We start from the raw sequence: 57671 nt of genomic DNA on the forward strand, positions 1-57671 counted from the left end.
CCTTTGATCTGGGAAGATGTGGGATCCAGCGCGATTCTGATGCCTTCATGCATCAAAGAAAGCTGATTTGCAGATTGAATATCGAAACCATCTGTATTCATAGGTGCATAGATTTCCATGACTAAATTATATCAAGGCATTCGTAAACGTTTACATATAATTTTGGCAGCTGCTGGCAGCCCTATGAAAGCATCATCGGGCGGGGAATCTTTGAAGAAGTCACGGAGGAACAGGAGAAGCTGCAGGGTCTGGATTTTCTGATCCGCCATGCCCATCCTGAAGGATGGGAATACCAGCAGCCTGTGGTGAAAGTCACCAGAGTATTCTGCCTGCGGGTCACAGACTTCACTGCCAAACGGCGGGAACCAAAACCCTGATTGCAGAAGCAGGAAGACGAAAAAACAGGAGATGACCGGCGGGTACTGCATCACAGCGCCTTTCTGTCTCTCCTGTTCTGTGCTGACCGGTGCGGTCAGTCTTTTTTTGCGATGGGGAAGAAAATCTCTGTTTCCCACTCGGCCGGGGGGATTCGGTCATACCCGGTGCGGGTATAGATCTCGAAGGGAGCACCGGCGGCTTCATAGCCGTTTTCCTCGATCCACTTCACCAGAGCGGCATAGCCCTCATTCAGTGAAGAGTAGCCGCCTTTGTGAAGGGTTTTTGCCACCAGGCACCCGCCTATAAAGCCGTTGCCGCAGCCGGCGGCAACCGGTACAAACACTTCGATGTCGCTTCGGTCGTGATCGAACTCGGCATCATAATATCTGGCTCCGTTGCATCCGGCAGGGCGGATGTTCTTTCTGCTCATTTCCTCGAACAGATGCCCGAAAGCCTCTCCAAAATCTCCCACACCCATCATGGTGCGGCATCCGAAAATCTCCTGTTTTGCAAGATTGACAGCTGTTACGGTATAGTCCTGCATAAATGCGTTTTCCTCCTTGTGAATCAGCCGTTCCTGCACTGTTTCCATATCCCGCAATGCGGTTTCCATCTCGATGATTCTCTCCTCCAGAATCTGATGCTGCCTGGCAAGCAGTTCATTTCTTTGCTGGCTGTCTGCCTGCAGATACTTGGCAGTTTCCTGCAGGGAGAACCCGAACCGCTTGCAGCGGTTGATGAGATTCATCGTCCCGATCTGGTCGGCAGTGTAGTAGCGGTACTTGCTGTCCCGGTCAACGGCTGCCGGTTTCAGCAGCCCGATCCGGTCATAATAACGAAGCGTCTTCACGCTGGTCTGTGCAGCCACAGACATTTTTCCAATGGATATCATGATGTCCTCTTCTGCTTAAGCAATTTCAGGATACAGTCTCCACCAGCGGGAGAGTCAATGGGGATTCCCGCTTTTTCTGCCTGTTTCGCAGTGGCAGGGGCCGCAGCCACCCGGACAGCTGCTGCCCTGTCCCAGGCCGCAGGCCGCATCGGCAGAGCATCAGCAGCGAAGGAAAAGCAGAAAAGCAGCCGGCGGCAGGTCTTCGGGGACTGCGGCTGGCTGCGGGCTGCGTTCGCGGTGAAAACAGCGGCTTGCGTGCTGCTTCAGGAACGGGCTTTTCCTGCGGGGGATACCTTTCGGGTTCTGAGAGCGGGTCTGGCCAGGATCCGGTTCTGATCGATCCGGAAGATGCTCTGCAGGAAGGAAACGGTATCCGTTACGGTTTCCTGCATGGGCCGTGGATGAAAATCCAGGTCCCGGACGGCTTTTGAATTGTCAAAACCCGAGTTGGATTCAATGGTCTCCAGGGCGAATTTCGTGTACAGCGGTTCTTTGTCCACCAGCCGGTAGTACAAAGCGGTGAAAGGTGTGGCGGCGCTGGCCAGCCACAGGGGGACTGTGAGTCTGGTGGACCGGGAATGATTGGCTGCGGCGATCATGAGACCGAGCTGTTTCATGGTCCAGGTGCGGTTGGAGAGAATGTAGCTCTGGCCGCAGCGGCCCTGTGTGCAGGCGCGGATGGTGGCCGCGGCCACATCCCGCACGTCCACGAAATCGTAGCCGGCGTTCACGGTAGCCGGCAGTTTTTCATTGGCGACTTCCATAAAGAAAAGAACTGAATCAGATTCTCCCGGCCGTAGCACCAGGGGCCGATGAGTCCCGAGGGCTGTATGATGACAGCGTCCAGGCCTTCGTTCCGGACTTTGCCCATGACCAGTTCGCTGGCAGCGGCTTTGGTTTTCGCATAGAGACCCCGGACCAGATTCGGGTCATAGTGACTGACGGGGGAGATGACCTCGCCGGCTGGCAGAGGGGGAATGGCGTGGACGCTGGAGATATACACCAGGCGGCCGCTGGCGGCTCTGGTCAGATCGGCGATGTTTCTGGTTCCCACCACATTGACGTAGTAGACATTGGGATCATAGGCGGATTTGATGTCCACGATTCCCGCGCAGTGAATGACAGAAACCTGGCTGTCCTCCAGTCCGGAGAACAGGGATTTCATGGAGTCTTTGTCGCAGACATTGCCGTAATACAGACTGCACTTCAGGCCGTCCAGGGATTCCAGACTGGTCCCGGGAAGCAGCAGTGCCCGGATTTCTGCCTGGCCATCTTCCTGGAGCTGACGCACGATGTTGCTGCCGAGGAACCCATCCGCGCCGGTGATGATATATACTTTTTTACATATGCTGACCGTCCTTTCAGCTGCGGCGGCCTCAGGCTGACCGGCCGCTTTCAAGGGCATCATCCGTGTCCGGAAACGGCAGTTCCAGCGGGATGATGCGGCGGGCAGAGTTATGCAACACAAGGAATACAGACTGATGCAGAAAGCGGGGGACGGGTATGGACAGGCGGACTGCCAGGACCAAAGAAAGCATTCAGCGGGCGTATCTCGGGCTGCTGGATGAATGCGACACGGGGGAGATCAAGATCGCGGCCCTGTGCCGGGAAGCCAAGATCAACCGGTCGATGTTTTACCGGTACTATCCGGACTGTTACAGCGTGCTGGAGGAGATCGAGGAAAGACTGATGACGGAAGTGGAGGCGCTGGCGCTGGGCTGGGTGAAGGAGCAGGGAATGAGCCTGCTGTCCCGTGTTCTGCATCCTGCCTTGATCCGGCTGTATCCCGACCTGGATGAAACCCGTCGCAAGTGGCGGCTGTCCTATATCCTGAGCGGGTGCATGGGACTGATTTCCCGGTGGATCCGGGAGGGGATGCAGGAATCGCCGGAGGAAGTGGCCAGGGAGCTGACAGCTCTGACGGAGCAGAATGCCGGGCTGGGTCAGCGGGGAGTCTGCTGTCGGGGACAGGTTCCGGGCAGCCGCAAATGACCGGCGGGAAGAAGAGGACAAAAAGCGGTGTCTGCCTGCAAAGGGACACCGCTTTTCAGGAAACTGTCAGTGTGGTCACTCCACGCTGGACTGTGTGAACCAGGCATACAGATCCGGACGCACAGGATGTTCCAGTTCGTAGCCGATCTTCACAGCCCGTGTTCTGCCATCCGGCAGCAGCGTGGGCATAAACTGACCATCGGGTTTCATCAGCCCGAGGCAGATGAATTCCTTCGTGCTGTCGTTTGTGTTTTTGCGGACAAAGAGCGGAATCTGCAGACCGGTTTCCCCGGCTTTCTGCAGGGTACGGATGTCGTTGCTCTGCAGCGTCCGGCGGCTTTTTGACAGGGCGATGAGAGTCTGCGGGGAGGTGAAATGGTCTTCGTACTGAATGGTGTCGGCGATGTCCGGCGCTTTTTCGTAGTTGATGTAGACCGGAAACTGATGGGTGGTGCGCTCATGGCAGTATCCGCCGACGTTCTGTGCCACAGGACAGGCAGGAAAGCTCATGGCCCGGAAAGATTCAGCATAGGTGTAGGGCTGATACCGGATCAGCCAGCCATCCCGGGGCAGAGCGCGGTAGCGGCTGTCCCAGCGGTTCAGGGCGAAAGCCGTCAGTTCCCGGATCTCCTGCACGAAGGCGGGGTTCTCCAGCGCGCGGATCCAGGCCGGTGTGCGTGTCAGGTCCTCCGGCAGCAGCATGGGTTCCGGGGCGTCAGCGGTGTCTGTGCTGTCAGCCGGTTCAGTATTGACCGGATGAGCCGCTATCAGAAAGCAGGCAGCTGGCCAGGACTTGCTGCCGCTTCCTGCCAGCCATTCCCTGCAGAACTGTTTCTTCAGACAGATCCAGTCCTGTTCTGAAAGCCGGATGTTCCTGTCCTTCAGAGATTTCCGGAAGACCTCCTGCCAGTTGTCATGCAGCAGAGCCTGGAGCAGAAGCGGCTCCAGCGGGCGTTTCACCCCGGCCCACTGCTGGCTGATAAAACGCAGAAATTCCAGCTGTTCCGGCGTATAAACCGGGAGTTTGTCCCGCATCACGGGTTCCAGAATTTTCTGCAGGAAATCCGGATAGCTGGGATAGGCGCTGTTGGAGAAAATCAGCAGCGGATCCATGGCCTGCGCCGGATCATAGTCTGTCAGGGCCGGAATGCGCCCCAGCCGGTCCCGGAGCTGCTGAAATCCATCTTTCAGGGCTTTGGAGGAATTCATCCGGGCCTGGTCAATGGAGGCGAATATCCGTCTTCGGGCCACTTCATCAAAGTGCACAGTGCTGACACCGGGCAGTGTGCGGCTGCCTTCGGTCACGAACCGGCGCAGGGCATCCTTGCTGCCGCCGGTACTGCCCGAAAGGGCAGCGGGGATCAGATAGTTGTTTTTGTAAAGTCCGATGAAGTCCAGAACCACCACGAACTCTTTGCCCGCCGACTTGCGCAGACCGCGCCCCAGCTGCTGTGTGAAGACGATGGCCGACTGGGTGGGGCGCAGGAGCAGCACCTGATTGACCTCCGGAATGTCCACCCCTTCGTTGAAGATATCCACGGTGATCAGATAATCCAGGGCATCCGGTCCCTGGGGCCCGGTCAGGCGGCGGATGGCGTCTTCTCTGTCTTCCTGACTATCTGCACCGGACAAAGCCAGCGTCCGCAGTCCCCGGGCATTGAGTTTCTGCGAAAGCTCTGCTGCTTCCCGGATCCCGGAGACAAACATCAGCCCCATGACGCGACTGCCGGACCAGCCGTAATACGCCGCTTCTTCTGCAATATGCCGGACCCGCTCATCGCTGGTCAGGGCAGAGAAAGCCTGCGGATCCTCCAGGGTTTCATCGCTGATCTCCAGACCGCTCAGGGCAAAATAATGAAATGGGCAGAGCAGGTCTTCCTCCAGTGCCTGCTGCAGGCTGATCTGTGCTGCAACGTTGTGGTCGAAGAGGTCAAAGATGCTCTGACCGTCGGTTCTGGCCGGCGTGGTAGACATGCCCAGCCAGAACTGCGGGCGGAAATGATCGAAAATCCGCAGATAGGACCCGGCAGCAGCCCGGTGCACTTCATCGATGATGATCCAGTCAAAGGCCCCGGGATCCAGTCTGTGCAGCGTATCCACCCGGGACAGCGTCTGCACCGTGGAAAAGAGATAGTCTGCCTCCAGTTCTTTCCGTCCGCCGCCAAGCATTCCGAAAGTCCGCCGGTTTCCGATGACTGTCCGGAAAGAAGCCAGGGCTTTGCGGGCAATCTGTTCCCGGTGGACCAGAAAGAGAATGCGCCGGGGCATGAACTGTCTCACGGCAAAAGCCGCGGCATAGGTTTTGCCGGTGCCGGTGGCAGAAATCAGCAGCGCCCGCTGCTGTCCGGCTTCCATCAGACTGGTCAGACTCCGGACGAACCGGCTTTGCATGGCATTGGGCTTCAGCTGGTACTGCGCCGGAGAGAAAGACTTCTGAAGCAGGGCGGTTTCCTGCTGCTTCCGGGCCAGTTCATGGCTGATGATGTAGTCCTGGCGGACTGCGGACCAGGGCAGGGAATCCACCGAGTCATACAGCTTCCGAAACTGTTCCAGGACCTGCAGGACATACTGCCCCTGGTGCATCCCGGTCAGACGGGTGTTCCATTCCCGGTTTGCCAGCAGGGCGGAAGCCGTCAGGTTGGAAGACCCGGTGATCAGCCGGACCTGATCTTGCCGGAAAAACAGATATCCCTTGGTGTGAAATCCCTGTGCGGGCGTGCTCATGTACATCCGCACCTCGATGTTGTCAAAGGAGTCCAGAAAGTCCAGCGCCGCCGGTTCGGAGAATGCCAGATAATCCGTGGTGAGAATGCGGCCCGGGATTCCCTTTTCCTGCAGCGTGCGCAGAATGGGCTTCAGGGCCTCCAGACCGCCGATGGTGATGAAAGCCGTGCTGAAGCAGAAGGCATCGCAGCGGGCCAGTTCCTGTTCCAGGGCACAGAATACCTTTTCCCCGGTTTCGCAGTCGTTGTACAGCAGTTCGGGAATGCAGTCTTTGTCTGCAGGATGGGCGGCATTGACCAGACCGGCTTTTGCGGCGTTCATGATGCGGGTTTCAAGTTCTGTGTTCATGCCACCAGGATAGCAGCGGCAAGGCGGAAGATCAAAGGGAGCCGGAGAGCGCCGGTCCGGAGACGGCAGCAAAAAGGACCTGTTTCCAGGTCCTGCCATCAGATTCAGCTTCCCAGCCATTTCCAGAACTTGCCAAGGATCCCATAGGTCAGCGTGGCAAATACAGCGCCGGCGGTGTCGATGAGAACATCCTTCTTCGACATGACCCGCCCGGCCACATCCCCCTGATGGAGCTCATCCAGACAGGCAAGTCCGCCGCAGGCGCCCACCACCAGGATGGCTTTGAGCCACCAGGGAACCTTCAGGATGGTCAGGATCAGGTAGATCAGGGTGGCCATCAGAAAGTATTCCGAGAAATGCGCCAGCTTCCGGATGTTCTGGTTCCAGTCGCTGCCCCAGGGAGAATGGCGTTCCACAAAGCCTTTGACTTTTTCCGCCAGCTCGCGGCCTTTCGGGGAGGTCTCAATGTGTTCCTGGACATTGTCCCGGATCCATTCCGTGAGCTGTCCGCTGCGCTCTCCCGAAGCTTCTCCTGTTTCAGCGGAAAATGTGAAAATGGCCAGACCTGCGCCCAGTGCCATGATGCATACGGCTCCGGCCAGGAGCAGCCGGATGATCCATTTCAGAATTTTCATGACTTTATTTTAGCGCGTTTCCATTTTCCTGCACGGTAGACCTTCGAAAAGTCCCGGTTTTCCCGCCGGCAGCGGGCTTTGGCACATTCATACACGTCCATGGCTGCCACGCAGTCCGCCAGAGCCCGGTGCGTGCCCCGGCGGGCACCGATGAAGGCTGTCATGGCAGCCAGGGAGTGGCTTTTCTGCTCAGGCCACATGCCCCGGGCCAGTGCCAGCACATCCTGCCAGGCAGGGTGCATCCCTTTCAGAAACGCCAGATCAAACCCGGCGTTGTACGCCAGGACCGGCAGATTCTCCATGAACTGCGCCGCCCAGAACAGCACCTGTTCTGCGGGTTCGGCATCCGCTGTCATATCAGGGGTGATGCCGGTCAGATCCGTGATGAACGGCGGAATGGGGCCTTCCGGTTTTACGAGAGCCTGGAATGTGGCTACGGCTTTGCGGTCAATCACCTTGATCATGCCGATTTCCAGAATCTGTGACTCATCCGGCTTCAGTCCTGTGGTCTCCAGATCCAGCATGATGTAGGAATCCAGAGGGGTGAACTGCTCTTTTCCTGTTCCCATGGCTTCATGGTACCTGAAGTGCCGGCAGAATCGGAAAAATCCGGTGATTTTCCGCAGAATCATGGGATGAAAACCGGCAGGCATGGTCTGAAAGCGTTTACTTTATGGGAAATGACAATTATAATGAAAGACAGTTTTGAGAAAGGAAGGATGTTTTTATGACAACCAGCATTTCCATGGAGGTCATACTCTGCATTGTCATTGCCATTGCGGCGCTGGCCCTGCTGTATGCCTTCAATCTGTACCAGGCTGTCCGCCGGGAGAATGCCGGAACCAAGCGCATGCGGGCGCTGAGTTCCTACATTCACGAAGGCGCCATGGCATTTCTGACCCGAGAATACCGGGTGGTGCTCATTTTTGGCCTGATCGTCATCATGCTTCTGGCAGGCCTTGGCTTCATTCCCAGCCTGCGGGGCATTGACGGTGTCGGACTCAACGGCGCGATCTGCTTCCTGTTCGGCACGCTCTTTTCCGGTCTCGCCGGTTTTGTGGGCATGCAGGCAGCTACGAATGCCAATGCGAAAGTGGCACAGGCAGCCAGAGAAGGCGGCATGCCCAGTGCCCTGCATGTGGCGTTCAACGGCGGATCCGTTCTGGGCATCTCCGTCGTGGGCTTTGGTCTGCTGGGACTGGCCAGTCTGTTTCTGATCTTCACCTTCGTGCTGGGGGACCCCAGACAGGCGGTTCCGGTTGTTGCCGGCTACTCCCTTGGCTGCTCCTTCATTGCGCTGTTTGCCCGTGTGGGCGGCGGCATCTACACCAAAGCCGCGGATGTGGGCGCCGATCTGGTGGGCAAGGTGGAAGCCGGAATCCCGGAAGATGACCCCCGCAACCCGGCCGTCATTGCGGACAACGTGGGCGACAACGTGGGCGACATCGCGGGCATGGGCAGTGACCTCTGCGAATCCTATGTCGGTGCCATCGTGTCCTCCATATCCCTGGGTCTGACCGTGACGATGTCCGGTGTGGACTACTCCATTCAGGCAGCTGTCTTCCCCTTTGCGGTAGCCGGCGTGGGCATCATCGCCGCGATCCTGGCACAGCTCTTTGTCCGGATGAAGCGCTGGGAAAAGCCCCAGAAGGCACTGAATATCGCCACCTATGTGGCCACGGGCATCGTGGTGGTCAGCGGTTTCGTGCTCTCCACGCTGTTCTTCGGCGACTTCAAGCCCTTCCTTTGCATCACAACGGGTCTGATTGTCGGCATCCTGCTGGGTCAGATCGCGGAATACTACACCTCCGACAGCTATCCGAAGGTGAAGGAAATCGCTTCGGAGTCCCAGACCGGCCATGCCACCAACATCATTGCGGGCTTTTCCACAGGCATGGAATCCACCCTGCTGACGGTTCTGGTGCTGGTGATCGGCATCGTGCTGTCCTACATGTTCTTCGGCATGTACGGCATCGGCCTTGGTGCGGTGGGCATGCTGTCCACCTGCGGCATCACCGTATCCGTGGATGCCTACGGTCCCATTGCGGACAACGCCGGCGGTATTGCGGAGATGGCGCATCTGGATCCCCATGTCCGGGAAATCACCGACCATCTGGACTCCGTGGGCAACACCACGGCTGCCATCGGCAAGGGATTCTGCATCGGTTCGGCAGCATTTACGGCCCTGGCCATGATTGTGGCCTTCGCCAACGCAGCCGGACTGGAGAACATCTCTCTGCTGCAGCCCGGTGTACTGGTGGCTGTCCTGTTCGGGGCCATGCTGCCGTACTTCTTCACGGCTCTGACGATCCGTTCCGTGGGCAAGGCGGCCAACCATATGATCAATGAGGTACGCCGGCAGTTCAAGGAAGATCCGGGTATCCTGGAAGGCACCACCAAACCCGACTACGCAGGCTGTGTGGACATTTCCACCCGGGCGGCACTGAAGGAAATGATCGTTCCCGGCTGCATTGCCATTGTTTCGCCCATTGCGGTGGGGATCCTTCTGGGCTGCCAGGGCCTGGGCGGCATGCTGATGGGCGCGCTGGTTTCCGCCATCATGCTGGCTGTGTTCATGGCCAATGCCGGCGGTGCCTGGGACAACGCGAAGAAATTCATCGAATCGGGACAGTTTGGTGGCAAGGGATCCGATGCCCACAAGGCAGCGGTAACCGGCGATACAGTCGGTGACCCCTTCAAGGATACAGCGGGTCCGGCCATGGATATCCTGATCAAGCTGATGTCTGTCATCTCCCTGATGCTGGCCCCTGTGCTGGTGCAGATGACACCCATCCTGAATTTCCTCTTCAACTGAGGACAATAAGAAAAGCGGCTCCCGCCGCTTTTTTCGTGCAGATTCCTTCAGATCCTGCAGGAAGGATCAGTCATTGTCCGGTTCCGGCTGGCTGAGCACTTGGCGGATCTGCTCTTCGCTGACAGGGCCCTGCCGCAGAATTTTCACCGGCTGAATCGTGCAGTCCACAATGGTGCTGGCAATTCCTCCTGCACAGGTGCCTTCCATGACTCCGTCAATGGCCGGCAGTGCCCGGGCGGCTTCCTCAGCGCTCAGGGCTGCGGTTTCACCGGACTGATTGGCACTGGTGACCAGCAGCGGCGCGGGCAGCTGCCGCATGATCTCCAGCAGTGCCGGGGCATCCGGAATGCGCACCGCAATGGTCTCCATGCCGTTGGTGTAGGCTGCATCCACCGCCGGCTGCCGTTTCATTACCAGGGTCAGTGCCCCGGGTAGAAACGCCCGGGCCAGCTTCCTGGCTTCTTCGGTGACAACAGCCAGGCTGGACAGCTTGTCCAGGGAGTCCGTCATGAAAGGAACCGGTTTGGTTTCCGGACGGTGCTTGGCATGCTTCAGGCGCTGCAGGCGGTCCAGGGAACCGTACATGGTGCCCAGGCCGAACACTGTATCGGTGGGGAAAGCCATAAGCGATCCCTGCGCCAGGGACACAGCCACTGCATCTGTCTCGTTCTCTTTGTATCTTTTCATGGTCTCATTGTATCATTGGACTATGTTTACCAATACGATTGCAGCCATCTCCACTGCGGTGCAGGACGGCGCCATTTCCATTATCCGGCTGTCCGGGCCGGATGCGCTGGCCATTGCGGACTCCGTCTTTTCCCGGGATGTGCTGACGCAGCCTGCCAACACCATCCGCTACGGGACGATTCTCAAAGACGGAGAACCCCTGGATGAAGTGCTTTTGTCCGTGTTCCGGGCCCCTAATTCCTATACCGGACTGGATATGGTGGAAATCAATGCCCATGGCGGAACGCTGATCACCCGGCGCATCCTGCAGCTGCTGCTGGAAAAAGGCGCGGTGCTGGCCAGGCCCGGGGAGTTTACCGAGCAGGCGTTTCTCTCCGGCCGGATCGATCTGGCCCAGGCGGAAGCGGTCAATGACATGATCACAGCCGGAAACGATGCCGCAGCCCGCATTGCGGTGCAGGGCATCCGGGGCAGCGTGCGCAGGCTGCTGGAACCGCTGATCGAAGATGTGCTGAACATCATTGCCCAGATTGAGGTGAACATCGATTATCCGGAGTATGAGGATGTGGAACAGCTGACCACCGGCACGCTGCTGCCGGAAATCCGCAGCTGGATTGCCCGGATCGAACAGATCCTGGACCGGGCCGCCTGCGGTCAGCAGGTCAAAAAAGGGCTGGATACCGCTATTCTGGGACGCCCCAACGCGGGGAAAAGCAGTCTGCTCAATGCTCTGCTGGAAGAAGACAAAGCCATTGTCACGGACATTCCCGGCACGACCCGGGATGTGGTGGAAGGCAGGCTGGTGCTGGATGGCATTCAGCTCAATCTGCTGGATACCGCCGGGATCCGGGAAACCGGGGATGAAGTCGAAAAGATCGGTGTCCGCCGCTCCCTGGAGGCAGCCCGCCAGGCAGATCTGGTGATTCTGGTCCGGGACCCGCTGATGCCGGAAACAGAAGAGGACCGCCAGCTCCTGGAACTGACAGATGACAGCCGCCGGATCATCGTCTGGAACAAGAAAGATCTGCAGGCCCATGAGGGACTGAGCATTTCTGCCAGAAACGGAGACATCGAGGATCTGCTCACGGAGATCCGGAACCGCTTTGCCCAGGGGATTTCCGCAAAAGACCCCCTTCTGTCCAGTGAAAGGCAGATAGGTTTACTGCAGCGCGCCCGGACTTCCATGATGAATGCGCAAACGGCGCTGGAACAGGGCGGCCTGCCGGATATGGCGGAAATCGACATTCAGGAAGCGCATGACTGTCTGAAGGAGATTCTGGGAGAAGTGCACCGGGAAGATCTGCTGGATGCGCTGTTTTCCAGATTCTGTCTGGGAAAATAACCGGTTGACAGGGAACAGCCGGCAAAAACAATCATGTAAGGAGAGATATTATGCATATTGAAGAGCTGACGGAGGTCATCAAGGAATTTGTTTCGCATATAGCGGAAATATCCGTCAATTTCATGGAACTGCTGTCCATTGGCATCATCGTCTTTACGACCTTTGTGGCTTTTTTCAAGCTGCTGCGGCATGAAAAGAGTGCCCGGGTCTATCTGCTGCATGGACAGTCCATTGGCCTGACATTCAAGCTGGGCAGCGAGATCCTGAGGACGATCACCGTCCGGAACATGGATGAAATCATGCAGATTGCCATGCTGATCCTGATCAAGGCCGCCATGACCTGGCTGATTCACTGGGAACTCACGGATACGGAAGAGGAACCCGGAGAAGGGCAGCAGCCGGCTGCATCCCGCTTTCAGGGCATGTTCAGCCGCCGTCCCAGGCCCAGTACCACGATCATCATTGAAGCCGGACAGAATGCGCATGTGCAGGCTGATCATCCGGAATATGTGGATCTCAGGGACAGAAACGACAACCCCGACTGATTGGTGCCGGACTCCGTTCTAATCGCGAGTCCGGTTTTTTTTGACCCGCTGCAGCCTGTATCCGCCGGGCGTCGTGCGGAATGATTTGTATCCTGAAGAAAAATACAGGATGATACCACTATGACAAATATTGAAATACTGCGTATGGCAGATCATCTGTCGATTCCTGCTCTGGCCAGACAGACAGGGATCGACCCCAACCGGCTGCTGCTTCTGGAAGAAGGGCGGGCGCAGCCGGATGAAACGGAAACCGCGGCCCTGTGCCGGGTATTCTGCCTGGAACCGGAAGAACTCACAGGCAGACTCAGATGCCTGGAGAACTGGGATTCACCCTGGCGGATCGGCAGCTGGCCGCTGCTTTCTGCCGGGCCGGACGCCCGGGGAATTGTCGCTGTGGGGATCAAATCCTGTGGTGTGATTTCCGCCGGCATCGTTTCCCGGGGTGTCATTTCCCTGGGGTGCTTTACCATGGGCGGTTTTTCCCTGGGCATGTTTTCCATGGGACTGCTCAGCATCGGCTGTTTCAGTCTGGGACTGGCCTCCCTGGGGCTGATCTGTGCCGGGCTGATCGCCGTGGGCAATCTGGCTGTGGGCATCTGGAGCTTCGGCCTGCTGGCTTTTGGTCTGGGCTGTTCCGTGGCTGCAGAGCCCCTGGGCCTGAATCCTGTCAGCCTGGAACTGCCGGCGGCCATCAAAGCGGCTTCCTTTCAGCAGATTTATGAACAGACACCGGGACTGTTCCGGCCTCTGATTGCCTGCCTGCTGCGACTGTTCTCATGATGATCCTCTATGTGATCTTCAATCTGGCTCTGGCACTGTTTCTGGCCTGGGACACCTGGCGGCTGATCCCGGTGTCTGCTCCCGGGAAGAAATACCTGCTTCTGACAATACTTGCGGCGGTCTTCCTGTTCTGTTCCATGACCACCACAGCCGGATACAGTCTGCTGGTGTATTACGCCGTGTTCCTGCTGACTGCCCAGGTGGCGATGCGGCTGACGAAAAAGACCTGGAAGCTTTCAGCGGCGGTTCCGGCTGTCTGTGTGATTCTGGCCGGGGCTGTGACTGTCTGGGGCCTGTACCGCTATGACGACCGGACGGCTGTGCATTACACGATTGAAACGGACAAGAAGGCTGCCGGCCGCATCGTCTTTCTGTCGGATCTGCATTATCCCACGGGCATGTCCCGGGAAGAACTGAACACCCTGACAGAAGCGCTGGCCGCAGAGAAGGCGGATGTGTACATTCTGGGCGGTGACATTGTGGATGAATACACCACGGCCGATCAGGCCAGGGACGTGTTTGCCAAACTTGGCACTCTGTCCCGGACAGCGCCCGTTGTGTATGTCCCCGGAAATCATGACGATCAGGAGGAGGGAATCCTGCCTCCAGCCTATTCCGGTCAGGAACTGACGGACATGATCGAAGAATCCGGCATCCGGATCCTGAAGGATGACACTGTCACCATCGGGGACTTCCTGCTGGCAGGACGGGATGATTACCGGCAGCACAAAAAAGACCGGGCTCAGGCAGCGGAGCTGGTGCAGGATACAAACCGGTTTGTGGTGATGATCGATCACCAGCCGGTCCAGTCAGAACAGGTCCGGGAAGCCGGTGCGGATTTGATGATGTCCGGACACACCCATGACGGCCAGCTGTGGCCCTTTGGCTATCTGATCCACCTGCATCCATCCATGGATCTGGTATCCGGCATCCGGCAGGCGGATGGCTTTACGCAGATCACCTCCGACGGCATCGGCGGCTGGGGCTTTCCGGTGCGGACTGCAGGGCAGAGCGAATATGTGGTGGTGGATGTAAAGCCGGAGGAAAAATCATGAAGCACAACAGGGAAGATGAAATGTCAGTTCAGATAGAAGAACGATTTGAACTGCTGTCTGACAGAAACAGCAGGGTTGCTTACAAAGCGCTGCAGGACTTGCAAAGGGTAAGTGAAGAAACCGGCAGCGTATATCCGTATATGGACCGGCTGATGGAGATGCTGGACAGCATGAATTCCTATGTTCGCACAAGAGGGCTGACGCTGATTGCCTGCAATGCCAAATGGGATCAGGATGGCAAAATCAATGAAAGCCTGGACAAAATTCTGGGCCATGTCACAGATGTGAAGCCCATTGCCGCAAGGCAGTGTATCCGGCTTTTGCCTGTGATTGCAGAGTACAAACCGGAACTCAGGAACCGCATTCTTTCCGCTCTTGAACAGGCGGATCTGTCTGTCTATGGAGAAAGTATGCAGTCCCTGGTATCCCGGGATATCCAGAAAGTGCTGAACGATATACGAAAGTTCTGACTGTGGATGGTCCGCAGAGTGAATGAGAACAAGAATGGAGAGATGATGCGGATACAGACAACAGGATTCGTCCGGAAAACCGCAAAATGTCCGGTCAAATTCAATCCGAAACCGGTGCTGAGCAACCTGCCTGGTCACTCTGTTTTCCCTGTCGTGGTATGGGTTGACTATGAAGTGGAAGGGAAGCGATATTTGGCCAAGAAATGGTTCTTCCCTGGTACCTCTGTACCGCAGCCAGGAAGCCGGATCACGGTAATTTATGAGCCAGAACATCCTGCGAAAGGAAAAATACGGCTGTGATGGCGGTTCCCGCTGCTTCAGATGAAGGTAATCAGCTTCTGTTTTTCCACACTCCGGACAATCAAAAAAACGTCCAGCGTTTTCACCGGACGGTCAGGAGCTATTTGCCAGAGAGAGAATGCGCCAGATCCAGAACAGCCGCGCCGTTGCATTTGGCGTAATCCTTCATGGAGATGACTTCCACGGGCACACCGTGCGCATCGGCGATTTTCCGGGATTTGGCTTTCAGGTAGGCAACCTGCGGCGCAATCAGGGCCACATCCGCACCCACGATGTTTTCTTCGATTTCCGTGACGGGGCAGGCACTGATTTCCACTTCTTCACCATTCAGAGCCGCCTGTTCCTTCATTTTCGCCATGAGCAGAGAGGTGGAGACACCGGCAGCGCAAAGCAACTGTATTTTAAGCATAATAAAATTTCCTCCTTAAGTCGAAAGCGGTTTCTTAAGTCAACGATAACACATCAAGCCCGCTTTGTTAATGGGGTGGGTACTTGAAAAGCATACAGTCAGAAGGTACGATACGATGGAATCAAAATGCGAACAGGAGAGATAAATCATGGCTGAAAAGATCAAGCTGACGCAGCAGGAACAGGTCCGGCGTCAGAAGATGCAGGATCTCATCGATATGGGCATAGATCCGTTTGGCGCGGCTTTCCACCGTACCCACAAAACAGGAGACATCGTTCCTGTCTATAAGGATAAAACGAAGGAAGAGCTGGAAGAGCTTCAGATTCCGGTCACTGTTGCCGGCCGGATCATGACCAAACGCCGCATGGGCAAAGCCGGCTTCATGCACATTCAGGATATTGATGGACAGATTCAGATCTATGTCCGCAAGGACGAAGTGGGAGATCTGCCCTACGAGCTGTACAAGAAAAACGACCTGGGGGACATTGTCGGCATTGCCGGTGTCCTCATGAAAACCGATCATGGCGATCTGGCCATCCGGGCAAAGGAATATACCCACCTGTCCAAGGCACTTCGGCCCCTGCCGGAAAAATTCCACGGTCTCCAGGATACCGAAGAGCGGTTCCGCCGGCGGTATGTGGATCTGATCATGAACGATGAAGCCCGCCGCATTGCGGTGACCCGTCCGAAAATCATCCGGGCGATCCAGTCCTATCTGGATGGCCAGGGACTGATGGAAGTGGAAACCCCGGTTCTGCAGCCCATTCTGGGCGGTGCGGCAGCCCGGCCGTTCATTACTCACCACAACACCCTGGACATGCCGTTCTATCTGCGCATTGCCACGGAACTGCCTCTGAAGCGTCTGATTGTCGGCGGACTGGAAGGGGTCTACGAAATCGGCCGTCTGTTCCGGAATGAAGGAATGGATGCCACCCACAACCCGGAATTCACCACGGTGGAAGCTTATGTGGCCTACTCTGATCTGCACGGCATGATGGACCTGATCGAAGGTCTCTTCAAGTCGGTGACCGACAAGGTCCTGGGTACGCATGTGGTGAACTACCAGGGTCTGGAACTGGATTTTGGAAAGCCCTTCAGACGGGTGACCATGTGCGAAGCGATTCAGGAGAAAACAGGCATCGACTTCAAGCAGGTGACGGATTTCGAAGAAGCGAAGAAACTGGCCGCCGAACATGGCATCGAGCTGGAGAAAAAGCACAACTCCATTGGCCACGTCATTTCGCTGTTCTTCGAGAAGTATGTGGAAGAGACAATCGAACAGCCCACATTTGTCTATGAGTACCCGGTGGAGATCTCCCCGCTGGCAAAGAAGAACCGGCAGGATCCCCGGTTTACGGACCGGTATGAACTGTTCATTGCGGGTCACGAATATGCCAATGCATTCTCGGAGCTGAATGATCCCATTGATCAGCGGCAGCGGTTTGAAAAGCAGCTGGAACTGCGTGATCTGGGGGATGACGAAGCCAACGAGATGGATGTGGATTACGTGGAAGCTCTGGAATACGGCATGCCGCCCTGCGGTGGTGTGGGTCTGGGCATCGACCGGCTGGTGATGCTGCTGACAGACCAGCGCACGATCCGGGAAGTGCTGCTGTTCCCGCACATGAAAAACCGGCAGGCCGGCAGGGACAGCAAAGACAAAGAGAAATAGAAAAAAGGAATATCTCCGGCGCAGGGGATATTCCTTTTTTCGGTGTCCGGCTTTGCGGCTTCCAGGGATTGAGACCCACAGAACCGGGAAAGACCGTTTTTCGCATTCATCCGGTTTCCGCCCTGCCACAAGGGGCGGCACACAGTCAGGCAGCCAGAAAACTGCCAGCTTCAGCTCCTTCATCATCCCGGACAGTCTCGTCAGCCGGGTTCATGCGGTAGTAAAACAGCACACGGATGTTCTGGTCATAGTCGCCGAAGTGCCGTCCGAAGAGATTCAGCCCCCCGGGGTGGACGGCACTGGCGGGGGCCAGGATCCGGAAGGGCAGAGTGTCCTGGGCTGTATCCTGCAGTGTATTCAGAACATCTTCTGCGGTAACTGCACCAATCTGCGTGCCGTCCAGAAAGGTGCCTTCCCGGTTCACGACGAGTGTCTTGAGCAGGCCGTATTCCGTTCCCAGGGTCCACCAGCCGGGGGTATGCCGGCCTTTCCGGTCTCCGAAATCCCCGGGGCAGGTCCAGTTTCCCAGAGGCAGGCCCGCCAGTTCAAAGGCGATGTCCGATTTCCAGTGGTTGTTGAATCCCGGATGCTCCGAGCAAAGCTCCATGCTGATTTCGATTTCCTCCACCCGGTGCAGATCCACGTCCAGCAGGGGGATCGGATACCGGACCCAGCCGCTGGTGAACCAGAGCAGGTTCACCGCATATCGGTTGGCGGCTGTAAAGTACCGGGGATCGTCGATGCTGCCGAAAATCCGGTCTTCTCCGGCCATGCCGCAGGGAGCGGTGATTTCACACTGGTCGTAGGCGGAGATTGGCAGTTCCACTTCCATGAAGGACCGGGCGGAGTCTCCATAGTTGTTGTTGAAGATCACCTGGGCTTCGTTCAGTGCCAGGGTACAGAGCTTTTTGAGTCCCCGTTTGCCGGGTCTGGTGCTGCTGCGCACGATGCCGGCTTCTTCCAGGGCCTGAATGTGTTTGGTGATCACGGCGCTGGAGATGCCCAGCAGTTCACCGAGTTCCTTGATGGAGGCGTCTTTCTGCCTGAGGATCCGCAGGATCTCCAGGCGGTTTTTGTTTGCCAGAGCCTGAAAGAACGGAAGCGCGTCTTCTTCGGCTTTCAGGTACAGGATTTCCTTCGTTTCATGGTTCACGGGCATCGCTTCCTTTCTGCGGCTGCCGGTGCAGGACACCGGTTCGGGCGGTATGACGGTTTCCATTATACATCGGTTTATACATCAGGATTCTGCCCGCTGTCCGGCGCAGCCACGGACGGCAGGGAACAGCCGGAGTCATCCGGGGTCATCTGGACAGGAGCTCCTTCTGCGGGCTGCGGGCAAAACGCCCCGGTTTGTCTCCCGGAGGATGTAAGCGTTGACATCGGCTGGTGGCCTTCGTTATCATTCTCAATGTACTAATAGATTAGTCAATCGGCTAATCAAATAGCGGTTCAATTACGACAACAGAAGACGCCGGCAGGGCGCATGACATGAAAGGATAGACAACCATGGAGATGAATATGACGAAGTTTCACGAACGGCTGCAGCATCCCAGACCGCAGATGATCCGGACAAACTGGACGGATCTCAACGGGCTGTGGGATTTCTGCTTTGACGACGACAATTCCGGTCTGACACAGAACGGATATCTCAGAGAGGATTTTTTCGACCGGCAGATCTGTGTCCCCTATGCATACCAGACCAGAAAATCTCTGATTGACTGCCAGGAACACCACCCCATTGTGTGGTACCGGCGTCCTCTTGCTGTCACGAGACAGAATGCCCGGCGCTATCTGCTGCACTTTGAAGCGGTGGATTACGCTTCGGATGTATTTGTGGACGGTCATCATCTGTTCCACCACGAAGGCGGGCATACGCCGTTTGTGGTGGATGTAACGGAATACGTCCACGAGAACGCCATGCTGTATGTCCGGGCACAGGATTTCTGCCGTGCGGACCAGCCCATTGGCAAGCAGTCCTGGAAACAGGAAAACTTCCTGTGCTGGTACACCAGAACCACCGGCATCTGGCAGCAGGTGTGGCTGGAGGAAACCGGCGAGCAGTATCTGCGGGAAGTGCGGATGATTCCCGATATTGACAATGCGTCTCTGGATCTGGATCTCTTTGTGGAAAACGCCAGCGACACGACACAGGTCAGCGGATATGTCAGCTTCCGGGGACAGCGGATCACATCCTTTGCCACGGCGCTGAAATCCGGACGGGCGAGAATTTCCGTGGATGTCTCCAGCGAAGATGCCAATTTCCGGCTGCATTTCTGGAGCCCGGCGGATCCGAATCTCTATGACATCGAGTTCGAGGTGCTGGAACGGGGCTGTTCCATGGACCTGGTCCGCAGCTATTTCGGCATGCGGGATGTATCGGTCCAGGGCAGCAAGGTGTTTCTGAACAACCAGGAACTGTATCAGCGGCTGGTGCTGGATCAGGGCTACTGGAGTGACGGGGGACTGACTGCCACACCGGCGCAGCTGCTGGCGGATGTGCAGAAGATCCGGGAGATGGGATTCAATGGCGCCAGAAAGCACCAGAAAATCGAAGACGCCCGATACATGTATCTCTGCGATGTGCTGGGGCTGGTGATGTGGGCGGAAATGCCGAGTTTCTTCGAGTATTCCCACATCAGCAATGAAAACGTCATGAAGGAATTCCACGCCTTTGTGGCCAAACACATCAATCATCCCTCGGTCATTGCCTATACACTCATGAACGAATCCTGGGGCGTGAACGAGATTTACAAGGACAGAAAACAGCAGGCGTTCGTGAATGGACTGTACTGGATGACCAGATCCCTGGACTCCTCCCGGCTGGTGATCGGCAACGACGGCTGGGAGCAGACCATGACCGACATCGTGGCGGTTCATGACTACAACTCCGATCCGGAAACGCTGGCGGCTTCCTATGCCAATCTCGCACAGGCAGCCGGCGGCAGTCCCTCCCGGACCTCCCTGCGCCACTGCTTCGCCCGGGACTACGGCTACAGTGGACAGCCCTTCATGATCTCGGAGTTCGGCGGCGTTGCCTACGACACCGGCACCCGGACCATTGATTCCAGCTGGGGATACGGCAACCGGCTGGAGGGCCAGGAAGCGGTGCTGGAAAAAATGGCGGCACTGTGTCAGGCGGTTCACTCCATCCGGGACCTCTGCGGGTTCTGCTACACGCAGCTCTCGGATGTGGAACAGGAAGTAAACGGACTGCTGGATCACAACCATGAATACAAATTCGATCCCGCTGCTATCCGGGAGATGATCACCGGCGGCAAACAGACCGGATTCCTGTTCCTGTAGGACTCCCCGGCCCGGGAAACCCTCCGGGACACAACCCTGCCTGTTTACGGAAAGATGCAGGCAGATACAGACACAGAAAGGACACGACATGAAAACGAAACACACCGCCCCCGGCGCTGTCACCCGCCGGGAATACCTCGGCTACTTCTCCTACGGCTTCGGCCAGTGCTTCTCCTACGGCCTTCTTGGCAGCTTCATTCTGTTTTTCTACACCGACATCCTGGGCATCTCCGCTCTGGCGGCCTCCACGATTTTCCTTATCGCCCGGGTCTGGGACGCCGTGAACGACCCCATGGTCGCAGGATTCATGGACACCAGACGGACGAAATCCGGCAAGTTCAAAGGATATCTGAAATTCGCGCCGCTTTTTGTGGTGATCTCCACGATCCTCTGCTTCTTTTCCCCGGATCTGGCCATCCAGTGGAAAGTGCTCTATGCCGCCATCACCTACATCCTCTGGGGAACCGTCTACACCGTTTCGGACATCCCCTTCTGGTCCATCTCCGCAGTCATCACCAATGACCCCCAGACCCGCACCAACCTGGTGACCGCCGCCAACCTGGGCGTCTTTGCCGGGATCGGCATGGTGGGATCCCTGGTTCCCCTGCTCGTGGGCCTCTTCGGCCAGGGCTCTCTGGCCACCGGCTACTTCGTGGCAGTAATCATCATCATGCTCGCCGGCTACGGCTTCATGATGTTCGGACATTCCACGATCCGGGAACGGGTGGAACCCTCCGCCGGAGAAAAAGTCACCATGAAGGACGTCTTCAAAAACCTGATGGTGAACCGGCATCTGTTCAAAATGCTGGCGATTTTCTTCCTGAACCTGTTCATGAACATCGTCAACGGCATCATTCTGTATTTCTTCATCTACAACATGGGCAATGAAAACCTCATGAGCATCTACGGCCTCATGGGCACCTTCGCCGCCCTGGGCTTCTTCCTGATTCCCAATCTCACGAAGAAATTCCGGAAAAAGGACCTGCTGGCTGCCATCATTGTGCTGGATATCATCGTGCGCATTGTCTTCTACTTCACCGGCTACCAGAACGTGACCATGCTGCTGGTCATGCTCATGCTCACTCAGCTCTTCCACGCCTCCCTGGGACCGGTCATGTCCAGCATGATCGCCGAAACCATCGAGTATTCCGAAGTGAAAACCGGACGCCGCTGCGAAGCCATCACCTTCTCCGGCCAGACCTTCATGGGCAAGCTCTCCGCCGCCGTGGCAGGCTCCCTCACCGGGCTGATCCTGATCGCCATCGGCTATGTCCCGGAAGCCGCGGTACAGTCCGAACAGACACTGAACGGCCTGTTCATGGTCGTCTCCCTGCTGCCTGTCGCCGGCGGTCTGATCCGTCTGGCAATCCTGCGGTACTACACCTATACCGAAGAAGCCTATAAAAACGATCTGGCAGTCCTGGCCGCCCGCCGCAACCCTGCCTGAGTCCTGTTCACACCCTCCGGATCATCCGAACCGGAGGGTTCTTTCTGTTTCTGTCGATGAGCCATCCTGTCAGATGGCCTGACAGGGCATCAGCCGGAGGCGATGCATGGCACAATGGCACTGCCGGGAAAGTGCCATTTTCCGGGAATATCTGACACTTAAGGGGATGCCAAATATCAACCGGCGTTCGTTGCCGGAAGCGCTTTCGGCCGATAGAATCAAATCAGAAAGAAAGAACGAGGAGAGAATCATGAAACAGAAACTCCAGACTTTCGGCAGGTTCCTTTCAGGAATGGTCATGCCGAACATCTCCATATTCATTGCATGGGGAATCATCACCGCTTTGTTCATTCCCACGGGATGGTGTCCCAATGAAACGCTGAATGCCATTGTATCTCCCATGCAGCGGTTTCTGCTGCCGATCCTCATTGCCTATTCCGGCGGCAAGATGGTCTACGAAGATCGGGGCGCAATCATCGGCGCCTGTGCCGCGGCGGGTGTGACAGCCGGGACGGAAACCCCGATGTTCATCGGCGCCATGATTGCCGGCCCGCTGGGGGGCTGGTGCATGAAACAGGTGGATGCCTTCGTGCAGCCCCGGACGCCCCAGGGATTTGAAATGCTGTTCACCAACTTCTCCGCGGGGATCCTGGGCGCGCTACTGGCAGTGCTGGGATGCCTGGCCATCGGCCCTGTATGCCTCATGCTCAACACCGTGCTGGAAACCGGTGTCTCCTTCCTGGTGAACCACGGTCTGCTCTGGCTGACCAGCGTCATCGTGGAGCCGGCCAAGGTCCTCTTCCTGAACAACGCCATCAACCACGGGGTGTTCACGCCCATGGGCATGAGCCAGGTGGCGGAAACCGGAAAATCCATTTTCTTCCTGATCGAAGCCAATCCCGGTCCGGGATTCGGTCTGCTGCTGGCCTACTGTCTCTTTGGCAAGGGCAATGCGAAGGAAACTGCCCCCGGTGCGCTGATCATTGAATTCCTGGGCGGGATTCACGAAATCTATTTCCCCTATGTGCTCATGAACCCGGTAACCATTGTGGGCCTGATCCTGGGCGGTATGGCAGGCGTGATCACCAACACCATCTTCGGATCCGGACTGGTGTCCGCAGCCAGCCCCGGCTCCTTCCTGGCGATCCTGGGCATGACAGCCCGGGACAGCTATCTGGGTGTCATCCTGTCCATTCTGATCGCCGCAGCGGTGTCCTTCGGGGTCAACGCCGTGCTGCTGAAGGCCTTCGGCAAGGAAAAGGATGTGGAAGCGGCAAAGAAGGAAGTCGCCGATTCCAAAGTCTCCTCCAAAGGCGGCATTCCGCAGCCGGCACCCGCCGGGTTTGCCCTGCCGAAACTCGCCTTCGCCTGTGATGCAGGCATGGGATCTTCCGCCATGGGAGCGGCCACGCTTTCGAAAAAGCTGAAAGCCGCCGGTGCCGATGCAGCCGTTCCACACTATGCCATCAATGATCTGCCTGCAGATATGGAAGCTGTGGTGACGCAGGCTTCTCTGGTGGAACGGGTGAAGAAACAGTGCCCGAAGGCGAACATCTACCCGGTCAACAATTTCATGGGCGGTGCCGAATACGACGAAATCGTGCAGGATCTGCTGAAACAGCCGGAAGCCCCTGCACCGGTGGTGACCAGCGGCATTGCCCGCCCGTCGAAAATCGTCTTTGCCTGCGATGCGGGGATGGGATCTTCCGCCATGGGCGCGGCAGCGCTGTCGAAAAAGCTGAGAGCCGCCGGTCTGGACATCCCGGTGGAGCATTCCGCCATCAATGACCTGTCCCGGGAAACCGCCTTCGTAGTGACCCATGAATCCCTGGCGGAAAGAGCCCGGATCCAGTGTCCGGATGCCCGCATCTGTCCCATCACCAGTTTCATGGGCGGTGTGGAATACGACCGGATCGTGACGGAGCTGATGAACTGACATGAATATTTCTCCACGACTCGGGCGGATATTCCTGATCCTGCTGGAGCAGGAGGAAGGAAAGACGGTTTCTGCGGATGAAATGGCCAGACGCATCCGGATCAGCCGCCGGACCCTGTTCCGGGAACTGGAATGCGCCCGGCAGGCTCTGGCCCCTTACGGTGCAACGCTGCAGACAAGACCCGGGCTGGCCCTGACGGGAAACCGGGAGAGTCTGGCAGCGGCTCTGGGGGCACGGCCCATGCAGGTGCTCAACCGGGATGAGCGGCAGGATCTGCTGCTGTACGAACTTCTGCGGCGGGATGGCGGGGAAAAACTGGTGGTCTACGCCAGCCGGTTTCAGGTATCGGAGGCCACGATCTCCCACGACCTGGAAGATCTGCGGCAGCGGCTTGCGGGCCTTGGGCTGACCATTGGCCGCAACGGCGAGATCACAGGCAGTGAAGAAGCCCGGCGCAAAGCCATGTCCGGTCTGATGCATGAAAATGTGGAATACAAAACCGTGGATTATCTGGATCCGGACACAGCCCTGGATCAGCTGTTCAAAGGCAGTGCCATTCTCTCGCTTCTGGATCAGGACATCCTGAAACGGCTGCTGTCTCTGCTGTCCAGCCACCGGCAGGAACTGAATCTCATCCGTTTTGAACAGAATTCCTACATCGGGCTGGTGATTCATCTGGTCATTGCCCTGGAGCGGATCCAGGCCGGCGATCCCTGCCGGCAACAGCTGGTGGGACTGCCGGAAATGGAAGACAGCCGCCGGGAAGCCGGAGCGCTGGTGCGGCTGCTGGAAAAAGAATTCCATGTGACGTTTCCGGATACGGAGACCGATGCAGTGGCACTGCATCTGCGGGGATCGAAGCTGAACCGGGCAGATGGGCTGGCAGATGCGGGACAGGAAGAAATTCTGGACCTGGCCCGGTGCTTCATCGAAGGTTTTCCGCCACAGGAAGCCGCACGGCTTGGCATGGATGCCCAGTTCATTCAGGGACTGGTTTCCCATCTGGAGCCCACGGTGATCCGGATGCGCAGCGGCCTGCCGATCTACAATCCGCTGCTGGATCATCTGAAAACCCAGTACCAGGACCTGTTTGAACAGACAAGACAGGCAGCCGCGGCCATGGAAGCCATGCTGCAGGCCAGACTGCCGGAGGAAGAAATCGGATTTCTCACCATGCACGTGGGTGCCTGCTTCGAACGGACCAGCCGGCAGAACCGGCGCACGATCCGGGCAGCGGTGGTCTGTGCCAGCGGCATCGGCGTGTCATCGCTGCTGAGTGCCAGACTGGAGCGGGCGTTCGCAGGACAGATCACACTGGAAGCACTGTCTGCCGCCCAGGCCCGGGAACGGGAGGACATAGAACTGTTCATCACCACATTCCAGGTGGTGGGACTGCCGGGAAGCGTGCTGAAGGTGTCGCCGCTTCTGCCCGGCGCGGATCTGAAGCGGATTCAGGAACAGGTGAGTGCGCTGCAGCTGCTGCCGGCTCCGGCCGCGGCGAGAACCGAGGATCTGGACATGGAGCTGGAGCGGCTGCAGGATATCCTGGAAGCAGCCCGGATGATGCAGGAGGGGATCCGGTTTGTGCCGGTTTCCTCCCGCTACGAACCGGCAGCTCTCATCCACCAGGCGGCGCAGATTCTGGAAGGAGATGCGGCGCTGCTGGAGCAGGACCTGTGGAAGCGGGAACAGCTGGGTGCTGTCCTGGCGCCGGCAGAAGGATTTGCCCTGTTCCATGCCCGAAGCCAGGGAACGGAAAAAATTCAGGCAGCCCTGCTGTACCCGGAACAGGGAACCTTCGACAATGGTCTGCGGGGAGTCCTGGTGACGGTGCTGCCGGAAAGCGGCAGCCGGCAGATGCAGCATCTGCTTTCCCGGATCAACCGCAGCATGGCTCAGGACGAGACATTCCGGGAAGCGCTGCTTTCCGGAAATCAGGGTGCGGCTGATCAGGCGCTGGATGCCCTGCTTGTGCGCTTTGTCCGGCACTGCGGGCAGTAGCCCCGGCCAGAAACCGGCAGACGGATACAGACGGTACATCGGATACAAATTTTACAGACAACAGAAAGCAAGGGGGGCAGGCCCCGGAAAGGAACATCATGGCATTTTTCAGAAAGAAGAAAAAAGAAGACACGGGCAATCAGATCCTGGACGTGAACAACATCCGCACAGGATGCAGGGCAGCGACCAGCGACGAGGCGATCGTCTCGGTGGGACAGATGCTGCTGGATGCGGGATTCATTGAAGAAGGATACATCCAGGGCATGCTCAACCGGGATCACGGCCTGACAACCTACATCGGCAATGATATTGCCATTCCTCACGGGGAATATGACGTCAAGGACTGCGTGAAGCGCACCGGGCTGGCCATTCAGATCTATCCCGATGGCATTCCCTGGGCCGGGGGAACCGTGCGGGTGGTGATTGGCATTGCAGCCACCACCGATGAACACATCACGATTCTGCAGAACATCGCCGAGCGTCTGGGGGACATGGCTGTGGTGGAAGAAGTGGTCAGCGGCACGCCCGCTTCGATCCACAGAATCATGACGGAGAAAACCGCATGATCACCACCGTGACATTCAACCCGGCTGTGGACAAGACCGCACAGGTGCAGCGGCTGGAGCCCGGGCGCCTGAACCGGCTGCAGAACGTGCGGCAGGATGCAGGCGGCAAAGGCATCAACGTATCGAAAACTCTGAACGCCATCGGCGTCGGGTCCCGGGCCACGGGGTTTCTGGCGGGCAGCGCCGGCACCTTCATCCGGAAGCGGCTGGAAGAACTGGGAATCACCCACGACTTTGTGGAGATCGAAGGAAACACCCGCACGAATCTGAAGGTGCTGGATGCGGACATGACCCTGACGGAACTCAATGAAGCGGGTCCGGCCTGCTCCCAGGAGGATATTCTCCGGCTGCAGAACAGACTGGAAGGTGCCAGCGGGGTGCTGGTGCTCTCCGGCAATGTGGGTCCCGGGGTGCGGTCGGATATCTACCGGCAGCTGACAGTTCAGGCTCACAGCCAGGGACTGCAGGTGATTCTGGACGCGGATGGGCCTCTGTTTGCGGAAGGAATTCAGGCGGGACCGGATGTGATCAAGCCCAACCGCTTCGAACTGAGTCAGTATTTCCAGGTGCCGGAAGAAACGCTGGACACCGCTTCGATGACTGACCTGTCCAGAAAACTGATGGAGACCGGCACGCAACTGGTGGTGGTCTCCATGGGGGAAGAGGGAAGTCTGTTTGTGACCCGGGATCAGGCCATGGTGCTGCCCGCGCTGAAGATTCCCTTCCAGTCCGCTGTGGGAGCTGGCGATGCCATGGTGGCAGGACTTGCCTGCAGCCTGGAGCAGGGACTGAGCCTGGAAGAGACCGCCACACTGGCTGTTGCGCTGTCCGCGGGCGCCTGCATGACCGAAGGCACACAGCCGGCGGATGCGGATACTGTGGAAGCACTGAAAGCCTGTGTCACCTGGACATGGCTGTGAAGGAACAGAGAGGGAGAAAACAATATGAAAACAAGAGCAATCCGCCTGTATGGCGTGGATGATATCCGTCTGGAGGAATTCGATCTGCCAGAGATCGGGGATGACGAGATCCTGGTGAAAGTCGTATCCGATTCCATCTGCATGTCCACCTGGAAAACCGTCAAGCAGGGAGCAAAACACAAACGGGTCCCCGATGACGTGGCTGACAACCCGGTCATCATTGGTCATGAATTCGCCGGTGATATTGTGAAAGTGGGCAGAAAATGGCAGGACAAGTTCCAGCCGGGACAGAAATTCGCCCAGCAGCCGGCGATTCCCGGTCAGATGGAATCCCCGGGCTATTCCTACCAGTGGTGCGGCGGAGACACGGAATACTGCATTTTTCCCAATGACATCATTGAAGCCGGCTGTCTGTGGACATACGACGGGGATGCCTACTTCGCCAGCTCCGTGGCGGAACCGGTTTCCTGCTGCATCGGCGGCTATCACACCAACTACCACACGAAACCTGGCGGGTACGAACATGTGATGGGAACAAAAGAGGGCGGAGACATTCTGATCCTGGGCGGCTGCGGTCCCATGGGACTGGGTGCCATTTCCTACGGACTGACCTTTGAAAACAAGCCGAAGCGCATCGTGGTCACGGAGATCAGCGATGACCGGATCGCCCGGGCCCGGGAAGTCATCAGCGAAAAGGAAGCTGCAAAACATGGGGTTGAGCTGGTGTATGTAAATACAGCAGCCCTGGAAGACGCCGAAGGATATCTGATGGATCTGACAGGCGGCAAGGGATACGATGATGTCTTTGTGTACATTCCCAATGCGGCGGTCTGCGAAATGGGCAACCGGCTGCTGGGATATGACGGCTGCATGAACCTGTTTGCCGGCCCCACGGATCCGAATTTCTCCGCGAAGGTGAATCTGTATGACAGTCACTATTCCCGGAGCAAGATCATCGGTTCCACCGGCGGCACCATTGATGACATGAAGGAAGCCATTGAGAAAAATGCCGATGGACGGATCGAATCTGCGGTCATGATCACCCATGTGGGCGGTCTGGACTCGGCGGTGGAGGTCACAAAGAACCTGCCGGATGTGCCAGGAGGCAAGAAACTGGTGTATACCCACATCAACATGCCCATGACCGCCATTGAGGATCTGGCAAAGCTGGGGGAAGAGGATCCGTTCTTTCTGGAACTGGACAAAGTCTGCCGGGAAAACCGGGGACTGTGGTCGGCCCGGGCGGAGCAGATGCTGCTGGCGCATTTCGGACAGCAGGCCTGAGGGGCGCAGCGGAACTCAGCCTGTGATCTTCCCGCAATGACCCTGCATAACACACCGGAGGGAAGCACAGGGCTGAAAAAAGACGGCGGATGACTGCCGTCCTTTTTCATGTCCCGTCCGGGCAGGAGACAAAAAGAATGCTTTCATCACCCGCTGTGACCGCTGCCGGAAGACAGGGCCGGACAAACATTTTATAATGTCCTCATGAACAAAGATGAAGAAAGAATGGAGACCGGGAGAACCCGGTGGACGGCTCTGGCTGCGCTGATCCTGGTGATCGCCATTGTGGTGGTGTATGTATTCAGCTGGTAATGCAAACCCGGGTCTGGCTGCCCGGTGCCTGACCTGGGCGGTGGGGATTCTCCTGGCGCAGAGTGTTCTGCTTCTGGTGGCGCCCAACATGCTCATCTCGGCGCTGATGCTGGCAGTGACCATGATCCTGATGATCCTGGCAGCCTGGCATGACAGACAGTATCTGCTGTGGCTGCCGCTGACGGCGCTGATCAGCGAGATCGATCTGTTTTATCTGACCTCCAGCGGCGCGCTGCTGATTTTCTACTACATTCTGCTGATTGTGAACATGGTGTTTCTGTTTGCCGGGAAACGGACCATGAATACGCTGCAGCTGTACAACGCGGCTTTTGCAGGCAAGCTGTGCCTGCTGCCCCTGCAGGGCATTCATGTTTTTCTGACTGTCACCACAGGGACGCCGGTGTTTCTGGGCATCGCCTACACGATGCTTCTGATCACCAGTGCCTATGATGTGGCGGGGATGTACCGGAGCATTGAATCCTCGGATCTTTCTCCGAAAACGTTCCTGATCCGCACGGTCCTGCTGCTGGTGCCGGTCTGCGATCTTGTGACCAGCTTTCTGCTGGCGCGTAACCGGAAACGGGAGGAGGACAAATAGGGAGTGAAAACAGAAGCCTTTACTGTGTGTTCCAGGCAGGATGGCCTGCCGCTGGAAGTGCTGCTGACTCTGCCGGAGCCGGAAGAGAAACTCCGGGGACTGGTGCAGATATCCCACGGGATGTGCGAGCACAAGGAGCGCTATCTGCCGTTTATGGACTACCTGGCCCGTCATGGCTATGGTGCGGTGATCCACGATCACCGGGGACATGGTCAGAATGCGAAGGAAGCGGATTCGCTGGGATTTTTCGGAGACGAAACCGGTGATGCCATTGCCGCAGATCTGTATCAGGTCACCGAAGGGATCCGGCAGCGGTTCCCGGATACGCCCATCTGGCTGTTCGGCCATTCCATGGGGTCTCTGGTGGCCCGCAAGTACCTGAAAACCCATGATGATCAGATCCGGGGACTGGTGCTGTCCGGCGCCCCCTGGAACAATCCCGGCGCTCATGCAGGTCTGGCACTGGCCCGGGGGATGGCGAAAGTCAAAGGCGGCAGATACCGGTCCCGGTTCATTCATGATCTGGCGGACGGCGCCTTCGGACGGGCGTTTCCGGACAATGGCTGGCTTTCGGCGAATGAGGAAAATGTGAAAGCCTTCAATGCGCACCCGCTGGATGGATTCTCTTTCACGCTGAACGGCTACATGAACCTGTTCCGGCTGGTGCTGGATGTGTACGATGACAAAGGTTGGCAGATGAAGAATCCGTCTCTGCCTGTGTTCTTCGTTGCCGGTGAAGAGGACCCGGTGATCGGGTCCCGCCGGAAATGGATCGCCGAACAGGATTTCATGCGGAATCTTGGCTATCAGAATACAAGCGGAACGCTGTATCCGGGTATGCGCCATGAGATTCTGCTGGAGCGGGAGAGCGAACGGGTCATGGATGACATTCTGGCATTTCTGGAAATGCCCCGGTGAAGTATAATCAGTTAAGCAGGACAGTCCCGGGCCGGGACTGATCCATAAATCAGGAGGAATTACTATGAAGCAGCTGATCAATGACGCGATTGCGTATATAGGCGCAGATGATCCCAGTCTGGATCTGTTTGAGTCTCAGTACAAGGTGCCCAATGGGGTGGCTTACAACTCGTATGTGGTCAAGGGAAATGACAAAACCGTGATCATGGACACCATTGACAGCCGGAAAACCGGCGAGTGGCTGGCGAAAATGGAAGAAGCCCTGGATGGCAGAACCCCGGATTATCTGGTGGTGTCCCATCTGGAACCGGACCACGCGGCCAACATCGGTCTGCTGGCTGAAAAGTATCCGGATATGAAGATTATCGGCAATGCCACCACCTTCCGGATGCTGCCCAACTATTTCACCATTGACAACCTGGCGGACCGCAAGGTGGAAGTGAAAGAGGGCGACGAAATCGATCTGGGCGGCAGACATCTGAAATTTGTGTTTGCGCCCATGGTTCACTGGCCGGAGGTCATGATGACCTATGTGCCCGAGGACAAAGTGCTGTTTTCTGCAGATGGTTTCGGCAAGTTCGGCACACTGGACTGCATGGAGGAGTGGGAGCCGGAAGCTGCCCGCTACTATTTCAACATCGTGGGCAAGTATGGTCCCCAGGTGCAGGCCATTCTGAAAAAGGCAGCCGGTCTGGAAATCGAAACGATCTGCCCGCTGCATGGACCGGTTCTGAAGGAGGATCTGGGCAAGTATATCGGCTTGTATGACAAGTGGAGCCGGTATGAGCCGGATCAGAACGCGATTCTGATTGCCTGCGCGTGTGCCTATGGCGGAACGTTCCAGGCGTGCGAATATCTGAAGGATGTTCTGGAGAACATGGGCCAGAACGTGATTCTGCGGGATCTGACCCGGCAGGATGTGCATCAGGTCATGGCGGAAGCCTTCCGCTGCCCGAAAACGGTTCTGGCCAGCTCCACCTACAACATGGGCATGTTCCCTCCGATGGAAACGCTGCTCAACACGCTGGAGCACAAGGCCTGGCAGAAGCGCACAGTGGGCATTGTGGAAAACGGTTCCTGGAGTCCGGCGGCTGCCAAAGCCATCAAAGCGGAACTGGCTGGCATGAAGGATATCACCGTTCTGGAGCCTGTTGTCACGATCAAAGGCCGCATGAAGGAAGAAGACAAGGCAAAACTTGCCGCTCTGGCTGAGCAGCTGGTGAAGGCATGAGCCGTCGGGCCTGGCTGACCGGGGTGCTGGCGGCCAACGGGCTGAATGAAGCGGATGTACAGAAAGCGCTGGATATGCCGGAGGGAGAACTGAACCGCCTGGTTCAGGATGAGGAAGCAGACAAAGCTGCCTGGAATCAGGTGCTGTCATTTCTGAATGACCTGCCTTCGCTGTCTTATCCGGCGGTAGATATCCTGGAGGATCTGGATGACTGCATCCGGAATTCCGGTGTACAGGCTGGCTGCACTGTCTATTACGGTGTCAACGCATCGGATCTGATTTTCACGGGTTTCCGGGATGAGGCCACAGACCGGTATTACGGTTCAAACAGTTCCTCCCCGGCACTGAAGTCCCTGCATCTGACGCTGCAGGAAGCCCGGGATCTGTTTTTCAAGCAGAACTGCACGCTGCAGTCCTGAAGCAGCCAGCAGAATGACAGCGGAAGCTGATCATTCTGCCCGCTGCAACGCCTGTCACAACCGGAATCATGCCCGGGCATCGTGTGTGGAAAACGCAATTTGCTGCATTCCGGACTCTTCCTGAACCGATATATGCAAAAAACCGGCAGAAAAACAGGATATTTCACATACAAGATTAGGAAACAAGCAAAATGCCTGTTATAATGGCTTCGGGCAATTACGATAGAGGGGCAATGCTGCACCCGGACTCTTCATGTTCGTTATTCTGTAACGGAACAGGAGGTTCTTATCGGAAAGGTACCAATGAAAACGGACTGGAAACTCTATCATCCATATGAGTGACTGGTCCGTTTTCTTTTTGTGCCTTATGGCATGTTTCTTATGGAGTTCTGAACTTTGCTGAGGCTCCTGCTCTCATCCTGTTCACCTGGATGAGAGCAGGAGCTCTTTTTGTATTCCCGGATGTTCCCCCGCCAGCCGGACAGACAGGAAACAGGGGAAACCACCCGCCTGGCAGTTTCCCCTGTTTATGATAATTCAGCTGTATACCGTATTCCTTCAAAGCTGCAGCACGATTCCCGCTGCTGCGCACAGGGAAATCAGAACGATGGGATGCAGTTTCCTGAAACACAGGACGAAGGCACCCGCTGCCGCAAAGACAGCCAGACGCAGCCAGTCAAACCCTGCATCGGTCCCCAGGGCTGCCTGCAGCACCGATATGCCCGTGGCAGCGATCAGTCCGGTAACAGCCGGACGCAGACCGGAAAACACATCATTCACCCAGTGACTGGACCGGAATTTCTGCAGAAACTTCGCAATGATGCAGATGATGATCACAGAAGGCATCACCAGACCAATCGTGGTCGTGACAGCCCCCAGAATATGACCGCCGGAGGCCTGATACCCCACATAGGTAGCCATGTTCACCCCGATGGGACCCGGGGTGGATTCGCTGACCGCGATCATGTTCATCAGATCCGATGTGGAGAACCAGTGATACTTCTCCATCATTTCCTGAAGGAAAGGAATTGTCGCCAGTCCGCCGCCCACAGCAAACAGACCGGTTTTGAAGAATTCGAAAAACAGCGTCAGAAGCAGGTTCCAGTTCATTTTCCTGCTCTCTTTCGCTGATATCCCACACCGGTAGCCGCCGCCAGTGCAACAATGGCAATGGTCGGTGCCGGGGTGAACCCTGCCAGCAGAAACGCTGCGGCCGCCATCACCCAGCCAAAACCATCCTTGATTCCGGTTTTGCCCATTTTGTACACAGCCTGCACGATCAGCACCGCCACGGCGATGCGGATGCCGCCCAGTGCATGCTGTACCAGGGGATAGGAAGCGAAGCTTGTGAGCAGGGAAGCGATGATCAGAATGATCACCAGACTCGGAAAAATCACTCCCAGCGTGGCGGCGATGCAGCCCGGGATACCCTTCCGGTAATACCCCACAAAGCTGGCGGTATTCACCGCAATGACACCCGGGGTGCACTGTCCCACGGCGAAATAATCCAGAATGTCTTCATCCGTGGCCCAGTGCTTTTTATTGACTACCTCAGCCTGGATCATGGGCAGCATGGCATAGCCGCCGCCGAAGGTGAATGCGCCGATTTTTGCGAAAGTCGCAAACAGATCCCAGAAAATCATGAAACTCTCAGACAGCCAGCCCGCCGAAATACGCCAGAAGGCTGGTCAGGACCAGCAGCACTGCCCCATAGGGAAGCACTTTTTTGAGAAGCTCCGAGTCCTTCCCCGTACCGCCGACAGCGGACAGGGCAATGGCGATGCTCTGGGGAGACAGCATTTTGCCGACGCCAACCCCCAGCATGTTGAGCGCCACCACCCAGAAAGGATCCATCTGCAGCGCAGTTGCGGCGTCCATCTGCACCTGGCCGAAGAGCAGGCCGGAGCTGGTGCCGGAACCGGTGACAAAGCAGCCCAGGCAGCCCAGCCAGGGGGCGAAAACCGTATAGAAGGAACCGGTGACTGCAATGCAGAAAGCGGCGATATCACCGATCATGCCGGAGTAGGACATGATCTTGGCGGTGGCCAGCACACTGCACATGGTGATGATCGTCGGGGTCATCTGCTTCAGCGTGGCGATAAAGACCGACTTGAAATCCTCCAGGGTGGCACCCTGAATCAGACCGCCGGCAATGGCGGACAGGAAGATCCAGACGCCCGGGGTATTGATCCAGACAAAACTGATGGTGTTGGGATTGGGTCCGCTGTAAACCTGCATGGCGGAGGAGAACTGCGCCAGCCAGCTGTTCACCGGTGCCACCAGCTTGGAGGTACCCAGCAGCAGAATGAAAATCATGATGAAGGGGCTCCAGGCTTTCAGTGCCCTGTCCAGTGTCAGACCTTTGTCACCGGCGGTTTCCATTTCGTATTCCGGCGGTGTTTTCTTTTTCATGGACAGCAAGACTGTCACCGCCATGGAGCACACAGCACCTACCACCACAGCCAGATCTGCGCCCACAAACCAGGACACGATCATCTGCGGGATCACGAAGAATACTCCGGACATCAGCGTGATGAATCCGATGCCCTTCAGGGACTTCAGCCCTTTGCCGCCGGCGAGCATCATCATGATGAAGGGAACCAGCAGCATGAACGGCGCACACTGAATGCTCTCCACAAAGGACAGGTGGGTGTTTTCCAGGCCCACTAGATTGGCCAGTGTGGTGGTCGGAATGCCGATGGAGCCCCAGGGAGTGGGGAATCCGTTGGCCAGCAGGCAGACAAGACAGGAAAAAATGGGGTCAAATCCCATTGCCGCGAGCATGCCGGCGGGAATGGCAATCGCGGTGCCAAATCCCGCCATGCCTTCCATGAAACCGCCAAAGCACCAGGCGATGATCAGTACCAGCAGCCGGCGGTCGCTGGTGACGGAAGCCAGCATGCTCTTGATGGTTTCCATGGCTCCGGTCTTCACACATAAATTATAGGTAAACACCGCAGCGATGATGACCACCACAATGGGCCACAGGGCCATCAGAATGCCTTCAAGAGCCGCGGTTCCGGTATTCAGAGCCGGCAGTTTCCAAACCAGCATGGCTTCCAGAGCCGCCAGCAGGGCCGAGCCCACTGCCGCTTTCCAGGTGGGCCATTTCAGAACAAGCAGGGCGAGGATGAGCCAGAGGATGGGGCACAGCCCCAGCACAAACAGCAGTCCAGTATTCATGTTTTCACTCTCCTGTAACAGCAGGCGGATGCCTGCATCTAAAGACTATCAGATTTCCGGAGACCCGGCGCATTGCTATACCGGGGCTTTGGATTTTTTTTTGAAAGGATTTGTATGGGGGGGTCTGTTGCGGTATCATTGTGGTACGAAGTAGCGCATTGTGTCAGGAAGTGGGGGTGATGACACATGTTCATGGGGGAATTCGCGCACAACATCGATCGTAAGGGGCGATTGATCATGCCCGCGAAGTTCCGTGAAGACCTTGGCGAAACCGTCGTGGTCAACCGTGGACTGGATGGCTGCTTGTATGTCTATACGATGGCCCAGTGGCAGGTCGTATACGAGAAACTGAAAACTTTGCCCTCAACGAACAAGGACGCCCGCATGTATCAGCGGATGATGCTGTCCAAAGCCGCCGAATGCGACCTGGACGGACAGGGAAGAATTCTCATTCCCGCCGGTCTTGTCCAGCTTGCCGGTCTGGAAAAGGAGTGCGTCATCATTGGCGTCGCCAATCATATCGAGATCTGGGCAAAAGACCGCTGGGAGAAAGTGGAAGATGTGGAAGAGGCTTCCTTCGAGGAAGCGGCCGAGCGTCTTTCTGGCCTGATGGAAATGTGATATGGAACATAAAAGCGTTTTACTGGATGAAACAATCGAATTGCTGGATGTGAAGCCGGACGGGATTTACGTGGACTGCACGCTGGGACGAGGGGGTCACAGCAGCGAGATCCTGCGGCGGCTGGAAACAGGGCATCTTTATGCCTTTGACATGGATCAGAAAGCAATTGACGAGAGTACACCGCGTCTTGAAGCAATCAGCGACAAATTTACCTGCGTTCATGCACCGTTCTGCGAACTTGATGCCGTGCTGGATTCGTTCGGCGTAGGCAAAGTGGACGGCATTCTGATGGATCTGGGCGTGTCCAGTCCGCAGTTTGATGACGGTACCCGGGGGTTTTCCTACCGGGAGGACGCACGGCTTGATATGCGTATGGACCAGGAGCAGGCGTTTTCCGCCTGGGATGTGGTCAATACCTATACAAAAGAGGACCTGACAAGAATCCTGAAACTCTACGGCGAGGAGCCCTTTGCGGGGAAAATCGCCGCGGCCATCGTCCGGGCGCGCCAGGAGCACCCGGTGAACACCACGTTTGAGCTGACGGATGTGATTCGTTCGGCGCTGCCGCAGGCTGTCCTGCGCAAAAAGGGACATCCCGCCAAACGTGTGTTTCAGGCAATCCGGATTGAAGTCAACCGGGAACTCGCACAGCTGGAAAGCGTCCTGGAGCAGGGACTTGACCGTCTGGCTCCCGGCGGGCGCATGGCTGTCATCACGTTCCACTCGCTCGAAGACCGTCTGGTGAAAAACGCCTTCAAAGAAGCGGCGGTTCCGCCAAGGACCGACCGCAGACTGCCGCAGACAGGGGAAGAAAAACGGCAATATCGACTGCTGACGCGCAAACCGGTCACTGCAGCTTTGCAGGAGCTGGAGGAAAACAACCGGGCGCACAGTGCAAAATTAAGGGGTATAGAAAGAAATGGCGAGGAATCGGAGTAAGGGCAGAAAAAAAAGACGCCTGAATGCAAAAGGTGTCTGCGTAAGTATGTTTGCGGCATCTGTATTGTTTTATGGAAGCGCAAAAGTCGGATTGAATGCGTATAATATCACGCTCCAGCAGAAGGAGCAGAATCTGGCCAGTGAAATTGCGCAGAAGAAAAATGCAGTGGAAGATCTGCAGGCAGAAGTGCACAGCATGCAGGACAAGGGACGTGTGCTGAGCATGCTCGGAGAACAGGTGCAGGACAACTCCGGGAACATTTACGTGATCGGCGACTCCGGTCAGTAACGGGACGGCAGAGGCTTTTTCAGACTGCCGGGCTGCCAGTGAGAGTACAATTGAAACCCAGTGAGAGTACAATTGAAACATTGAAAAGGAGCATGTGATGGATGTCAGACGGACCAACAAAAAACTCTTTCGCATGATCCTGGCGATGGGGACTGCCGGAACATTAGTGTCTGCTAATGTTCTTTTCACTATGGGAACACACCGGCATATCTGGAGTCAGGAAGATGTCCTGTCGGGCAAACTGGCTTCCTCTATCGTGGATACCACGGTGGAGGCAAAACGGGGACAGATTCTGGACCGGAGCGCCAATGTGATTGCTCAGGAAGTGAAGGCGTATACCGTTGTGGCGTATCTGGATGATTCTGTCACGGATGATCAGGGCGACCCCAACTATGTCCAGGATGCGAAAAAAACAGCAAAGGCTCTGGCTGCCATTCTGGACGGAGCCGATGAAAAGCGGATGGCTTCCATTCTGGAAAAAGCCATGAAAGCCGGACAGATCCAGACTGAACTGGGTGCCGGCACGAAGCGGCTGACCAAAGAAGTCATGGAGAGAATCGAACAGGCGGATATTCCCGGGATCGGGTTTGTGGAAACCAGCAACCGGAACTACCCAACCAGTCCCTATTCCTCGAATCTGGTGGGATTCGCGGCGTTTGACGAAGACGGCCAGGAGATCCAGGGGAAGATGGGGCTGGAACTCACCATGAATGACTATCTTTCCGGGACCAATGGACGGGTCAAGTACCAGCAGACGGTGGATGGCACCGTGCTGCCGGGCACCACGCAGGTATATGAAGAAGCAGTGGAGGGCAACAACGTGTACCTGACCATTGATTCGAACCTGCAGTCCATTGTGGAGACACAGTTGCAGCGGACGATGGAGGACAACAGCGCCCAGTCTGCCTGGGCACTGGTCATGGAACCGGAAACCGGGAAAATTCTTGCCTGGGGTTCTTATCCCACCTACAATCAGAACACCCATCAGGAGATTCCCTCCTTCCTGGACAACATTGCGGACAAGAACATGGAAGTGGGCTCGGTCATGAAGCCCTTCACCTACGCCGTGGCGATCGACACCGGGGTGTACAACGGCGACACCACCTACCGGGCCGGTACATTCACTTATGCACAGGATCCCTCCACCGGCAAAATCACCCGGGTGCCAAACGGCACGCAGACAGACTTCAAGCCAATCAGCGATGCTCTGGGCAATGACTTCGGGGAGATCACCTTTGATCAGGGCCTGTGGGTGTCTTCCAACGTCGGAATCTGCGAACTGCTGGCCAATTACATCAACTACAACCAGTATGTGGAGTATCTGGACAAGTTCGGTTTCTTCAAAGCCACGGAGATTCCCTTTGTCACAGAGGCGACCGGTGTGAAGAACGTGGACAGCGCCGCCGACTATCTTTCCACAGGATTCGGACAGGCGTCTTCCATCAGTCTGCTGCAGCTCTGTCAGGCCTACACGGCGATTTTCAATGATGGAAAAATGATGCGGCCCTATGTGGTGGAATCCATTCAGGATCCTGAAACCGGAACGATGCTGCAGGAGTTCAAGCCGGAATGCGTTGGTGAGCCCATATCCGCTGAAACAGCCCACCATGTCACGGAGATCATGAAAGGGGTCACCCAGGAGGGAAACTCCGGTGCCAGACTGCGGATCGACGGAGTGGACATGGCAGTGAAAACCGGTACCGGCGAGCTGTACAACGAACAGACCGGTGAATATGACAAGACCAACTACACCTCCAGCGTCATGGCGGCGATTCCGGCGGATGACCCGAAGATCATGGTGTACTGGGGCATGGTCAGCAGCAACATCACCGGCTACTCTGCGGAGCCGTTTCAGGAAATCGTCAAGGTGGCACTCATTGCCAACGGCGTATCCGGAGCCAGCAATGCGGGGGCTGCCCAGGATGGCCAGGAAGAAGAAACCTGGGATACCTACGAGATGCCAAATCTTGTGAATCATTCCCTGGACTGGATGAACCAGGAACTGAATGGCAAGAAGCTGAATGTGACGGTCCTGGGAGATGGCAGCAGCGTGGTCAATCAGTATCCCTCCGCCGGATCGAAAATCAATTCCAATTCCCGGGTGCTGGTCATGACCGACAGCGCGGGAATCACCATGCCGGATATGACAGGCTGGACCCGGAAAGATGTCACGGCGTTCTGGGCTCTGACAGGCATCGGTGTGCAGACATCGGGGTACGGCAAGGTGCAGGCTCAGAATGTGGCACCGGGCACTCCGGTGGACGGCAGCAGCGACATTCAGGTCACCATGGAGTAGGAAAGCACGCTTCGGGCATGATACCGCTTGCAGAACCCGTCATTGAAAACATCCGGCGGGCACAAACCGGAAGTGTTTCAAACAGACAGGCTTATGTTGTACTATAAACAGCGTATGCCTGCTTTTTTTTGGGATTTGCAGGGCAACGATTGTATAATGAAGAACAGGTATGAAGGAGGGGCCGAATGTCGAAAAAACGTGTATATGCAGCGCTTGAGCTGGCGGATGGCGAGGTAAGACTGGCGGTCATGGAAGTCTATGAAGGCCGGGCGAATGTCCTGCGCATCGAGCGGGCGCCGGCACCCGGGCTTTCCGGAACGACGATCACGGATGAAGCCAGTGTGGTGGCATCCATTCGTCAGGCGCTGACAGCTGCACAGGCGGCTCTGGGCTACCGCATCGAACGGGTTGTTCTGCTGGTGCCCAGTGTGAATGTCAAGGATTCGTCTCAGAAGATCCGGGTGGGTATCGAAGACGGCACCAGAACGGTGCGACTGTTCCATATTCAGCAGGGTCTGACCCGGGCACAGCAGCTCAGGCGGGACGACGACACGATTTTTGTCAATGCAAACCGCATTCAGTATGAAGTGAATGGCGAAACATCCCCCAGGCTTCCGCTGTCTGAGCAGTGCGAAGAATTTGTGATGGATGTGGATCTGCTGTATGCGGACAAGGATACGGTATATGCCTATGCCCGGGCTGTGGAGCAGGCCAATCTGGAGATCCTGGATCTGGTGCTGGATTCCTATGCCGCGGCGCAGGAGACAGCGGCGCTGGCGCAGAGTACGGAGCGCCCGGTGATCCAGGTTCAGCTGGAAGCAAACCACACCCTGCTGACGTATTTCCAGGACGGACGCCTGCGTTCCAGCTTTGATCTGGACAAAGGCTATATGTGGTTCATGGAGCCGCTGCGGAAGAAATACCGCCTGGGACGGGAAGTGACGTTCCGGCTGCTGCAGAACTGCTTCTCTTCGGATATGCAGGACAGCAGCGTCATCATTTACATTGAACAGAAAGAAGACCAGCGGGTGGAAATCACCGCCGGCGAACTGGCCAAAACCGTGGTGCCCCGTATTCGGGAGTGGATTGCGGGAATCAACGAAGCCTGCGCACCGATTGTCAACCGGGGCAAGGTGAAATACATTGTGACGGGCAAGGGGAGCAACATTCCGGTCCTCCGGGAACTGGAATCCGCCTTCAACGCCCCGGCCCGGGTATATGTGGAAACCAGTGTGGGTGCCAGAGACGGCGCATTCGTGGCTCTGCTGGGCAGTGTCTACGCGCTGCTGGACATCAACCGGATCCGTCACGATGACCGGATTTCAGTCAACAACAACGAGCTGGAAGCCAGCATTGACCAGATCAATGCCCGCAGTCATCATGGAGACGGAGGATTCACGCGGCGGATGAAGAGCGTGGTCCTGACAGACGAAGGATAAAGCAGACCGGCACAGCGGTCTGATGCAGACAGAAAGCAGAATGGTCAAGGAGGAAACAGGAATGCCAGAATTCAATCAAGTAGCGGATATCAAAGTCTTTGGTGTCGGCGGCGGCGGAAGCAACGCGGTCAACCGCATGGTTTCCGACGGTGTCCGGGGCGTGGACTTCTTCATTGCGAATACCGATGTACAGGTGATGAAGAACTCTCCCTCCGACAACAAAATCGTGCTGGGCGAAAAGACCACCAAGGGTCTGGGCGCCGGCGGCAACCCCGAGATCGGGCGCAAGGCGGCCGAGGAAAGCGAAGGAGAAATCCGGGAAGCAATCCAGGGCGCAGACATGGTGTTCATCACAGCCGGCATGGGCGGCGGAACCGGTACCGGTGCAGCTCCGCTGGTTGCCAAGATCGCCAAGGAAGAAGGCGCGCTGACAGTGGGCGTTGTGACACGTCCCTTCACATTTGAAGGCCGCCGCCGTTCCAACAGTGCAGCAGAAGGCATTGATGAACTGAAGAAGTATGTGGACTCCCTGATTGTGGTGTCCAACGACAACCTGCTGGAAGTTCTGGGCCGCAAGCCCATTGAAGAGGCGTTCCAGGCAGCGGACAACGTGCTGCGTCAGGGTGTTCAGACCATTTCCGATCTGATTGCTGTGCCTGCGCTGGTGAACCTGGACTTTGCGGATGTGCGCAGTGTCATGCAGAACCAGGGCCGTGCCCTGATCGGAATCGGTATGGCCGAAGGCGAGGACAAGGCCATTGTGGCGGCTGAAAAAGCCATTCAGTCCCCGCTGCTGGAGTCCAGCATTCAGGGTGCCAAGTCTGCCATTATCAATATCACCGGCGGTGACAAGGTGTCCTTCTACGATGCGCAGAACGCTGTGGCTGTGATTCAGGATGCTGCAGGCGGAGATGTGGACTGCATCTTCGGTATCGCCATCAACGAGCAGCTGGGCGACTCCATCATTGTGACGGTAATCGCCACAGGCTTCGACGACACGCCGGAAAAGCAGGGTGGCAAGAAGCGCCGCAGCCAGCACTCCAGTGCCGGTGAAGCGCAGCTCTTCACCAAGCCGACGATCCAGACACCGGGCAACCCGGGTGTGGTGACCAGTGTGGAAGACGGTGCATCTGCCGGACAGGACGACCAGATCCCCAACTTCTTCTTCAACAGATAACCGATAATGAAAGCCGGTTCCCGGATGACGGGAGCCGGCTTTTTCGGGTGTGCCCGGCAGCCATGGCAGATACACTGGCCCGGTCCATGACGCAAAGGCTGTCATCTGCCATCCTGGCGTCAGTTTCAGCCCGGCTACAGCTGCCGTCAGCCGGCAAATGCAGACACCAGTCAATTCCGAAAAAACTGCAACAATCCGGTTTTCCCGGGAATGCAAACAACGTACAATGTCAGTAATCAATAAGGGGAGAGATATGATGAAAGACCAATGGAGCCGGCTTCTGCTCTGGCAGAAAGCCGCCATTCTTTGCGCTGCCCTGGGCCTTCTGGTTTGGGGCAGTTACTGTCTGTACTGCATGAGCCAGCCGCAGCAAAGCGAAGGCAGGCAGTGGATCGAAACCGAAGCCGCCAAAGATCCTGCCCAGATCACCGGCAGTCTGGCCAACCGCCGTCTGGCGGAGTTGCGCCAGGCTTATGACGAAGGCAAAGTATCCTATTCCGCTCTGCTGCCGGATTATGCCATGCTGGGAGATTCCCGGGCAGCAGCATTGTCCGAATATCAGATTCTGACACCGGACCGGGATCTGGCAGTGATTGGCACCAGTGTGCTGGATATTCCCAACCGCCTGGAAGAGATCCGGGGACTGCAGCCCGCCAATCTGATTTTCACCTATGGCATCAATGACGTGGAAAACAGCATTGGAGAGACCCCGGAAGGGTTTGCAGGGCTGTATGAAGAAAACATCCGGCAGGCCAGCCAGGAAGCCCCGGCAGCCAGCATCTTTGTCACCAGCATTCTGGATGTATCCCCCCAGGTGGTGGAAGGCAATCCGAACTTCGGGAATCTGGCGGCTTACAACGAACAGATCAAAGCCATGTGTGAACGCAATGGCTGGCATTTCATTGATGGAAGCAGTCTGAACGAAGCCATCCAGGACCAGCTGGAATCCGACGGGATCCACTTTACCCGGGATTTCTGTCTGGAATGGGTGGAGCTGATCACAAATGCCGTCACGGAGGTGAACGCATGAAACCAAAACTGAATGCTTCCTCCTGGCTCAGGGATTCCCGCACCTGGATCGCCTGCATGGGTGCTGACCTTCTGCGCCTTTCTGTGCCTCTTTGCGCCTTCCGTGTTCCGGGAACGGCCCAGCGATGCATCCTTCGACCATGTTTTCGATGCTGTGACCGATACGATGGACATGACCGACTATCCGCAGGCGGATCAGTCCGTGATCCGCAGCAAACTGGGACTGGATGCTGCACAGTTTCCGGGCATCTACTACGGCAGGACCCGCAACGCCATGAAAGCAGAGGAAATGCTGCTGATCCAGTATGATCCTGCCCGGAAACAGGAAGTGCTGGATGTGGTGAATCAGCGGATTCAGAGGCAGATCCAGGTCTACGAAGGCTATGCCCCGGAGCAGAAAGCCCGCATGGAGCAGGCTGTGATCAGTGTACATCCCAACTATCTTCTGTACATCACCGGCGATCAGGCCCGGCAAGCCGAAAAACGGTTTCTGGAGGCGTTATGAGTTTCACCAATCTGCTGTTTCTCACCGCATTTCTGCCTCTGAGCCTGCTGCTGTACCATTTGATGAAATCCAACAAAGCCCGCAACCTGCTGCTGGTGGCGCTGTCCTGGCTGTTCTATGCCTGGGGCGGTTTGCAGAGTCTGGTTCTGCTGATCATTGTGACACTCTGGATCTGGGTCACAGGACAGGCGCTGGATACCGAACAGGATCCCCAGCGGAAAACCTGGATCTTCCGGGCGGGAACCGGCTTCCTGCTGCTGGTGCTGATCCTGTACAAATATCTGGACTTCTGGCTGCAGGCAGTGGGTCTGGAACCGCTGAATTTGCCGTTCCCTCTGGGAATTTCCTTCTATACCTTCTGTGCCATCTCCTATCTGGCGGACATCCGGATGCAGCGGTGTCTGGCTCAGAAGAGTTTCTGGAACCTGGCGCTGTATCTGTCCTTTTTCCCGAAAATCGCGCAGGGACCCATCACGGCCTATCACCAGATCGAAGCCCAGCTTGTCCGGCGCAGCGTCACCTTTCAGGATCAGGGAGCCGGCGGACTGCAGTTTGTCCGGGGTCTGGCCAAAAAAGTCATTCTGGCTGACGGACTGGCAGCTGTGGTACAGGGACTGCAGACCAGCAGCACCTTTGCCGGTGTCTGGCTGCTCTCCCTGGCGTATTCCTTCCAGCTCTATTTCGATTTCTCGGGATACTCCGACATGGCCATCGGAATGAGCCGCTGGTTCGGCTTCAGCCTGCCAGCCAACTTCGACCATCCCTACCGGGCCACCTCCATCCGGGATTTCTGGCGGCGCTGGCACATCTCCCTGTCCTCCTGGTTCCGGGACTATGTCTACATTCCCCTGGGCGGCAGCAGAGAAGGGAAAAACGCCCTGATCCGGAACCTGTTCATTGTCTGGCTTCTCACCGGGATCTGGCACGGCCCGCAGTTCACCTTCCTGCTCTGGGGTCTGTACTACGCGCTTCTGATCATGGCGGAACGCTTCTGGATGGGAGATTTTCTGAAGAAACTGCCCTACTGGGGAAAAGTCTTTGTGGTCTTCCTGCTGGTCAACACCGGCTGGGTGTTCTTTGCCGCGCCCGATGCCGCCACGGCCTTCGTCCGGCTGGGGCGCATGATCGGACTGGGCATATCCGGATTTGCCGACAATCAGGTCTGGTTCTGGCTGCGCACCAACGCCCTGCTGCTGGCTGCAGCCATTCTGTTCTCCGGCGGTCTGTATGAACGTCTGCAGAACCGGTTTCTTGCCCGCTGGAAACAGCCTGGTGTGCTGATCCTCGCCGGATTCTGGATCCTGATTCTGATCATCTGCCTGGCAGCCATTGTCGGCGGCACGTCGCAGACCTTCCTGTATTTTGCGTTCTAGGAAAGGAGCACCATGACAAAACCGAAAAACAGACGGCAGGACCGGCTGGGCAACATTCTGCTTCTTGCCTTCATGATCCTGGGACTTGCCTCCATGGCCCTGAGCCTTGTGCTCCCAGACAGAGACCGAAGCGACACGGAGAACCGGCACCTGGCCCAGCTGCAGGACATCCGCGCAACCGGGCTCTGGACAGGACAGACCGGAAAACAGCTCTCGGACTGGTACGCCGATCAGTTCGCCGGGCGGGAAACCTGGCTGCACCTGGATTACATCTTCCGGCGCATGGAAGGCGTCTCCCTGATGGATGATGTGTATATCGGAAACAGGATGCTCCTGCAGCAGGCAGCCGCCTATGACCCCGCAGCCAGTGACGCCCGGCTGGACGCCATCCGCCAGTTCCAGACAAAAACGGGACTGCCGGTGAATGTCCAGATCGTTCCCACATCCATATCCGTCAACGCAGACCGCCTGCCAATGAATGCCACAGCCGGAGACGAAAACACCGCCCTGGCAGACATTCAGGCCAAAAGTCAGGACCTGGGTTTCATTGACAGCCGGGCCACGCTGGAAAGTCACAAAGACGAGGAGCTGTATTACAAAACGGATCATCACTGGACTTCCCGGGGTGCCTGGTATGCCTACACGGATCTGGCAGCTGCGAAAGGATGGACAGCGGACGCATCCGCTTTCCGTCAGCTGGAAGCAGCCGGAGATTTTCAGGGCACGCTCTCATCCCGCACCGGAGATCCTTTCCTGTCAGATACGGTCCATCTGTGGGTTCCGGAAAACGGTCCTCAGTATGTGATGACCAAAGACGGTGTCAAGACAAGAACGATGTATGATGCAGCCGCACTGGATCAGAAAGACAAGTATCAGGTCTTCACCGGTGCCAACACCGGGCTGCTGACACTGGAGATGGATACCGACAGCAGCACCAGACTGCTTGTGTTCAAGGACTCCTATTTCAATTCCTATCTGCAGTTTCTGATTCCCCAGTGCCGGACCATCACAGTGGTGGACCCCCGGTATTATGACGGCGACATCAACCAGCTGCTGGAAACCGGCATCTTCACCGATGTGCTGTTTCTATACAATTACAGCACCTGGATGCAGGACCAGAGCCTGACCGGGGCTCTGGAGGCGGTCACGTCCAATCAGGCGGAATGAGACCGGAAAGCGGCTTCAAGCCTGAATCCTGCGGGAATGAAACAGAAAATACTGAACGCAGGGTCAGTTTTTGCCACGGAATTTCCCTCAGTCGTTGATTTTGACAGCGCATTTTTACTACACTTGAAACAAGGAATAAAAAACCTTGTTTTTTTATGTCCGCAGTATGTACAAATTGTGATAACAGGAGGGGACCATGGCAGAACCAGCAAAGAAACGAAAACGGAGAAAAAGCACACGGCGCAAACCGGGGCTTTTCAGCATTCTGGCCGCTCTGGCCATGTTCGCGGGCCTGGGTCTGTTCCTGCTATCGCTCATTCAGCTGGACCTGCTGCCTTCGCACATTCTGCTGACAGGCGCCGTCATACTGGCGGTGATCCTGCTGCTGTATGTGATTCTCTGGTTTCACTTTGCCAGAAAACGCGCAGCCCGCTTCATCTGCTTTCTTCTGGCCGTGCTGATGGGCACCGGCCTGATTGTCGGTTCGGACTATCTGAAAAAAACCAATGAGGTATTCGGAAACGTCACCAATCTGACAGACAAGATTGCCAATACCGTTTCCCTGGTGAGCCTGAAGAAGGATGACATCACCAAGGTCTCCCAGCTGGGAGGGAAAACCGTGGGTACGGTCCCGGAAGCAGATCCGGAGGGCATCTCGAAGGGACTTCAGGAACTGAAAGCAGAAGCGGATGTAACCGTCCAGGATTATCCCGATGTACTCTCCTGCGTGCAGGCGCTGTATGACGGACAAGTGCAGGCGGTGCTGATTCCGGACAACACCCGGCAGATCATCCATGAAACCGAAGGGTTCTTCGAGTTTCAGACAGACTCGAATATTCTGAAACAGACTGTCTGGTACACCGACCGGACAAAATCCGCCGCCAATGATCCGGACAGCGTGCAGGACATTACCAGTGATCCCTTCACCGTCCTGATCAGCGGAAATGATTCCTATGGCAGCCTCAATGAGAACTCCCGGTCGGATGTGAACATGCTTCTGACCATTGATCCCCGGACCCAGGTGGTGCTGATCACCAGCATTCCCCGGGATTCCTATATGACCATGTCCTGCAAAAAGGACGAAACAGCCTGTCAGCCCTTCGACGACAAGCTGACCCACACCGGTCTGTATGGCGTGGGAACCACGGAAAGCACCATTGAGGATTATCTGGGCATTGAAATCAACTACACAGTCCGGGTAAACTTCTCCAGCCTTGTGAATCTGGTGGATGCCATGGGCGGTATTGATGTGGAAATCCCCGAGGGACTGGAAGTGGATACGTTCTACGCCAACGGCACTGAAGGTGTCAAAGCCGGCTGGAACCACCTGGAGGGGGAACGGGCACTGGCATTTGCCAGAGAACGCCACGCCTATACAGACGGGGACAACCAGCGGATCAAGAACCAGCAGCAGGTGATGCGGGCACTGATTGACAAGATTATCAGCCCGGAACTGCTGTTCCGCTACCCCGCGCTCATGGATGCCGTGAGCGTGGCCTTTGAGACCAATATGCCTGCAGACCAGATCAAGAGCTTCCTCCGGTATGAGCTGCTGCGGCGTCCCAACTGGCAGATCATCAGCTATGCCATGGCTGGAGATCCGGATACGCAGCTGTGCGGCACCATTGGCTCCTATGCCTCAGTGACTGTACCCAAGGAGGAAATGGTGGAAGCGGCCCGGACGCTGATACTCATGACAGAGAACGGAGACAGCGCCGACAAAGTTCGCAGCTATGCCGAAGCGCATTCTGTGGAATCTGCCGGTTCCAAATCCGTGGATCAGCAGAAAGCGGAACGTGCGGCGGATATGGGTGAGACCTATGTCCCGGAGACAGATGAATCCGAAGATGCAGGCTACGCTCCGGTGTATGAGGAACCGATGGATGATGGAACGGATTCTTACGAAGATGACAGTCTGGAAGCCGGCAGCAATGATTATTCTGATTTTGAGGATGATGCCGGTACCTTTGAATACACCTATGAATAGTACAAAAGGACAGTGAGCATTCACTCTCTGTCCTTTTCACGTATATCGGATGGGGGCACTGAAAGCGGTTCGCTGCCACAGGGCCATTCCATGGGCCATAGACAAATGTTAGAATGACGGTTAGTGAAGGAGAAAGTTGATGGATCCGAGAAATGCGATAGAAGTCAGAGACATGTCCAAGTACTTCAAGATCAATCGTGATAAAGCGAATACCCTTAAAGAGAAAATCCTCTTCTTTCATCAGAAGGGAAATGATGAAGTTTTTAATGTATTAAAAAATATAAGTTTCAACATACAGAAGGGTGAAACAGTTGCATTGATTGGAACCAACGGAAGCGGCAAGTCCACACTCCTGAAACTGATGACGAAAATAATATATCCAAACAGAGGAACAGTGGAAACTCAGGGAAAACTGACCAGTTTGCTGGAACTTGGAGCCGGTTTCCATCCTGATTTTACCGGACGGGAGAATATCTATTTCAACGCATCTATTTTTGGCTTGACACGCAATGAAATAGATAAGAGGCTGGACGATATTATTGCTTTTTCTGAACTGGGAGATGCGATTGATGATCCGATTCGAACCTATTCTTCCGGTATGTATATGAGGCTGGCTTTTTCTGTGGCAATCAACGTAGATGCGGAAATCCTCCTGATTGACGAGATATTAGCAGTGGGAGATCAGCACTTTCAGGATAAATGCTTCGATAAGTTGGAAGAGCTTCGCGACAGCGATAAAACAATCGTGATTGTTACTCACAGTCTGGATGTAGTGAAGAAACTCTGCGATAGAGCTATATGGATTTACAAAGGGGAATTCAAACTGGATGGAGATCCGACTTTTGTTATTGAGGAGTATTTGCAGCAAGTTGAAAAAGATCACCATGAAGAGCGGAGAAGAGCGATAGCTGAAGGAAGAGAAAAGCTGAAAAGTATTATCTATGTAGATCATCCCAGGGACTTTTCACATCTTAGCCGAGAGAATGATATTATCCATTTCTCCGGGTGGGAGCTTTCCAATGGAATGAGTACGGATTTCTGTGTTGAAATTGATGGAAAACCGGTACAGAGAATTGAGCGTTATCCAAGACCGGATGTATACGACGTATATGCAGAATCATTCCTGGGGTTTATTAATCGGAATACGCTTGGCTGGTCGATGCCGGTCAATCTTTCAGAATTGGAGCCAGGTCAGCACACATTAATTGTCTATGATCTGATCAATGACAAAAAGCTTGGACAAAAAGAAGTTGTGTTTACTGTAGATTGAGGTTGACCATGCAGATATTCAAGAATTTATATGCTTACCGCGAACTGCTGAAAACGAATATCAAAAAGGATATCCGGGGTCGTTATAAGGGTTCATTTTTGGGCGTTCTCTGGTCTTTCATCAATCCACTGTTGCAGGTAGTGGTTTACTGGATTGTATTCCCCTATTTAATGGGACGTGGAGCTGATGGCGAAAATTATCTGATTTACCTGATTACAGGTTTGATTCCCTGGACATTCTTTTTAACGACAGTGAGCAGCGGAACGACTGTCATAAAATCAAATGCTGGAATCATTAAAAAAGTGTATTTCCCCAGAGAAATCCTCCCTATATCTACAGTCGCGAGTGGACTGGTAAACTTTTTTATTTCCTGCATCATTATCGTTTTGTTTCTTCTGGGATCTGGTGTAGGCGTATCCATCACAATTATCCAGGTTCCTGTGATTGCTCTGGTAGAAGCTGCACTTGCTTTGGGAATTGTGTTTATCTTGAGTGCCCTTGATGCCTACGTACAGGATGTAGAGAATATCGTTCAATTCATTTTGAATATGATGCTTTACGGATCGCCGATCATCTACCATCTGAATCAGTTCAGCAGTGCGGGACTGCTCTATAAACTTATCTCTCTGAATCCAATGACAATTCTTATCAATTCGTTTCGGGATGCATTTATGTATCACCAGTGGATCAACTGGGGCCCATTGGGAATAGTGGCTTTGGTCAGTCTGATACTCATCGTTGCGGGTTACGCAATCTTCCGAAAGCTTGAGAAAGGTTTTGCGGAAAAACTGTAGGAGGCTTCATGAAACAAAAAGATTTATTTTTCTCAATTGACAGCTTGAGACTGACCAAAACTGATTGTGATTATTGCCTCCGTATCGGCGGCTGGGCATTCCGTAACTACTCGAATACAATTGGCTATCGGCTGAAGGTCAATGGGAACGAGACTGATATTACCTGGAAACCGGTTCAGCGATCTGATGCATTTCAAAAGCACAAAAAATTTTTAAAAGACAGGAATGATTCCCTGGGTTTTTCCGTGATTGCCCACTGGAAAGAGGAACCTCATTCGATATCTTTCGATTTAGTGACAGGAACAGGGAATTATCTTCTGATTAAGCTGAGTCAGGGACAAATCAACAAGATTCTTCAGAACCAGACCATAGAATACTATTTGGACTCTTTTACTGTGAATGAGGATAAGACCTCAGCTGTTGCTGTCGGCTGGGCTTTGGATTTTACCAACCAACAACCGGTAGTCTCCATATATGATGATTTTGATACCTTGATTGGCTCTTCTGTACGTTTTGAAAACCGGCCTGATTTGCTCCGCCTTGGAATTATCGAGAAAAGGAACAGCCTTTGCGGGTTTCGGGTAACTTTTCCCTTTGAAGAAGGGAGACAGTACAGATTGGTATTATCATCAGATTACTGTACAAAAACTGTAAGACTGAGAAAGCAGAAGCCACATATTCTCGGACCTCTCGCAGGCCATGTTCGAAATTTGAAACCTGGTCAGGTGAAAAATGCATATTCTTATCTAAGAAAGTATGGGGTTCGACAGTTTTGCTTTCGGGTGAAAGAAGTCTGGAATGGTCAGCCGGATTATGATGCCTGGTTTCGAATGCATCGAATATCTGCAGATGAACTTGAAGAACAGAAAAAAACAGAATTTATTTATACTCCAAAAATCAGTCTGATTGTAGCGACTTTCAATACCAAAGAACGCTATCTGGAGGATATGATTGGCAGTTTGCTGCGTCAGAGTTATACCAACTGGGAATTATGCATTGCCGATGGCAGCGATCATGATGGAGTGTTCAAGTACGTTGACAATCTTTGCAGTGCTGACTCCAGAATTAAATATAGAAAACTACAGGCAAACTATGGTATCTCTGGAAATATGAATGCAGCCTGGGAACTGGCAACTGGTGATTACATTGGTTTGTATGATCATGACGATTTCCTTGAGCTGGATACTTTGTTTGAGGTTGTCAAGGCTCTTCAAGACCATCCATATGATGTCGTCTATAGTGACGAAGACAAATTTGATGATTCCAAGAAAGTTTATGCCGATCCGAATTTCAAGCCTGATTTCAATGTGGACTTATTCAGATCCCATAACTACATCACCCACTTTTTCGTAGTCAAATCAGACATCGTGAGGAGAATTGGTTTGATGAAGGCAGAATATGATGGAGCACAGGATTATGATTTCATGTTTCGTGTCTTTGAACAGACACAAGATATTTATCATATACCGAAGATACTCTACCATTGGAGAATGCATAATCTTTCCACTGCCATGGATCCAGAAAGCAAGCAGTACTGCTATGACGCAGGCCGCAACGCAATAGCCGATCATTTAAAGCGCATTGGAGTGACTGCTGAAGTCAGCAAACTGCCAAAGCCTTTCTATGGATGCTATGAGACAAAATACACAGTTAGAAATGAACCATTGGTTTCAGTTATTATTCCCAACAAAGACAATCGGGTTACACTGGAAACATGCATCCGGTCATTGTATGAAGTTAACAAGTACAATAACATTGAAGTTCTGATTGTGGAAAATAATTCCACGGATCCCGAGACTTTTGCTTATTATGAGGTTCTCGAAAAGAAATACCCCAATCTTCAGATTCTCTCATGGAAGGATGCATTCAACTATTCCAGTATCAACAACTTTGCTGCAGAACGGTCAAAGGGAGAATATCTGCTGTTTCTGAACAATGATACAGAGATGATCAAACCTGATTCGATAGAAAATATGCTTGGGATTTGTCAGCGACCTGAGGTAGGAGCTGTGGGTGCAAAACTTCTGTATGAGGATGATACAGTTCAGCATGCTGGAGTAGTGATTGGTTTCGGAGGATATGCCGGACATGTAAACACTGGTATTGGTGCAGAGGATGCAGGTTATATGATGCGGGCGCGTCTGAATTGTGATTATTCTGCTGTAACCGCTGCCTGTATGATGATCAGAAAGTCTGTTTTTGAAACCGTAGGTGGCTTTGATCCTCAGTTCGTTGTTGCCTGCAATGATGTGGATTTATGCCTGAAAATCCGGGCTTTGGGATTACTGGTGGTTTATGATGCGTTTTCAATCTGGCATCATTACGAATCCAAAACCAGAGGATATGAAGACAGCCAGGCCAAAATTGATCGCTTCAATGGGGAAGTGGCCAGATTCCAGGACAAGTGGAAAGACGTTCTCTCCAAAGGGGATCCTTACTATAATTCGAATTTCGACATTACAAGGGGGCCATTCGAATACTGATAAATCTGGAAAGAATTGAGGTTGGGAATACATGGATTTTCTTAAAAAACAACAGTTTTGGGTGTGGCTTTCAACAGGTTTGTTAGCTGCATCCGGATTGTGGTGTATGTATCAACTGTACACTCTAAGCGTTTTACCGGATCATCTTCAACTTCCAGTATTGGTTATCATTGCTTTGATATGCCTTGTGGTTATTCTCGTCCAACTGGAATTTGCACATTCCAAGCGGGTCAGAACAGTCTTCATTGTCATTGCCTTTTTGCTGGGAGCAGTATTTTCGACAGCTGCTTATTACCTGTACAGAACCAATGGTACTCTGTCTGCCATAACAGCCATCCGAAATACCAATGACAACAACATCTCTGTGGTTGTGATGAATGACTCTGAAATCCATGCTCTGGAAGACCTTTCCGGAAAAAAAGTCGGTGTCCTGAAAAATATCGACAAGGGTGGGACGGAAAAAGCGCTGGAGCAGGTCCAGAAAGAAATGCCTGTGGAATTCGAGCTGGTTGAACTGGATTCTGTGCCTCAGGAAGCAATGGCTTTGTACAATGGTGAGGTAGATGCAGTTATCCTGAATGAGGCATACAGAACAAATGTTATCGAGCTTGAAGAATATGCCGATTTTTCAAACCGGACCAGAGTGATCTTTCAAGCACATTTTAAAACTGATGCAACCAATGAGCCCCTGGCTGTTTCGGATGTGACCACGAAACCTTATAACATTCTGATTTCCGGCAACGATACCTATGGAGATGTAGGGGAATTATCCCGGTCTGATGTGAATATGGTTGTAACGGTTAATCCCATGACATCCACGGTCCTTCTGACCAGCATTCCCAGAGACGCCTATGTAGCCGTAGACTGTGGAGATGCATATGCCTGTGCAGAGGGACAGCTGGATAAAATCACTCATACAGGAATCAATGGTGTTACTTCCACAAAGCGCACGGTGGAGAAGTTGCTGGATATCGATATCAATTACACATTCCGTGTCAATTTCTCCAGTGTCACGAATATCGTGGACAGCCTTGGCGGAATTGATATTGATGTCCCTGAGGGGCAGGCTGTAGAAACGTTCTACGCCGACTCCACACTGGAAGGTGTGACCGAGGGCTGGAATCATCTGGATGGGGAACGTGCATTGTCCTTTGCGAGAGAACGGTATGCCTATATTGATGGTGACAATCAGCGGGTTCGAAATCAGCAGATGGTCTTGAAGGCTATTTTTGACAAAGCGACCAGTCCGGATATCATCGTGAATTACCCCAGTTTGCTGAAAGCGCTGGAGAGTGCTTTTGATACAACACTGTCGCAGGACGAAATTACGAGTTTCATCAAATATCAGATACAGGCAATGCCTGGATGGAAGTTTGAGACGTATCAGCTCAGCGGTGAAGGGTCTACGCTGTTCTGTCCTTCACTGGGACAGGCAGCCTATGTGACGGTTCTGGATCAGAATACAGTTGCTTTGGCTCATGATAAAATCATGGCTGTTCTGGATGGCAAGGATGCAGACAATGTTACAGAACCACAGCCCCGGGAAACAAACGATGAAATGAATTCGGGGTATCAGCCCGGGTATGACAGTTACGATGATGGTACCGGTTATTACGATAATCCAGAGGATTATTATGACAATTCTCAATGGGTTAGCCCGGATATGAATGATTCTGAAGGTTATGCCGATCCTTCACAGGATGAATCTGAAAATGATGAATCCCAGATATACTCTGCAGGGTGAAATGCAGCAATTCCGAGTGTGATATACTGTTTTGGAATGTTCTGAATAGAAAGGAGGAGGGTCCGCTTGAAGGTCGCTATTGTATGTTTCAATGACACATTCTTCGACAGAGTGCGATTGCTGAAAAAGTACTATTTGTCGAAAGGTTACCAGGTCACTGTCGTCAGTTCCGATTTCTCACATCGTCAGAAACAGCGAATTGAAACTCTTGATGGCGCCGATAGTTTGATTGAAACTCCTCCTTACTACAAGAATCTGTCATTCAGAAGACTGTACTCTCATCTTCGCTTTTCTCAAAGGGCTGAAAAACTGATGGAGGAACTGCAGCCTGATATTATTCATTCCATGGTTCCAGCCAACTCGCTGTGCAAAACTCTGACTCACTATAAGAAAAATCACCCGGATACGAAACTTTATTTTGATATCAATGATTTGTGGCCAGAGGCACTGCCCATTCGCAACTTTGAATGGCTGCCGGTATTTACACTGTGGAAAAGGATGCGTGACCGCAACCTCCCGGCTGCGGATCGGGTGTTTGTTGAATGCGAACTTTTTCTGGACGGGTTAAAGCAGAACAGAGAATATACAGTGTTGCATTTTGCACGCTCTCAGGATCCTATGCCCATGAACGTGGAGCTCGACCCGACAACTGTGGATCTTGTATATCTGGGATCCATCAACAACATCATTGATATCAGTCTGATCCGCCAGATTACAGAAGCAACAGCCAGAATAAAACCAACCCGGTTTCACATTATTGGAGAAGGGGAAACAAAAGAAAGGCTGATTTCTGAACTCAAGGCGACAGGAGCGGAAGTGATAGATCATGGCATTCTGTTTAATCCAGAAGACAAGCAGGAAGTTTTTAATCACTGTCATTATGGTTTGAACATCGTCAAACCCAATGTTATGGTCGGTCTCACCATGAAATCTCTGGATTACATGATTGGCGGACTTCCAATGCTGAATTCCATTGGTGGTGATACGGAAAAACTGGTTGCAGATTATGATCTTGGATTCAACGTTGACCGCAACCACCTGGATGAACTGGCTTTGGAGATTTGCAGTGAATCGCCAGACAGAGCTCAGATCAGAAGAAAAAACATGCAGCAAGTATATGATGAATTCTTTTCCGAGGAGACTTTTTTCAAGACTCTGGATGAGGTGGACGCATGAAGGTATATGCAGTATTGGTTATATATAATCAGCATCTGTCTGACTGTCCATCATTTTATTCGGCTTCGAAAGAATCAGATGTACAGCTTCTCGTGGTAGATAACAGCACTGACGAATTGTTTCAAAACCAGGAAGAAGCCCGTCGGGCAGGCGCCTGGTTTCTTTCTATGGATGGTAATCAGGGACTGGCAAAAGCCTATAATGCGGCTTTTGATTTCCTCAGGAGTAAAAATGGGGACTGGGTTGTACTGCTCGACGATGATACCGAGATTCCGGAAGAGTACTGGAAAGAACTTCAGAAGACCAAACCGGATTCTGTACAGTTACCAATAGTCAAAACCATCAGAGGACAGATGATTTCACCTGCAGAGATCCGACTTGATTTACCGCGACCGGCCAAAGAGCTGAATGCTATCAAGGAGATTACGGGTATCAACAGCGGGATGGCCATTCCCAAAAACCTGACTGATTCTTATCGTTATGATGAAAGGCTGTTCCTTGATTTCATTGACCATCAGTTTCTGAAGGATATGAAAAACAAAGGAATAAAAATATGTATCCTCCCTGTACAGCTGAGACAGCGGTTTTCTGCAGATCAACCGGAAAAATCTGCAGCTCTTGTTCGCCTGCAGATACAAATGCATGACTTGTCTGTCTACTATCAATATGCACCATGGAAGTATTGGTATCTGGTTATAAAAAGAAAAATCCGGCTGGCCCTCCAGCTTCGAAGTCCGGAGGTGTTGTGGTATGGCTAAGAGGGTTTCCATCGTTCTTGCCGCATGCAATGGGGAGAAGTATATTTCTGCTCAAATAGCATCTATACTGCAGCAGCTTGGGGAAAATGATGAGCTGATCGTTACACTGGATCCATCTACTGATCAAACAGAATCGATTGTTACCGGATTCCATGATCCAAGAATCCGCTTATTACAAGGACCAGGGCGAGGAGTTATAGGCAATGTGGAGAATGGTTTGGCAACAGCATCTGGAGATTATATTCTTCTGGCCGATCAGGATGATATCTGGCTCCCGGGTAAGCTTTCCAAAGTTTTAACAGCACTTGAACAGGATGGGGTTCTTCTTGTTTTGCATGACTGCCGGATTGTAGATGAGAATCTGAATGTGCTAAAACCTTCCTATTTTTCATGGCACGGAACGAAAAAAGGATTTTGGAATAACGTGATTCGCAACTCATTTATTGGTTGCTGCATGGGATTTCGCCGGTCTCTGCTGGAAAGGGTATTGCCATTTCCTTCTCAGCTTCCAATGCATGACCAGTGGCTTGGTTTAGTTGCCTGTGCATCGGGGAAAGTATCGTATCTGGAAGAACCACTTTTGGATTATCGACGCCACGGAGACAATCAGTCCAGTCTTCACCATGCCGGCTTGAAACAAATGATTGCCTGGAGGGTTTGCGTAATCCGGGCATTGAAAAAACGAGGATTATTATGATTTCGGTTGCCATGGCGGTTTATAACGGAGAGAAATATCTGAAAGACCAGCTGGACTCCATATTGAATCAAACGACACCTGTGGACGAGATCGTGATCGTAGATGATAAGTCAACAGATGCAACGACAGATATTATCAGAGAATATCAGTTGAAGAATCCGCAGATACGATTATTTTTGAATGATAAGAATATTGGATACAGAGAGAATTTTCGCAAGGCAGTGAGTCTGTGTCATGGGGAGCTCACCTTTTTGTGCGATCAGGATGACAGGTGGGATCCAAAGAAAGTCGAAATTATGTCCAGAATCATGGAAAATGATAAAGCTATAAAAGTTCTGGCTTCTTCATTCCAGTTTATGGATTCATATGGCTCTCCCTATGCTGTTAAACTGCGAAGAGGGATGTCCAATAATAACATGTATCTGAAGCCTGTTCGAGTGAATGATCTGGTTCCTGTTAGTTTTGAGGAATTTTGCAGTCACAATTACTTTCAAGGCTGTTCAATGGCTATCAATTTACAGATCAGAAACGAATTTGTTGAAAACGGAAGTCACAGCAGGTTACCACATGATTGGTTAATTGCATTGATTGCCAGTCACGAGAAGGGGTTCTATTTTCTGAATCAGCCACTCTTTTTTTATAGAATACACGCGTCCAACACGATCGGAGTTCCCAAGGGACAAAAGAAAGAAGAATGGGTGCGATTAAAATTCGCAGAAGATATGCTTGATGCAGCCAGGACGGCTCAAGCTCTTTGGCCGCA

The 57671-nt window shown here is 54.4% G+C and carries 52 protein-coding genes (1 of these 52 running past the window's edge); 40 read left to right on the forward strand and 12 right to left on the reverse strand.

Features of this window, described 5'->3' with window-relative positions:
- Positions 1–472: 472 nt before the first annotated feature.
- From QZ305_RS03920 to QZ305_RS03930, 3 genes are all read right to left on the reverse strand, one after another.
- On the reverse strand, positions 473–1270 hold the full coding sequence (locus QZ305_RS03920) for a MerR family transcriptional regulator (protein WP_294730240.1): 798 nt from the start codon (positions 1268–1270) through the stop codon (positions 473–475).
- A gap of 263 nt (positions 1271–1533) precedes the next feature.
- On the reverse strand, positions 1534–2034 hold the full coding sequence (locus tag QZ305_RS03925; RefSeq protein WP_294730241.1) for a hypothetical protein: 501 nt from the start codon (positions 2032–2034) through the stop codon (positions 1534–1536).
- Complete coding sequence (locus QZ305_RS03930; protein WP_367268820.1) at positions 1998–2678, reverse strand: NAD-dependent epimerase/dehydratase family protein; 681 nt, start codon at positions 2676–2678, stop codon at positions 1998–2000. Before QZ305_RS03930 ends, QZ305_RS03925 begins: the two co-directional genes overlap by 37 nt.
- 95 nt (positions 2679–2773) lie before the next feature.
- Here QZ305_RS03930 and QZ305_RS03935 point away from each other — a divergent pair, with 95 nt between their 5' ends.
- A complete protein-coding gene (locus QZ305_RS03935) occupies positions 2774–3262 on the forward strand; it encodes a TetR/AcrR family transcriptional regulator (protein WP_294730243.1) in 489 nt (162 codons plus the stop codon).
- A gap of 75 nt (positions 3263–3337) precedes the next feature.
- On the opposite strand, the gene QZ305_RS03940 is transcribed toward QZ305_RS03935, so the two are convergent.
- From QZ305_RS03940 to QZ305_RS03950, 3 genes are all read right to left on the reverse strand, one after another.
- Complete coding sequence (locus tag QZ305_RS03940; protein WP_294730244.1) at positions 3338–6334, reverse strand: DUF3427 domain-containing protein; 2997 nt, start codon at positions 6332–6334, stop codon at positions 3338–3340.
- Between the two features lie 104 nt (positions 6335–6438).
- On the reverse strand, positions 6439–6969 hold the full coding sequence (locus QZ305_RS03945) for a VanZ family protein (protein ID WP_294730246.1): 531 nt from the start codon (positions 6967–6969) through the stop codon (positions 6439–6441).
- Positions 6966–7538: a PolC-type DNA polymerase III gene (locus QZ305_RS03950; protein ID WP_294730247.1), complete on the reverse strand. Its 573-nt coding sequence runs from the start codon at positions 7536–7538 to the stop codon at positions 6966–6968. The genes QZ305_RS03945 and QZ305_RS03950 overlap by 4 nt, the downstream gene beginning before the upstream one ends.
- Positions 7539–7544: 6 nt before the next feature.
- Between QZ305_RS03950 and QZ305_RS03955 the strand changes: the two genes are divergently transcribed.
- Both QZ305_RS03955 and QZ305_RS03960 read left to right on the forward strand, forming a co-directional pair.
- On the forward strand, positions 7545–7700 hold the full coding sequence (locus tag QZ305_RS03955) for a hypothetical protein (RefSeq protein ID WP_294730249.1): 156 nt from the start codon (positions 7545–7547) through the stop codon (positions 7698–7700).
- On the forward strand, positions 7697–9784 hold the full coding sequence (locus QZ305_RS03960) for a sodium-translocating pyrophosphatase (RefSeq protein ID WP_294730250.1): 2088 nt from the start codon (positions 7697–7699) through the stop codon (positions 9782–9784). The genes QZ305_RS03955 and QZ305_RS03960 overlap by 4 nt, the downstream gene beginning before the upstream one ends.
- 66 nt (positions 9785–9850) lie before the next feature.
- Here QZ305_RS03960 and QZ305_RS03965 read toward each other — a convergent pair whose 3' ends face one another.
- Positions 9851–10471, reverse strand: a complete 621-nt coding sequence (locus QZ305_RS03965; RefSeq protein WP_294730252.1) for an L-threonylcarbamoyladenylate synthase — start codon at positions 10469–10471, stop codon at positions 9851–9853.
- A gap of 22 nt (positions 10472–10493) precedes the next feature.
- Between QZ305_RS03965 and mnmE the strand changes: the two genes are divergently transcribed.
- The 6 genes from mnmE to QZ305_RS03995 all read left to right on the forward strand — a co-directional run bounded on the left by mnmE (position 10494) and on the right by QZ305_RS03995 (position 14963).
- Positions 10494–11813: a tRNA uridine-5-carboxymethylaminomethyl(34) synthesis GTPase MnmE gene (gene mnmE, locus QZ305_RS03970; protein WP_294730255.1), complete on the forward strand. Its 1320-nt coding sequence runs from the start codon at positions 10494–10496 to the stop codon at positions 11811–11813.
- Between the two features lie 50 nt (positions 11814–11863).
- Positions 11864–12358, forward strand: coding sequence for a DUF1622 domain-containing protein (locus QZ305_RS03975; protein WP_294730257.1), 495 nt, complete (start codon positions 11864–11866; stop codon positions 12356–12358).
- A 120-nt stretch (positions 12359–12478) separates the two neighbouring features.
- Positions 12479–13138, forward strand: coding sequence for a helix-turn-helix transcriptional regulator (locus QZ305_RS03980; protein WP_294730259.1), 660 nt, complete (start codon positions 12479–12481; stop codon positions 13136–13138).
- Positions 13135–14193 (forward strand): metallophosphoesterase, encoded by a 1059-nt coding sequence (locus QZ305_RS03985; protein ID WP_294730261.1) that lies wholly within the window; start codon positions 13135–13137, stop codon positions 14191–14193. Before QZ305_RS03980 ends, QZ305_RS03985 begins: the two co-directional genes overlap by 4 nt.
- Complete coding sequence (locus QZ305_RS03990) at positions 14190–14663, forward strand: SufBD protein (protein ID WP_294730263.1); 474 nt, start codon at positions 14190–14192, stop codon at positions 14661–14663. The genes QZ305_RS03985 and QZ305_RS03990 overlap by 4 nt, the downstream gene beginning before the upstream one ends.
- 18 nt (positions 14664–14681) lie before the next feature.
- The gene (locus QZ305_RS03995; RefSeq protein WP_294730265.1) at positions 14682–14963 is read left to right on the forward strand and encodes a hypothetical protein; all 282 of its coding nucleotides are present in this window, start codon (positions 14682–14684) and stop codon (positions 14961–14963) included.
- 100 nt (positions 14964–15063) lie between these two features.
- Here QZ305_RS03995 and QZ305_RS04000 read toward each other — a convergent pair whose 3' ends face one another.
- Positions 15064–15372, reverse strand: a complete 309-nt coding sequence (locus QZ305_RS04000; protein WP_294730267.1) for a PTS sugar transporter subunit IIB — start codon at positions 15370–15372, stop codon at positions 15064–15066.
- Positions 15373–15520: 148 nt separating this feature from the next.
- On the opposite strand from QZ305_RS04000, the gene lysS reads away from it, so the two are divergent.
- Positions 15521–17044 carry a lysine--tRNA ligase gene (gene lysS / locus QZ305_RS04005; protein WP_294730269.1) on the forward strand — a complete coding sequence of 508 codons (1524 nt, stop codon included), beginning with the start codon at positions 15521–15523 and terminating at the stop codon, positions 17042–17044.
- A gap of 145 nt (positions 17045–17189) precedes the next feature.
- On the opposite strand, the gene QZ305_RS04010 is transcribed toward lysS, so the two are convergent.
- The gene (locus tag QZ305_RS04010; protein ID WP_294730270.1) at positions 17190–18197 is read right to left on the reverse strand and encodes a transcriptional regulator; all 1008 of its coding nucleotides are present in this window, start codon (positions 18195–18197) and stop codon (positions 17190–17192) included.
- A 365-nt stretch (positions 18198–18562) separates the two neighbouring features.
- Between QZ305_RS04010 and QZ305_RS04015 the strand changes: the two genes are divergently transcribed.
- The 11 genes from QZ305_RS04015 to QZ305_RS04065 all read left to right on the forward strand — a co-directional run bounded on the left by QZ305_RS04015 (position 18563) and on the right by QZ305_RS04065 (position 31980).
- Positions 18563–20347, forward strand: a complete 1785-nt coding sequence (locus tag QZ305_RS04015) for a sugar-binding domain-containing protein (protein WP_294730272.1) — start codon at positions 18563–18565, stop codon at positions 20345–20347.
- Positions 20348–20435: 88 nt separating this feature from the next.
- Positions 20436–21794 carry an MFS transporter gene (locus QZ305_RS04020; protein WP_294730275.1) on the forward strand — a complete coding sequence of 453 codons (1359 nt, stop codon included), beginning with the start codon at positions 20436–20438 and terminating at the stop codon, positions 21792–21794.
- A 250-nt stretch (positions 21795–22044) separates the two neighbouring features.
- A complete protein-coding gene (locus tag QZ305_RS04025) occupies positions 22045–23730 on the forward strand; it encodes a PTS mannitol-specific transporter subunit IIBC (RefSeq protein WP_294730276.1) in 1686 nt (561 codons plus the stop codon).
- Between the two features lies 1 nt (position 23731).
- Positions 23732–25732: a BglG family transcription antiterminator gene (locus QZ305_RS04030; RefSeq protein ID WP_294730278.1), complete on the forward strand. Its 2001-nt coding sequence runs from the start codon at positions 23732–23734 to the stop codon at positions 25730–25732.
- Positions 25733–25830: 98 nt separating this feature from the next.
- A complete protein-coding gene (locus QZ305_RS04035) occupies positions 25831–26298 on the forward strand; it encodes a PTS sugar transporter subunit IIA (protein ID WP_294730280.1) in 468 nt (155 codons plus the stop codon).
- Positions 26295–27218 (forward strand): 1-phosphofructokinase, encoded by a 924-nt coding sequence (gene pfkB, locus QZ305_RS04040; RefSeq protein WP_294730282.1) that lies wholly within the window; start codon positions 26295–26297, stop codon positions 27216–27218. Before QZ305_RS04035 ends, pfkB begins: the two co-directional genes overlap by 4 nt.
- Positions 27219–27242: 24 nt before the next feature.
- Complete coding sequence (locus QZ305_RS04045) at positions 27243–28502, forward strand: zinc-binding dehydrogenase (RefSeq protein ID WP_294730285.1); 1260 nt, start codon at positions 27243–27245, stop codon at positions 28500–28502.
- Between the two features lie 295 nt (positions 28503–28797).
- Positions 28798–29412 (forward strand): hypothetical protein, encoded by a 615-nt coding sequence (locus tag QZ305_RS04050; RefSeq protein ID WP_294730286.1) that lies wholly within the window; start codon positions 28798–28800, stop codon positions 29410–29412.
- A 3-nt stretch (positions 29413–29415) separates the two neighbouring features.
- Complete coding sequence (locus tag QZ305_RS04055) at positions 29416–30330, forward strand: alpha/beta fold hydrolase (RefSeq protein ID WP_294730289.1); 915 nt, start codon at positions 29416–29418, stop codon at positions 30328–30330.
- Between the two features lie 64 nt (positions 30331–30394).
- Entirely contained in the window at positions 30395–31561 is a 1167-nt protein-coding gene (locus QZ305_RS04060) for an FprA family A-type flavoprotein (protein ID WP_294730291.1), read from the forward strand.
- Complete coding sequence (locus QZ305_RS04065) at positions 31558–31980, forward strand: hypothetical protein (RefSeq protein ID WP_294730293.1); 423 nt, start codon at positions 31558–31560, stop codon at positions 31978–31980. Before QZ305_RS04060 ends, QZ305_RS04065 begins: the two co-directional genes overlap by 4 nt.
- A gap of 558 nt (positions 31981–32538) precedes the next feature.
- Here QZ305_RS04065 and QZ305_RS04070 read toward each other — a convergent pair.
- From QZ305_RS04070 to QZ305_RS04080, 3 genes are read right to left on the reverse strand one after another with little or no spacing between them, the layout of a single operon-like run.
- Complete coding sequence (locus QZ305_RS04070) at positions 32539–33090, reverse strand: chromate transporter (RefSeq protein WP_294730294.1); 552 nt, start codon at positions 33088–33090, stop codon at positions 32539–32541.
- Complete coding sequence (locus QZ305_RS04075; RefSeq protein ID WP_294730296.1) at positions 33087–33623, reverse strand: chromate transporter; 537 nt, start codon at positions 33621–33623, stop codon at positions 33087–33089. Before QZ305_RS04075 ends, QZ305_RS04070 begins: the two co-directional genes overlap by 4 nt.
- 7 nt (positions 33624–33630) lie before the next feature.
- On the reverse strand, positions 33631–35163 hold the full coding sequence (locus QZ305_RS04080; RefSeq protein WP_294730298.1) for an L-lactate permease: 1533 nt from the start codon (positions 35161–35163) through the stop codon (positions 33631–33633).
- Positions 35164–35349: 186 nt separating this feature from the next.
- On the opposite strand from QZ305_RS04080, the gene mraZ reads away from it, so the two are divergent.
- The 19 genes from mraZ to QZ305_RS04175 form a co-directional block, all read left to right on the forward strand.
- Positions 35350–35784 carry a division/cell wall cluster transcriptional repressor MraZ gene (gene mraZ / locus QZ305_RS04085; protein ID WP_067558596.1) on the forward strand — a complete coding sequence of 145 codons (435 nt, stop codon included), beginning with the start codon at positions 35350–35352 and terminating at the stop codon, positions 35782–35784.
- Position 35785: 1 nt separating this feature from the next.
- Positions 35786–36724, forward strand: coding sequence for a 16S rRNA (cytosine(1402)-N(4))-methyltransferase RsmH (rsmH, locus tag QZ305_RS04090; protein WP_294730301.1), 939 nt, complete (start codon positions 35786–35788; stop codon positions 36722–36724).
- Between the two features lie 91 nt (positions 36725–36815).
- Entirely contained in the window at positions 36816–37013 is a 198-nt protein-coding gene (locus QZ305_RS04095; RefSeq protein ID WP_294730303.1) for a hypothetical protein, read from the forward strand.
- 97 nt (positions 37014–37110) lie between these two features.
- Positions 37111–39309: a penicillin-binding protein gene (locus QZ305_RS04100; RefSeq protein WP_294730304.1), complete on the forward strand. Its 2199-nt coding sequence runs from the start codon at positions 37111–37113 to the stop codon at positions 39307–39309.
- Between the two features lie 185 nt (positions 39310–39494).
- On the forward strand, positions 39495–40748 hold the full coding sequence (locus QZ305_RS04105) for a hypothetical protein (RefSeq protein WP_294730305.1): 1254 nt from the start codon (positions 39495–39497) through the stop codon (positions 40746–40748).
- Between the two features lie 61 nt (positions 40749–40809).
- Entirely contained in the window at positions 40810–41925 is a 1116-nt protein-coding gene (gene ftsZ / locus QZ305_RS04110) for a cell division protein FtsZ (protein WP_294730306.1), read from the forward strand.
- Positions 41926–42178: 253 nt separating this feature from the next.
- Positions 42179–42955: a GDSL-type esterase/lipase family protein gene (locus tag QZ305_RS04115; protein WP_294730307.1), complete on the forward strand. Its 777-nt coding sequence runs from the start codon at positions 42179–42181 to the stop codon at positions 42953–42955.
- A gap of 60 nt (positions 42956–43015) precedes the next feature.
- Positions 43016–43459, forward strand: coding sequence for a DUF4358 domain-containing protein (locus QZ305_RS04120; RefSeq protein WP_294730309.1), 444 nt, complete (start codon positions 43016–43018; stop codon positions 43457–43459).
- The gene (locus QZ305_RS04125; RefSeq protein ID WP_294730310.1) at positions 43456–44832 is read left to right on the forward strand and encodes an MBOAT family protein; all 1377 of its coding nucleotides are present in this window, start codon (positions 43456–43458) and stop codon (positions 44830–44832) included. Before QZ305_RS04120 ends, QZ305_RS04125 begins: the two co-directional genes overlap by 4 nt.
- Before the next feature lie 12 nt (positions 44833–44844).
- The gene (locus tag QZ305_RS04130; protein ID WP_294730313.1) at positions 44845–45999 is read left to right on the forward strand and encodes a DHHW family protein; all 1155 of its coding nucleotides are present in this window, start codon (positions 44845–44847) and stop codon (positions 45997–45999) included.
- 196 nt (positions 46000–46195) lie between these two features.
- Complete coding sequence (locus QZ305_RS04135) at positions 46196–47986, forward strand: LCP family protein (RefSeq protein WP_294730315.1); 1791 nt, start codon at positions 46196–46198, stop codon at positions 47984–47986.
- A gap of 139 nt (positions 47987–48125) precedes the next feature.
- Positions 48126–49256: an ABC transporter ATP-binding protein gene (locus QZ305_RS04140; protein WP_294730317.1), complete on the forward strand. Its 1131-nt coding sequence runs from the start codon at positions 48126–48128 to the stop codon at positions 49254–49256.
- An 8-nt stretch (positions 49257–49264) separates the two neighbouring features.
- Positions 49265–50050: an ABC transporter permease gene (locus QZ305_RS04145; RefSeq protein ID WP_294730318.1), complete on the forward strand. Its 786-nt coding sequence runs from the start codon at positions 49265–49267 to the stop codon at positions 50048–50050.
- An 8-nt stretch (positions 50051–50058) separates the two neighbouring features.
- Positions 50059–52533 (forward strand): glycosyltransferase family 2 protein, encoded by a 2475-nt coding sequence (locus QZ305_RS04150; RefSeq protein WP_294730320.1) that lies wholly within the window; start codon positions 50059–50061, stop codon positions 52531–52533.
- Between the two features lie 31 nt (positions 52534–52564).
- Positions 52565–54277 carry an LCP family protein gene (locus QZ305_RS04155; RefSeq protein WP_294730322.1) on the forward strand — a complete coding sequence of 571 codons (1713 nt, stop codon included), beginning with the start codon at positions 52565–52567 and terminating at the stop codon, positions 54275–54277.
- Positions 54278–54343: 66 nt separating this feature from the next.
- Positions 54344–55453 (forward strand): glycosyltransferase, encoded by a 1110-nt coding sequence (locus tag QZ305_RS04160; RefSeq protein WP_294730323.1) that lies wholly within the window; start codon positions 54344–54346, stop codon positions 55451–55453.
- Complete coding sequence (locus QZ305_RS04165) at positions 55450–56211, forward strand: glycosyltransferase (protein ID WP_294730324.1); 762 nt, start codon at positions 55450–55452, stop codon at positions 56209–56211. The genes QZ305_RS04160 and QZ305_RS04165 overlap by 4 nt, the downstream gene beginning before the upstream one ends.
- The gene (locus QZ305_RS04170; protein ID WP_294730325.1) at positions 56204–56908 is read left to right on the forward strand and encodes a glycosyltransferase family 2 protein; all 705 of its coding nucleotides are present in this window, start codon (positions 56204–56206) and stop codon (positions 56906–56908) included. The genes QZ305_RS04165 and QZ305_RS04170 overlap by 8 nt, the downstream gene beginning before the upstream one ends.
- On the forward strand, positions 56905–57671 hold the 5' portion of the coding sequence (locus QZ305_RS04175) for a glycosyltransferase family 2 protein (RefSeq protein ID WP_294730327.1). The gene runs 196 nt beyond the window's last position; the window shows 767 of its 963 coding nt (coding positions 1–767); its start codon is at positions 56905–56907; the stop codon falls past the right edge of the window. The genes QZ305_RS04170 and QZ305_RS04175 overlap by 4 nt, the downstream gene beginning before the upstream one ends.

Source organism: uncultured Faecalibaculum sp., from assembly GCF_910588395.1.
Lineage (GTDB): Bacteria > Bacillota_I > Bacilli_A > Erysipelotrichales > Erysipelotrichaceae > Faecalibaculum.

What these genes read in the sequence shown, in the direction of transcription:
- QZ305_RS03920 (WP_294730240.1), bottom strand. Translation starts at nt 1,270, where the DNA reads ATGATATCCATTGGAAAAATGTCTGTGGCTGCACAGACCAGCGTGAAG.
- QZ305_RS03925 (WP_294730241.1), bottom strand. Translation starts at nt 2,034, where the DNA reads ATGGAAGTCGCCAATGAAAAACTGCCGGCTACCGTGAACGCCGGCTAC.
- QZ305_RS03930 (WP_367268820.1), bottom strand. Translation starts at nt 2,678, where the DNA reads ATGATGCCCTTGAAAGCGGCCGGTCAGCCTGAGGCCGCCGCAGCTGAA.
- QZ305_RS03935 (WP_294730243.1), top strand. Translation starts at nt 2,774, where the DNA reads ATGGACAGGCGGACTGCCAGGACCAAAGAAAGCATTCAGCGGGCGTAT.
- QZ305_RS03940 (WP_294730244.1), bottom strand. Translation starts at nt 6,334, where the DNA reads ATGAACACAGAACTTGAAACCCGCATCATGAACGCCGCAAAAGCCGGT.
- QZ305_RS03945 (WP_294730246.1), bottom strand. Translation starts at nt 6,969, where the DNA reads ATGAAAATTCTGAAATGGATCATCCGGCTGCTCCTGGCCGGAGCCGTA.
- QZ305_RS03950 (WP_294730247.1), bottom strand. Translation starts at nt 7,538, where the DNA reads ATGGGAACAGGAAAAGAGCAGTTCACCCCTCTGGATTCCTACATCATG.
- QZ305_RS03955 (WP_294730249.1), top strand. Translation starts at nt 7,545, where the DNA reads ATGGTACCTGAAGTGCCGGCAGAATCGGAAAAATCCGGTGATTTTCCG.
- QZ305_RS03960 (WP_294730250.1), top strand. Translation starts at nt 7,697, where the DNA reads ATGACAACCAGCATTTCCATGGAGGTCATACTCTGCATTGTCATTGCC.
- QZ305_RS03965 (WP_294730252.1), bottom strand. Translation starts at nt 10,471, where the DNA reads ATGAAAAGATACAAAGAGAACGAGACAGATGCAGTGGCTGTGTCCCTG.
- mnmE (WP_294730255.1), top strand. Translation starts at nt 10,494, where the DNA reads ATGTTTACCAATACGATTGCAGCCATCTCCACTGCGGTGCAGGACGGC.
- QZ305_RS03975 (WP_294730257.1), top strand. Translation starts at nt 11,864, where the DNA reads ATGCATATTGAAGAGCTGACGGAGGTCATCAAGGAATTTGTTTCGCAT.
- QZ305_RS03980 (WP_294730259.1), top strand. Translation starts at nt 12,479, where the DNA reads ATGACAAATATTGAAATACTGCGTATGGCAGATCATCTGTCGATTCCT.
- QZ305_RS03985 (WP_294730261.1), top strand. Translation starts at nt 13,135, where the DNA reads ATGATGATCCTCTATGTGATCTTCAATCTGGCTCTGGCACTGTTTCTG.
- QZ305_RS03990 (WP_294730263.1), top strand. Translation starts at nt 14,190, where the DNA reads ATGAAGCACAACAGGGAAGATGAAATGTCAGTTCAGATAGAAGAACGA.
- QZ305_RS04000 (WP_294730267.1), bottom strand. Translation starts at nt 15,372, where the DNA reads ATGCTTAAAATACAGTTGCTTTGCGCTGCCGGTGTCTCCACCTCTCTG.
- lysS (WP_294730269.1), top strand. Translation starts at nt 15,521, where the DNA reads ATGGCTGAAAAGATCAAGCTGACGCAGCAGGAACAGGTCCGGCGTCAG.
- QZ305_RS04015 (WP_294730272.1), top strand. Translation starts at nt 18,563, where the DNA reads ATGACGAAGTTTCACGAACGGCTGCAGCATCCCAGACCGCAGATGATC.
- QZ305_RS04020 (WP_294730275.1), top strand. Translation starts at nt 20,436, where the DNA reads ATGAAAACGAAACACACCGCCCCCGGCGCTGTCACCCGCCGGGAATAC.
- QZ305_RS04025 (WP_294730276.1), top strand. Translation starts at nt 22,045, where the DNA reads ATGAAACAGAAACTCCAGACTTTCGGCAGGTTCCTTTCAGGAATGGTC.
- QZ305_RS04030 (WP_294730278.1), top strand. Translation starts at nt 23,732, where the DNA reads ATGAATATTTCTCCACGACTCGGGCGGATATTCCTGATCCTGCTGGAG.
- QZ305_RS04035 (WP_294730280.1), top strand. Translation starts at nt 25,831, where the DNA reads ATGGCATTTTTCAGAAAGAAGAAAAAAGAAGACACGGGCAATCAGATC.
- pfkB (WP_294730282.1), top strand. Translation starts at nt 26,295, where the DNA reads ATGATCACCACCGTGACATTCAACCCGGCTGTGGACAAGACCGCACAG.
- QZ305_RS04045 (WP_294730285.1), top strand. Translation starts at nt 27,243, where the DNA reads ATGAAAACAAGAGCAATCCGCCTGTATGGCGTGGATGATATCCGTCTG.
- QZ305_RS04050 (WP_294730286.1), top strand. Translation starts at nt 28,798, where the DNA reads ATGTATTCAGCTGGTAATGCAAACCCGGGTCTGGCTGCCCGGTGCCTG.
- QZ305_RS04060 (WP_294730291.1), top strand. Translation starts at nt 30,395, where the DNA reads ATGAAGCAGCTGATCAATGACGCGATTGCGTATATAGGCGCAGATGAT.
- QZ305_RS04065 (WP_294730293.1), top strand. Translation starts at nt 31,558, where the DNA reads ATGAGCCGTCGGGCCTGGCTGACCGGGGTGCTGGCGGCCAACGGGCTG.
- QZ305_RS04070 (WP_294730294.1), bottom strand. Translation starts at nt 33,090, where the DNA reads ATGAACTGGAACCTGCTTCTGACGCTGTTTTTCGAATTCTTCAAAACC.
- QZ305_RS04075 (WP_294730296.1), bottom strand. Translation starts at nt 33,623, where the DNA reads ATGATTTTCTGGGATCTGTTTGCGACTTTCGCAAAAATCGGCGCATTC.
- QZ305_RS04080 (WP_294730298.1), bottom strand. Translation starts at nt 35,163, where the DNA reads ATGAATACTGGACTGCTGTTTGTGCTGGGGCTGTGCCCCATCCTCTGG.
- mraZ (WP_067558596.1), top strand. Translation starts at nt 35,350, where the DNA reads ATGTTCATGGGGGAATTCGCGCACAACATCGATCGTAAGGGGCGATTG.
- rsmH (WP_294730301.1), top strand. Translation starts at nt 35,786, where the DNA reads ATGGAACATAAAAGCGTTTTACTGGATGAAACAATCGAATTGCTGGAT.
- QZ305_RS04100 (WP_294730304.1), top strand. Translation starts at nt 37,111, where the DNA reads ATGGATGTCAGACGGACCAACAAAAAACTCTTTCGCATGATCCTGGCG.
- QZ305_RS04105 (WP_294730305.1), top strand. Translation starts at nt 39,495, where the DNA reads ATGTCGAAAAAACGTGTATATGCAGCGCTTGAGCTGGCGGATGGCGAG.
- ftsZ (WP_294730306.1), top strand. Translation starts at nt 40,810, where the DNA reads ATGCCAGAATTCAATCAAGTAGCGGATATCAAAGTCTTTGGTGTCGGC.
- QZ305_RS04115 (WP_294730307.1), top strand. Translation starts at nt 42,179, where the DNA reads ATGATGAAAGACCAATGGAGCCGGCTTCTGCTCTGGCAGAAAGCCGCC.
- QZ305_RS04125 (WP_294730310.1), top strand. Translation starts at nt 43,456, where the DNA reads ATGAGTTTCACCAATCTGCTGTTTCTCACCGCATTTCTGCCTCTGAGC.
- QZ305_RS04130 (WP_294730313.1), top strand. Translation starts at nt 44,845, where the DNA reads ATGACAAAACCGAAAAACAGACGGCAGGACCGGCTGGGCAACATTCTG.
- QZ305_RS04135 (WP_294730315.1), top strand. Translation starts at nt 46,196, where the DNA reads ATGGCAGAACCAGCAAAGAAACGAAAACGGAGAAAAAGCACACGGCGC.
- QZ305_RS04140 (WP_294730317.1), top strand. Translation starts at nt 48,126, where the DNA reads ATGGATCCGAGAAATGCGATAGAAGTCAGAGACATGTCCAAGTACTTC.
- QZ305_RS04145 (WP_294730318.1), top strand. Translation starts at nt 49,265, where the DNA reads ATGCAGATATTCAAGAATTTATATGCTTACCGCGAACTGCTGAAAACG.
- QZ305_RS04150 (WP_294730320.1), top strand. Translation starts at nt 50,059, where the DNA reads ATGAAACAAAAAGATTTATTTTTCTCAATTGACAGCTTGAGACTGACC.
- QZ305_RS04155 (WP_294730322.1), top strand. Translation starts at nt 52,565, where the DNA reads ATGGATTTTCTTAAAAAACAACAGTTTTGGGTGTGGCTTTCAACAGGT.
- QZ305_RS04165 (WP_294730324.1), top strand. Translation starts at nt 55,450, where the DNA reads ATGAAGGTATATGCAGTATTGGTTATATATAATCAGCATCTGTCTGAC.
- QZ305_RS04170 (WP_294730325.1), top strand. Translation starts at nt 56,204, where the DNA reads ATGGCTAAGAGGGTTTCCATCGTTCTTGCCGCATGCAATGGGGAGAAG.